The following is a 57,671-nucleotide window of genomic DNA, read 5'->3' as shown; positions in this document are numbered from 1 at the left end:
TGGAACCGGAACCTCACAACTTCTCACAACTCCAAACGGGTGTCTCGCGGTCGCCGCTGCTAGTCAGTGCATGGCCGATCAACAAGGGAGCAGCACCATGACACAGAGCATTGACCAGCACCGCCGCCAGTTCTTTGGCGTCGCCGCAGGAACTGTCGCCGCCGGCCTCGGCGTGATCGGCCTCGCCCGCGCCGAATCGGAAGCGCCGCGCTATTCCGCAACGAACGCCTCATTCGGCGCGATCAAGCAGATCGATGCCGGCGTCCTCAACGTCGGCTACGCGGAAGCCGGTCCTGCGAACGGTCCCGTAGCGATCCTGCTGCACGGCTGGCCCTACGACATTCACGCCTTCGCCGACGTCGCGCCGATCCTGGCGAAGGCCGGCTATCGCGTCATCATCCCTTACCTGCGTGGCTACGGCTCGACGCACTTCCTCTCCGACGAAACGCCGCGCAACGGCGAGCCGGCAGCAATGGCCGCCGACATCATCGCGCTGATGGACAAGCTCGACATCAAGAAGGCGGTCGTCGCCGGTTTCGATTGGGGCGCGCGCACCGCCGACATCATCGCTGCGCTGTGGCCGGAGCGCTGCCGCGCGCTGGTGTCGGTCAGCGGCTATCTGATATCCAGTCAGGCCGCGGGCAATGCACCGCTGCCGCCGTCGGCCGAGCTGCTCTGGTGGTACCAGTTCTATTTCTCGACCGAGCGCGGCCGCGCCGGATACGAGAAGTACACGCATGATTTCGCAAAACTGATCTGGAAGCTGGCCTCGCCGCAGTGGAAGTTCGACGACGCCACCTTCGACCGCAGCGCGGCGGCGCTGGACAACAAGGATCACGTCGTGATCACCATTCACAATTACCGCTGGCGGCTCGGGCTTGCCCAGGGCGAAGTGAAGTACGAACATCTCGAAAAGAAGCTCGCCGCGGGTCCGGTCATCGACGTGCCGACCATCACGATGGAAGGCGACGCCAACGGCGCCCCGCATCCCGACCCGAGCGCCTATGCCAAAAAGTTCTCGGGCCGCTACGAGTTTCGCCTGATTACCGGTGGCATCGGCCACAATCTGCCGCAGGAAGCACCACAAGCCTTTGCCAAGGCCGTCATCGACGCCGACGGCGGCGCCTGACCCGCTACTCCGCCGCCACCATCTGCTGCGTGCGCCACTGGCCGAGCAGGGCGCGGAGCGAAGCCGGCTTGACCGGCTTGTTGAGCACCGCGACCTTTTCGTCGCGCGCAGCCATTTGCACGGCGGGGCTGCGGTCGGCAGTGATCAGGATCGCGGGGATGCCGTCACCGAAGCGGCGGCGGATGTCGCGGATCGCGGCGATGCCGTTGCCGCGGTCGAGATGGTAGTCGACCAGCAGGCCGGTCACGCGGCGGCCGGCAGTTTCGATCGCGGCGATCGCGCCCTCGGGATCGGCTACCGCGATCACTTCGGCGTCCCACGCCTTCAGCAGCGTGCGCATGCCGTCGAGGATCGCGGCATCGTTCTCGATGCAGACGATCAGGGTCCCCGAGATCGAGGTGCGTGCGAGCGGCGTCGCACTGGTCACGGCCGCGGTGTGGGTGATCGCCTTGGCCGTCGGCACCGTCACGGAAAACACCGAGCCGCCGCCGACATTGGAATCGATGGCGATGCCGTGCTTGAGCACGCGCGCCAGCCGCTCGACGATCGACAGGCCAAGGCCGAGGCCGCGGGCGATCCGCGCGCCCTGCTCAAGGCGGTGGAATTCCTTGAAGATCTCGCCGCGCTTGACCGTCGGGATGCCGACGCCGGTGTCGTAGACGCAGATCTTGAGCGAGGCGCCGCGGCGGCGGCAACCGACCAGCACGCGTCCGCGCGGGGTATACTTGATCGCGTTGGAGATCAGGTTCTGCAGCAGCCGCCGCAGCAGGAGACGATCCGATTCGACGGGCAGCGAGCACGGCACGAAGACGAGCGCCAGATTCTTGGCGCGTGCGATCGGCGCGAACTCGATCTCCAGCGAGCGCATCAGATCGGCCATCTTGAAGCTCGAGATCGAGGTCGTCATCGCGCCGGCGTCGAGCCTGGAGATGTCGAGCAGCGCGCCGAGGATCTCCTCGATCGCCTGAAGCGATTCGTCGATGTTCTCGACCAGTCGCGTCTCCTCGCCGCTGTGCTGGCGCTCGACCAGGCTCGTGACATAGAGCCGCGCCGCGTTCAGCGGCTGGAGAATGTCGTGGCTGGCGGCGGCGAGAAAGCGCGTCTTGGAGATGCTGGCGTCTTCGGCCGCGCTCTTGGCCAGTGCCAGCTCGGAATTCAGCCGGGTCAGCTCCTCGGTGCGGTCGCGCACCCGTTTTTCCAGCGTCGCATTGGCGCGCTCCAGCGCTTCGGCCGCCTCGAAACTGGGCGTGACGTCGGTGAAGGTGATGACGAATCCGCCGCCGGGCATGCGGTTAGTCAAGATCTCGATCACCATGTGGCGGTCGGGCAGGCGCTCGAGATAAGGCTCGCCGTCGGTGGTGTAAGCCACCAGCCGGCGCTCCAGCATGGCCTCGCGCTCGGTCGGATCGGCCGGCTCGCTCACGCCCATGAATTCCAGGATTTCGCGCAAGGGCGTGCCGAACTGGATGAAATGCGGGGGAACGTTGAGGAGATCGCCGAACTGCCGGTTGGAGCAGATCAGTTGCAGATCGGCATCGAACACCGCGATGCCCTGGCGCACATGGTTGAGCGCGGTCTGGAGGATCTCGCGGTTGAAATGCAGCGCCGCATGGGAATCGTCGAGCAGCTTGAGCGCAGCCTTCGCGGACACCGTCCGTTTGCGCAGCAGCAGCGACATCACGAGACGCGAGGAAGCCGCACCGATCGAGGAGGCGATCAGGTGCTCGGCATGCTGCAGCAGCTCGAAATCGGCGGGCGCCCCGGACTCCAGCCGCACATTGCGTCGCGCGGAGAATGCCTCGAACGAATGCCGCGCGCGGTCAGGGCCGAGATATTGCGCCACCGTGGTCTGGATGTCCTGCACCGTGACGGTGGTGCGCCAGCGGCGGAAGTTCGGGGAGATCGGCGCCAGCGTGTTGGGGACGAACAGATCGGCCTGCACCAGCTCGATCGACGACGGCCGGCGCGCCAGCGACAGCAGCACGTAGGTGAGAATGTTGAGCGACAGCGACCAGACGACCCCGTGCATCAGCGGCGGCAAATCGGCGCCGAACAGCGCCTGCGGCCGCAGCGCCTCGATTCCGAACGGGCCGTGCTGGAGCAGCAGGATGCCCGCCGTCGAAGTGTCCATGAAGCTCGGGATGAACAGCGTGTAGAGCCACACCGCGAACCCGACCAGCATGCCGCCGATCGCGCCGCGCGCGGTCGCGCGCCGCCACAGCAGTCCACCGAAGAAGCTTGGTGCAAGCTGGGCGATGGCGGCAAAAGAGAGCAGGCCGATCGCCGCGAGCTGGGTGTTGCCGAGCGCGCGGTAGTAGAAATAGGCCATCACCATGATGGCGAAGATCGCGAGCCGGCGCGAGCGCAACAGGAAGTCGCTGAAATCGGCGCCGCCGGTTCGCCCTTCGGGCCGTCGTTGCAGCACCAGGGGCACCACGAGATCGTTCGAGACCATGATGGAGAGCGCGACGCATTCGACGATTACCATCGCGGTCGCCGCCGACAGGCCGCCGACGAAGACGGCGACGCTGAGCAGATCCGCGCCGCCCTCCATCGGCAGCGCTAGCACGTACATATCCGGATCGGCGGCGCCGAACGGGAAGCTGACGAGGCCGGCGAGCGCGATCGGGATCACGAACAGATTGATGGCGACGAGATAGAGCGGGAACAGCCAGCGCGCGCGGCCGACCTCGGCGTCCGAGGAATTCTCCACCACGCTGACGTGGAACTGGCGCGGCAGCAGCATGATCGCGCATAGCGACAGCAGCGTCATTGTCAGGAAGTTACCGATCGAGGGCGAATAGTTGATGGCGCGGACCGCCTCCGGTGTCTTCATCGCGCGCTCGATCAGCTCGTGCGGCGAGAACATCCAGAACGTGACGAAGATGCCCGCGGCGAGGAAGGCGACCAGCTTGATGATGGATTCGGTCGCGACCGCCAGCATCAGGCCGTGCTGGTGCTCGGTGGCGTCCGTCTGTCGCGTGCCGAACAGCACCGCGAAGGCCGCCATCGCCAGCGTCACCATCAGCGCCACGTCGCCCACGATCGGGATGTGGGAGAAGGCCTGGTCTTCGCTCAGAATGGTTTCGAGCGAGGAGGCGACCGCCTTGAGCTGCAGCGCGATGTAGGGCACCGAGCCGATGATCGCGATCAGCGCGACGGTTGCCGCCACCGCCTGGCTCTTGCCGTAGCGCGCGCCGATGAAGTCGGCGATCGAGGTGATGTTGTGGGCCTTGGCGAGCTGGATCACGCGGCGGAGAACGCCGGCCCCTAACCCGATCATCAGGATCGGGCCGACATAGATCGCGAGGAAGTCGGTGGAGGTGCGAGTGGCGAAGCCGACCGAGCCGAAGAAGGTCCAGGAAGTGCAGTAGATCGCCAGCGACAGCGGATAGATCAGCCCCGAGGCGCGGCCGCGCCCAGCCGGCGAGCGGCGGTCGCCATGGCTCGCCACCAGGAACAGAAAGCCGATATAGCCGAAGGCGGCGGCGATCACGCCCCAATCGTGCAGCATGGCGAGCGTGCTTCTCCCGGGGCGCGCGCTGGCCGCGCCCGATCTCATTTTCCCTGTAAATCTAGCGCGTTGGACCGTCGCAGGCGACAGCGAAATGTCGTGCGGGTGCGGGAACTGGGGTTGTCGTTAAGCGGTGCGACCAACGTCGTCCTGGCGAAAGCCAGGACCCACAACCACAGAACATGGTGATGGGCACCCAAGTGGCTCCAGGGAGCCGCAACAATTCATATTCGGGGTAATGGTCCTGGCTCCCGTGCGCAATTGCGCGCTAGTCGAGGAGGACCCGGAGCTACTCCGCCGCCAACGACTTCTCGCGGAGCGGCAGACCGAGGCGGTCCCACACTTGCAGCAGGGCTTCGGCGAGCTGATCGATCAGGCCGTCGTCGTGATAGGGCGACGGCGTGATGCGCAGGCGTTCGGAGCCCTTGGCGACCGTCGGATAGTTGATCGGCTGGATGTAGATGCCGTGCTGTTCGAGCAGGAGGTCGGAGGCCTGCTTGCACTTCTCGGCATCGCCGATGAACAACGGGACGATGTGGGTGTCGCTCGACATCACCGGCAGGCCGGCGGCGTTGAGGATCGCCTTGACCCGGGCGGCGCGGTCCTGGTGACGCTCGCGCTCCCAGCTCGAGGTCTTGAGATGCTTGATGGCGGCGGTCGCGGCCGAGCAGATCGCCGGCGGCAGCGCGGTGGTGAAGATGAAGCCCGGCGCGTAGGAGCGCACGGCGTCGATGATCTGGCCGTTGGCGGCGATGTAGCCGCCGAGGCAGCCGAACGCCTTGGCGAGCGTGCCTTCGAGAATGTCGATGCGATGCATCACGCCATCGCGCTCGGCGATGCCGCCGCCGCGCGGGCCGTACATGCCGACGGCGTGGACCTCGTCGACATAGGTCATCGCGCCGTACTTCTCGGCGAGGTCGCAGATCTTGGCGAGCGGGGCGATGTCGCCGTCCATCGAATAAAGGCTCTCGCAGGCGATCAGCTTGGGCCGGCTCGGGCCCGCAGCCTTCAACAGCGCTTCGAGATCGGCGAGGTCGTTGTGGCGGAACACGACCCGCTCGCAGCCGGACTGGCGGATGCCCTCGATCATCGAATTGTGGTTGAGCTCGTCGGACAGGATCAGGCAGTTCGGAATGAGTTTCGCGATGGTCGCGATGCCGGTCTGGTTCGAGACGTAGCCGGACGTGAAGAGCAGCGAGGCTTCCTTGCCGTGGAGATCGGCGAGCTCGGCCTCGAGCTGCACGAGCGGATGATGCGTGCCGGCGATGTTGCGGGTGCCGCCTGCGCCGGTGCCGACGCGGGTCGCGGTCTCGACCATCGCGCCCACCACCTTCGGGTGCTGGCCCATGCCGAGATAATCGTTGGAGCACCAGATCACGACGTCGCGCTTGCCCTTGGGCGAGTGCCAGAGCGCATGCGGGAACCGGCCGGCAATGCGCTCGAGATCGGCGAACACGCGGTAGCGCCGCTCGGTGTGGAGACGATCAAGGGCGGAATTGAAGAACTGGGCGTAATCCATCGTCAAACCTGCAGCGGAACCGACCAAAGACCCGCATATCCTTAGAGCTATTCCAGTTCCAATGTCTATGCGCTATCCCACATTTGGACCTGCGGGGCATTTGGGCAAAATGCCCTATCGTGCGATTTGAAACTTGATCCGGATCAAGTTCGCGCGAGATGCGATGTTGCTCTGCACCATCCGCTGAAGTGAAGTCGGCGCTCAGGTCGTCCTGAACTGAAGCACGCCGTCTTTCATCTCCGCCGTCAGCCGGCCCTCGACGATCATGTAGTTGATATGGGCGACCAGTTCGCCGGCGGCGAAACCCATCTGGTGTTCGTCCAGCACGTGCTTGTTGAACACCACGGGCACCAATGCGCGCGAGGTCTGCGGTACCTTGCGGCAGGCTTCCGCGATCAGGCGGCAGCGCTCCTCGTGGTGATCGGCGAGCTGCTTGATGCGGGTCTTCAGCCCGTAGAACGGCACGCCGTGGCCCGGCAGTACCAGCACGTCATAGGGGAGAGTCGTGGTGAGGCTGGCGAGCGAGGCCAGATATTCGCCGAGCGAGTTCTGGTCGGGTTCGACCGCCCACACGCTGACGTTCGGCGAGATCTTGCTCAGTACCTGGTCGGCCGAGAGGAACAGCTTGTCGTCGGCGCAATACAGCATCACCTGGTCGAGCGCGTGACCGCCGCCGGTGATCACCTTGAAGCGGCGCGTGCCAATCACGACGTCCTCGCCATGCGAGATGCGGCGGTAGGACGGCGGCAGCACCGAGACGCGCTTGAGATAGTCCTGGCCGCGGCCGAGCAGTTTTTCGGTGAGCGACTCGTCCATGCCGTGGCGGCGGAAGAACAGCCGCTGCGCCTCCTGCCGCTCCTCGGTGCCGCGGTTCTGGTGATAGACCGATTGCAGATATTCGACCTGCGACATCACCAGCGGGCAGTTGAACCGCTCGACGATCCACCCGGCCAGACCGACATGATCGGGATGGGAATGGGTCACGATCAGGCGCGTGATGTTGACACCCTTCAGCGGCCCGTCGAACAGCTTCGTCCAGGCTTCGATCGTCTCCTCATTGCCGAAGCCGGCATCGATCATGGCATAGCCATCGCCGTCGGCGAGCAGATAGATGTTCACATGGTTGAGGCGGAACGGCAGCTTCAGCCGCGCCCACAACACGCCGGGCTTCACCTCGACGACCTCTTCGGGGCCGGGATGCTGTTCCCAGGGATAGCGCAGGGCGTCGGCGGAGGACTGCACGGTGTCGGTCTTTGCGTTCATGCTACCGGCTTAAACCCACCTCTCCCGCCACGCCAGCCGAAAAAGAACGCTGGCGGGGCCCGCATAGCGGTCATTCCGGGTTACGGAACGGCGGCTTACGCTGCCCGCATGTTGTTGAGGAACGCGTCGATCTCTCCGCGCAGCATGTCGGCTTCGCGGCGGAGCGCGTCGGAGGCGCCGAGCACTTCGTTCGCCGCCGCGCCGGCTTCCGCCGAAGCCGTGGAGACGCCGACGATGTTGCTGGAGACCTCGCTGGTGCCGCCGGCTGCGTGCTGGATGTTGCGGGCGATCTCGCGTGTCGCCGCGCCCTGTTCCTCGACCGCGGCGGCGATCGTCGTGGTGACGTCGTTGATCTCGCCGATGATACGGCCGATGCCCTGGATGGCGCCGACCGCCGAAGTCGTCACTGATTGCATGCTGGCGATCTGGCTGCGGATCTCCTCCGTCGCCTTGGCGGTCTGGCTCGCGAGGCTCTTCACCTCGGAGGCGACCACCGCGAAGCCGCGACCGGCTTCGCCCGCGCGCGCGGCCTCGATGGTGGCGTTGAGCGCGAGCAGATTGGTCTGCGAGGCGATGGTCTGGATCAGGTCGACCACCACGCTGATGCGGCTCGCGCTGTCGGCGAGGCTCTGCACCGTGGCGTCAGTCGCGCCGGCTTCGTCGACCGCCTTCCTGGCGATCGCGGCCGAGGTGACGACCTGCTTGCTGATCTCCTCGATCGAGGACGAGAGCTGCTCGGTGCCTGACGACACGGTCTGCACGTTGACCGAGGTCTCTTCGGCTGCGGATGCAACTGCGTTCACCAGCGCATTGGACTGGTCTGCCGTGTTCGACATGCTCTGCGCGGTCGATTGCATCGAATTGGCTGACTGCGCGAGATTGTCGAGTGCGGAGCGGACCGCGCCCTCGAAGTCTGCAATCTTCGCCTCCATCTGCGCCGCACGCTCGGCCTTGGCAACGCGATCCCTGTCCTGCTCGCTCGCAAGCGCCCGGGCTTCGATCATGCTGTCGCGGAACACCGTCAGCGTTTCCTTCATCGCGCCGATCTCGTCGTTCTGCCGGGAGCGGACGATCTCGGTGTCGAGGTCGCCTGCCGAGAGCAACTGCATGGCGCGTTGAAGCTCGCGAATGCGACGCAGGATGTTGCGGCCGACATAGAGCCAGACGAACAGCGCCGAGCCGACCAGCATCAGTGCGCCGAGCGCCAGCATCGCGGTGGTCGCGAGCGAGATCTCATGCCGCGCCTGGAAGGTCGACGCGTTGGTCTCCTTCTGCACACCCTCGACCAGCTGCTGCACGCTGATGCCGAGGCCGACATTGAGCTTGCGGGTCTCGTCCAGGATGGTCTGGCCGTAGTCGATGGCGTCGAGCTCCTTCTGGCGGATCTTGAACACGCCCGTCTTGCCCTCACCGAAGGCGAACAGCTTTTGCACGGTGTCGCGCACCGCTTGCATCGAGGCCATGTTCGGCAGGTCCTCGAGGTTAGACTTGACGCGGTCGCGCGTCGCCTTGAACTCCTTCTCGATCGCCTCCAGCGTATCGCTGTTGTTGGCCGACAGCGCAGCCATCATGTCGGCGGCCATCAGATTGCCGTTGGCGGAGATGGTCGCGACCTGGGAGACTGTGCGGGCGGCTTCGGTGGCATCGTCGGCGGAAACTTCCGCCGCGCCGAGGATCGCGTTCAGGCGCGTTTGCGCATCCAGCATGGCAGGACCGGCCGCACCGACGAATGTGAGCTGCGCCTTGCGGAGTGCTTCATATTGCTTGTCATGCAGCGCGCCGGTATCGAGCCGCTCGCGCGCGGCCGACACCAGGCTCTGGGTCGCCTCGTCGATGCTCTTGGCGGTGTCGCGCAACGCGGTTGCGATCTGCTTGTCGGCGCCGAGCTCGATGATTTCGCCGAGCTTGGCCATGGCGAGTTGCTGGATCTCCTGCACCTTCTTGGTACGTTCGTTCAGCGCCTCATCGGACGGCGACGCCAGGAGGCCCGGCCCCTGCGCCGCGAGCGTTGCGCTTTGCGATGCGAGTTGAAGGCTGGCGGAAAGGCGCGGGATGTCGCGGCCGCTCAGGTCCATCATGGTGCTGCCGAGATGGTTGAAGACGAAGCCGGCGCCGGCTGCAATCACGAGGCCCATGCCCGCGATGACTGCGAAAGCCGTGAACAGGCTGCCGCGCACGCCCCATGTCGGCATTTTGAAACGAGGCCGGATACGACCAAGCAGACGGCCAAGGCCCAGACGGATCGCCATCGAAATTCCCCCACGCGTGATCTTTATGTTTTCGCCGCGGAGTATCCTCGGGGCAGGTTAAAAAATCGCAAGTTGCTCAATCGGTTGGGGACGTTCCGCACAGCGAAAAAAGAAGGGCCGGCAACGATGCCGGCCCTTCCATCACGATAAGGTCTTGGTAACCGTTCAGTAGCGCGCAACCGCCGAGTTGGCCCAGTTGAAGCGGTAGTTGACGCCCGCCTTGATGGTGTGGTCGTCGGTGGTGAAGTTGCCGGTTCCCGCCAGCGGGCCCGCGGTGAAGTGCGCGTCGCCGAAATTGTAGTACTGGTACTCGGCCTTGGCCGACCAGTTCGGCGCGAACATGTATTCGAGGCCGGCGCCGACGGTGTAGCCGTTGCGGTGGTCACCGCTGATGATGAAGCCGGTCGGCACGCCGCCGACGGTCACCTTCTCGTTGTTGTCCGAATAGGCGTAGCCGCCCTTCACGTAGAGCAGGCCCGGACCCCAGGTGTAGCCGACGCGGCCGGTGATCGAGCCGAGACCGCGCTGGTCGTTGGTGTAGGCGACGCCGCCCGGGAACACCGCGCCGACGCTGCCGGAGAGCCAGGAATACTGGCCTTCGACGCCGACCACGAAGTTCGGGTTGAACTGCCAGTCCGCACCGGCCTGCAGGCCGCCGAGGAAACGGCCGTTGCCGTTATTGCCGGTGGAGAGGCCGCTGAAATTGTTGTCGCTGGAGAACGCGCCGCCGACATGGCCGCCGATATAGAAGCCGGTCCAGTTGTAGATCGGCGCGGCATAGGCGGGCGCGGGCGTCTTGTAGTAGTTGCGGTTACCGAGATCGGCACCGACCGCCGGCGCGGCAGCGCCCACCACGAGCAGCGCGACGGTCGCAAACAGAATCTTCTTCATCGTCCAAACTCCAGCACTTAGGTCCCCGGCAGGCGCGCTTTCCGCGCCGTCGTTGGTTTTGCAGATAGCTCGCTTTTGACGAAAATGCTGTCACATCCGTGGCACAGCGGCAGCCAACCTAACTTATTGGGCTGTAAATGATTTTCGTGCTTAATGTCGGCTTAAGAAGTGGTGAAGGAAGGCTTAACTCGGCGCTATCAGGGTAACTTGCGCGCGCATCCCATTAACCAAGACGGCGCCGCGCCTCATCGCGCATCTGTTCGCGGAATGCAGCGCGCTTTGCGGGCCGATCTTCCTCGCGAACGTCATGACGATCGAAGACGTCGAACTTCTCCAGGATCGGATAGCGCTCGCTCGCCATCGCGAGCACGCGCAGCACCTTGGTCGCGGACGGTGTCGGGCCGCTCACTTCCCAGCGCCGGATGGTGTCGGCGCCGCCCTTCTCCGGCAATCCGCAAAGCCGGGCCATGTCGGCCGCGGTGAGCTTGCGGTCGAGGACATCCGAGAGATCGTTGCGGAGTTGCTTCAGTTCGGGACCGGTCATGTCGCCTCAATACGCGAAGTCGATGAGGTGAATGCATTAGAGCTGATTCGGGTCCATCCGAAGGCGAGGCACGCGTAGCGGGCGGGCGTGCTAGTCTCGCGCCCGCCGGGCTCAGCCAGGAAAGGATAACCGCATGCCGGTGTTCAAGCTGCCTCTGTCGGGGGACGTCGTGCAATCCATCAACCCGATCACGTCGTTCTTCAGTCCGGCCAGCGGCCAGTTCGGTCTCGTGAACATCACGGTGGGCCAATCCTCGGCGCCCGACGTCGAGAAGGACCTGCTGTCGGATGTCGGCAGTTACGGCAAGCAGATCGGCCAGGTCGCGGATGCGCTGCTCGTGGTCATTGAGCATCTGGAAGCGCTCGGTGACAGCGCACTCGGCGACGACAAGGCCATCGCGGCTTTCAAGGAGCTGATGCACTCGGTCGCGACCGTCAAGGAGCGCCACAACCGCAAAGCCTGTCGTCCGCGGCGGCGCTGATCATGCCGTGCGACCGCTCCGCGGCACCTTCGCCCGCGCACGGAGTTATGAACGGGTGCCTATGGAAATCCGCCGTTGAATGAACAGATGCCAAGGGGGCCGCAGAATGAAGGGATCTGTCATGAGCATCAAATCCGCCGTTGCCGCCCTGGTCACCATCGGGCTGCTTGCCGCGCCGTTCGCGGCTGAAGCCAAAAAGCACCGGTCAAACCGATCTTACAGCACCGGCGTGGTGGCTCCGAGCTATGGAAGCGCAGGATCATTGGCAGCGCAGCCCAGAGCCTACGGGTCGTCTGGACAGTCGGTCGGGACGGTCACGGCGCCATCGATAGGCGCGTATAATTGGCCGTCGGTCGGCGTGACCAACGCAGTCCCGACCTGGAGCAACACCAACCCGCCCGTCAGGTAGGCGCGCCTGTACTGCGTGCCAATGCTGTGCCGGTCGCAAGACCGGAGAGAAGATAGAGCGCGACCGGCAATGGTCATGGTGGTGACCAGGCATTTCGGATCGTTCAGGGACAGTGCGCGCGCGATCCTAAATTCCCCGGTCGGCCTGTTGGCCGATCACGCAGCGCCATCCGGCGAGGCGCTCGGCTGGATGCTGGTTCATCCATTCGGCGAGCTGCGGCGCACCCATCAGGCACGATTGCATCGAGACGTCGGCGAAGTCGGATGTGGTGACGGTTTGCTCATGACAGTTCGCTGGAGAGGCGAGGTTGCAGAGCACGGCGATGATCTTGATCACGCGAGGTTGCCTCCGTCGCTGCGATGCGCAGAGGCTCCGCCCGATCGTTCGCTCACCGGATCAGCCGGCGGGAAGATGCTGTCGTAGATCGCGCGCGCTTCCTGGATGAGGCGAATGCGCTCGCGCTCGGATTTCGAGACAAACTGAATAATCTGGCCCATGTCGGCTCCAATAGATCCTCGGTCCATCATCACATGATGGGAATCATTCCATGCGGATGTGGGGTGCCGGCTTCGGCTTTGCAGCCCCGCGGGCGGTCACGAGGGATAAAAAGCCCGTGAGTATTCCGTTCCTGAGGTGGAGCGCGATACCTTCAGCGATACGCCGGCTTACGGCGCATCCGGTGGTCGGCCAGATCCGCTTCGCAGCATCGTGATGAAGTGTTGAGCCCGGCGGCGTGATGGCATTGCGGCACATTTTCTCGCGCATCGAGTTGTAAGGTCACTCAGTGCACGGGCGCCTGACAAGCGGCATTGCGATTGAAGGACCGCGCCCGAAAGGATCAGCCATGACAACAACGAAACGCTCCACTGCCGCACTTATCGCTCTCGGACTGGCCGCAGCGCCACTCGCTGTAAACGCTCAAACGTCGGGGACAAAGACACCAAGCGGCACGAGCGGACGCTCCGGAGCACCGGTACAGCAAGGGACTATTGGAAGTTCCGGGCAGACTGTCGGGACCGTGACAGCGCCGTCAGTCGGAACCTCCAACCAGCCCTCCGTCGGCGTAACAAACTCAGTCCCCACCTGGAACAACACAAATCCTCGAACGAAGTAGCCGCGATCGGGTGACCTACGCCGCCGGTGCGCGCTCTCTCTGCCCCGGCACCGCCGCGAGTAGCTCGCGCGTATAGGCATGCTCGGGCGCGGAGAACAGCTGCGCGGTGGGCTTCAGCTCGACGATGGCGCCGCGCTGCATCACGGCGATGCGGTCGCAGATTTGCGCCGCAACCCGCAGATCGTGGGTGATGAACAGCATCGAGAGGCCGAGACGAGCCTTGAGGTCTTCGAGCAACCTCAGCACCTGCGCCTGCACTGAGACGTCGAGTGCGGAGACGGCCTCGTCCGCGACGATGATCTCGGGCTCGAGCGCGAGCGCGCGCGCGATGCCGATGCGCTGGCGCTGGCCGCCGGAGAATTCATGCGGATAGCGCTCGAGCGCGCCGGCATCGAGCCCGACCATCTTGAGGAGATCGCGAGCACGGTCCAACGCGACTTTCGGATCGGTGCCGGCCGCGATCGGGCCGTCGGCGATGATATGACCGACCTTGCGGCGCGGATTGAGCGAAGCGAACGGATCCTGGAAAATCATCTGGATGCGATGGCGCTCGGCGCGTAGCGCCTTGCCCGAGAGCTTTGTGAGATCGGTCTCGCCGATCCGCACGGTGCCGCGGTCGGCCTCGATCAGCCGCATCACCAGCCGGGCCACCGACGATTTGCCGGAACCGGATTCGCCGACCAGGCCGAGCGTCTCGCCCTTGAGAATCGTGAAGTTGACTTCGCGCGCGGCATCGACGCGGCGGTCCTCGCGAAACCAGCCGCCCGAGGTGACGTAGGTCTTGTCCAGTCCGATCACCTCGACCGCCTTGGCCTGGTCGTCGAGGGGGCTGCGGGCGGGCGGATCCATCGAGGGCACGGCGGCGAGCAGCGCCTTGGTGTAGTCGTGCTGCGGCGCGTTGAAGACGGCCGAGGCGGCGCCTTCCTCGACCACCTTGCCATGGCGCAACACCACGACCTGGTCAGCGATGTCGGCGACCACGCCGAAATCATGGGTGATGAACATCACCGCCATGTTTCGATTGCGCTGGAGGTTGCGGATCAGTTTCAGGATCTGCGCTTGCGTGGTGACGTCGAGCGCGGTGGTCGGCTCGTCCGCGACCAGCACCGCCGGTTCGAGCGCAAGCGCCATCGCGATCATGGCGCGCTGGCGCTGGCCGCCGGAGAGCTGGTGCGGATAGGCGCGCACGATGCGCTCGGGGTCGGGGAGGCCGACCTCGCGCGCCAGCGACAGCGCCTTGGCGCGCCGCTCCTTCGGCGTGAGCAGGCCGTGCGCCTCGAACATCTCCGCCATCTGATCGCCGATCCGCATCAACGGATTGAGCGCGGTCATCGGCTCCTGAAAGATCATCGCGAACCGGCGGCCGCGCAGATCGCGCCAGCCGTCGTCGTCGAGTTTCAGCAGGTCGCGGCCTTCGAACTGGATCTCGCCGGAGGTGACGGTGACCGTGTCGGGCAACAGTCCCATCAGCGCATGCGCGCACATCGACTTGCCGGAGCCGGATTCGCCGACGACGCAGACGATCTTGCCGGGCCGCAAATCGAGCGAGACGCCGTCGACCGCGTACGGCCGTTCCGCGCCCTTGGGCAATGCGATCCGCAGATTCTTGATGGAGACGGCGGGCGGTGCGGTCATGATCAGCGGCCCTCCCGCGACAGTCGCGGATTGAGCGCGTCGTTGAGGCCTTCGCCGATCAAATTGAGCCCGAGCACCAAAATCAGGATCGCGACCCCGGGAAACACGGTGATCCACCAGGCCTGGCGGATCACGGTGCGGCCGGCGCCGACCATGTAGCCCCAGGAGATCAGATTGGGATCGCCGAGGCCGAGGAACGCCAGCGAGGACTCCAGCAGGATCGCGGTCGCGACCATCAGCGAGGCCAGCACGATCACCGGCGACAGCGTATTCGGCAGGATTTCGCGCAGGATGATCCAGGTGTTGCTCTGGCCCGTGACCACCGCGGCCTGAACGTACTCCCGCGTGCGCAGCGACAGGACCTCGCCACGGACGAGGCGCGCGACCGGCGGCCAGCTCACCAACGCGATCGAGGCGACGATCGAATAGATCGAGGGCTGCAGGATCGCGACCAGCACGATCGCGAGCGCAAAGCTCGGAATGGTCTGGAAGAACTCGGTGAAGCGCATCAGCGCGTCGTCGACCCTGCCGCCGAAATAGCCGGCCATGGCGCCGATCGGCACGCCCACGACCAGCGCCACCAGGGTGGAGACCATGCCGACGAGCAGCGAGACGCGTGCGCCAAAGATCATGCCGGCGAACACGTCGCGGCCGAGCGCGTCGGTGCCGAGGGGTACGGTTGCGAGCGTGAACGGCGGCAGGAACGGCCGCTGCACCATGCGCCAGGGCGAGTTCGGGAACAGCATCGGACCGAACAGGGCGACCGAGATCGCAAGTAGCAGGATGATGAGCCCGATGACGCCGCTCGGGCTCCTCAGCATCGATTTCCAGAACTGTTTCATGTGGTGAATTCGATGCGCGGGTCGACCAGGCGATAGACCAGGTCGGTGATAAGGTTGAAGGTCAGGACCATGGCGGAACAGATCACGAAGACGCCGAGCAGCAGATTGTAGTCGCGCTGGAGCAGGGCGTCGTACATCAGGCGTCCGATGCCGGGCCAGGCGAACACGGTCTCGGTGATGACGGCGCCGCCGATCAGGGTGCCGGAGTGGACGCCGGCGAGCGTCACGACGGGCAGCAGCGCGTTGCGCAGGACGTGGCGACGCTGGATTACGGCATCGGACAGGCCTTTGGCGCGCGCGGTCTTGACGAAGTCGAGACGCTTCACCTCCAGCATCGAGGCGCGCGTCATGCGGGTGTAGGTCGCCATGAAGAACAGGCCGAGCGTCATCGCCGGCATGATCAGGTGCCTTGCGACGTCGACCACATGGGCAGGGCCGGAGAGGTTGGCGCCGACCGTCTCATAGCCGAAGCTCGGCAGCCAATCGACAGTGACCGAGAACAACAGGATGCCCATCAGCGCCACCCAGAAGATCGGCATGGCGTAGAAGATCAGCGCGAAGATCGTGATGGCGGTGTCGAGCCAGGTCCCCGCGAAGCGCGCCGCGAAGGTGCCGAACAGGATGCCGAGCACCAGTGAGATCGCGAACGCCGTCAGCGTGAGTAGAAGCGTCGCCGGCAGCCGTTCCAGGATCAGCTTCGACACCGGCGCCTGCTGGCGGAAAGAGAAGCCGAGGTCGAGCGTCACGACGCCCTTGACGTAGACGAAGAGCTGCTCGGGCAGCGGCTTGTCCAGGCCGAACTTCTCCCGGAGCTGCTGGACGAAGATCTGGTCGCTGGCGCCGGCCTCGCCCGCCATGACGACCGCGGGATCGCCGGGCGCGAGCCGGATCAGGAAGAAATTGAGGACGACGATCGCAAGCAGGACGATCACGCCCTTCATGATACGCTGAGCGACGAAAGAGAGCATCTAGAGGGTCATATCTTGTAGCGTGACCTGAATCCACCGAGGCAGTGTGCTCCCTCGCCCCGCTCTTGCGGGGAGAGGGTTGGGGTGAGGGGCCTCTTTCCACGCGCGAGAATGCCGATGGATCTGTACCCCCTCACCCGCCGCGCTCTGCGAGCGCGTCGACCTCTCCCTGCAAGCGGGGAGAGGTGAAGGAAGGCGCGCCCTCACTTGTCGAGCCATGCGTCCTTGAAGCCGTCATTCACCCCGATCCCGGTGGTGATCAGGTTCTTGACCTTGCAGCGCATGATGGTCGGGAATTGCAGCTCGAGCATCCAGGCCACCGGCACGTCCTCGACCAGGATTTTCTGCGCCTTCTCGTAGATCTCCTTGCGCTTGGAATCGGGCGTCGCCACCGCACCCTCGGCGAACAGCTTGTCGATTTCCGGGTTGGAGTAACCCTCGACATTATTGAACACCTGGCCCTTGGCGATGGCGCTGGAGACGTAGTTGCGGCCGACGCCGAGTGCGGGATCGCCGTACTGGTAGAGATAGGTGAAAGCGATGTCGTAGTCCCAGTCGCCGATCTTCTGGTTGCCGCCGGCGACGTCGGTGGCGATGGTCTCGATGTTCATGCCGACGTCCTGGAGGTTCTGCTTCACGGCTTCACCCCAGCGCTGCCAGGTCTCGCCATAGGCGAGCGGCAGAAGGCGGATCTTCTCGCCCTTGTAGCCGGCTTCCTTCAACAGCGCCTTGGCCTTGGCGGGATCGTAAGGGTATTTCGGCACGTCGGCGGTGTAGTACTTGATGGTCGATGCGGACGGGCCGGTCGCGACCTTGCCGAGCCCGTTCCAGATCACGTCCTTGGCGAAGTCGCGGTCGATCGCAAACATGACCGCCTGCCGCACCCGCTTGTCGGCGAGCGGACCCTGGCGGTTGTTGAGCCACAGCCAGGCCAGCGGCGAGAAGAACTCCCAGCCGGCGCCGGTGACGCAGGTGTCCTTCAGCTTGGAGAGCCGCGGCACGTCGAAATTCTCGACCGAGCCGCCGGGCAGCACATCGACCTTGCCGGTCTCATATGCCACCGAGCGGGCCGCGGCATCGGGAATGATCTGCCAGTAGATCTCGTCGAGATAGGGCTTGCCCTTCTCGTAATAGTTCGGGTTCTTGACCAGGCGGATGAAAGAGCCCTTCTGCCATTCCTTGAACATAAAGGGGCCGGTGCCGACAGGGGCGTTGTTGTAGGGATTGGTCTTCCAGTCGGTGCCTTCATAGAGATGCTTGGGCACCATCGGCATCGAGCCGACCTCGAAGATGCCGAGGAACGGACCGAACGGCTGCTTCAGCGTGAAGACCACCGTGTAATCGTCGGGCGCCTCGACCTTGTCGACCTGCGCGAGGTTGTTGCGAGCGCGCGCATGCGTCTGCTTCAGCATCTCGAGCGAGAACAGCACGTCGGCGGCGGTGAAGGGCTTGCCGTCGTGCCAGGTCACGCCCTTCCTGAGCTTGAATGTGTAGGTTTTTGCGTCCTCGCTGACGCTCCAGCTCTCGGCGAGCTCCGGCTGTGGTTCGAGCTTGGGGCTGTAGCGAAGCAGGCCTTCGAAAATGTTGCCCGACACCATCTGCACCGGGCCGTTCTGGACCATCGCCAGCATCAGGCCGGGCGGCTCGGGCTGAATCACGGCATTGATCGCTCCACCCGCTTTCGGCTCTTGCGCCAGCGCCGGGGCCGTGAGGCCGCAAGCCAGGAGGACGCCAAGCAACACTCGTTTTGACATGTCGTATCTTTCTCAAGCGAGACCAGCCGCAGACGCTTCGCACGTCGTGGCGCGCAAAGCTATGACCAGCCCATCCCAGTCCCCATCCGGGATCGAGGCTCACACAGTCTCGTTCGGCGCCGCAAGATGAAAGTCTCGACAGTGTTCGCCCAAAAAATGTACAGCGCGTCCCGTGACGGCGTTTGGCGGCCTAGCCGGCGCCACTGCGCCGCCCGGCTTCAGGAGGGCCGCAGCACCCGTTGCAACTCGGCAAGCGCATCCGCGAGTTGCTCCCGGTGCGCGATGTCGTCCTTGGGGATGGCCGCGACACTGCCCGCGAGCTCGCGCAGGATCCCGGCGAGCAGGCCGAAATTGAGGTGCAGGTGCACCGATTTGCGTTCGTCCGCCGTGCCCGGTTGCTGCAGCACCAGCGCAACGCCGCTCCCGTCGAGTCGCGCCTCGAACCGCGATGAATGCCCGAAGGTGCCGACATAGAACTTGTCGGGATATTCGAGCGCGATCTCTGCCTTGTCGGGAACCGGCTTGGACATGTGAGCCTCATTTGTGTGGGGCTATTCTGGCCGGGAATAAACTCGGCCGACTTGAGATAGGTCAGGGGCGGGCTCGTTCCGGATTTGATCGGGATCAAAGCCGGGCTGCCGCTTCTGCGATCTGATGGCAGGACGCGGTGAGGCTCCGCGTGACCGGTCAACTGCGAGTGCATCGGCGATGAACGTCCATTCCACCCCACCCGAAGCGGATTCAGATGATATCGCCATCTCCTTCGCGGACGAGGCGTCGGCACGTTGCGCGCAATTGCTCGGCGATGCCGGCCTCAGGCTGACGCGCCACCGCCTGGCGCTCGGCCAAATGCTGTTCCTCTGCCCCCATCGTCATGTGACAGCGGAGGGACTTTATGAAGAAGCGACGGCTGCCAATCTGCGGCTGTCGCTTGCGACCGTCTACAACACGCTGAACCAGTTCACCGAAGCCGGCCTGTTGCGCCGGATCGCAGCCGACGGCATCAAGTCGTTCTTCGACACCGACACGTCCGTGCATCCGCATTTCTACCTCGAAGGCGAGGATGTGCTGGTCGACGTCACCGACGGCCTGACCTTCACCATGATGCCCGAGGCGCTTCCGGGCCATGAGATCGCGCGGCTCGACGTCGTCGTCCATCTGCGCCGCAAGCGCAACGCAGACCCTGCCTGACGATCATCTAGCGCAAGCCCGCTCGCCGGAATCCTTCCAGATAGTGCTCGCGGTCGGCCTCATTGGCCCATGGCAATTGCGTCCCGATCCAGTGCAGCGAGATGTTGGGCTGGGTGCGGCGGAGCTCGCCCAGCGCCATCTCCGCAAGCACGCCGTCGCCGGTCATGCCGGCAGAAACCGCGAGCACGCGGTAGGCGCCGGTGAGGTCGCCGCGGTGGCGGATCGCCTCGCGCGCGAGTGCGATGGCCTCGCCATAGCGCCGTTCGGTGAAGCGGGCATAGCCGGCGACGCCGTGATAGATCGCCAGGGATGGATCGCGCGGCGAGAGCCGCATTGCCCTCTGCGCTGCCTCGAATGAATCCTTCGGCCGTCCGGCGTAGGACAGTGCCAGTGCGTAATAGCCCTGCGCCAGCGAGAAGTTCGGATTGAGCGCGAGCGCCTGTTCGAACTCGGACAGTGCGTCCGCAAGCCTTCGCGTCGAGAAGTAGACGCTTCCGAGCGCGGCGTGCGCCCAGGCGTCCTCATGGTCGCAGCGCACCGCGGCGAGCGCGGCGGCTTCCGCCACCGGCGCCACCACGGCCAGCTCGGCCCAGCCGAGATGCACGCCGAACATGTGGTTCGCCGCGAGCACCGACAGCGCCTGGCCGTAATTCGGGTCGATGCCGACCGCGCGTTCCAGCAGCGCCCGCGCGGTCTCGTGATCGCGCCGCGTCACGCGCCAGTAATGTGACAGCGCCCGCATCAGGAGATCCCAGGCATCCAGGCTCGCAGGGGGCTTGCGATGGGCGCGAAAACTTTCCGCCGCATGAATCTGCGGCTCGATCGCCGCGGCGATCGCGTTGGTGATTTCGTCCTGCACGGCGAACACGTCGACCAGCTCGCGGTCGTAGCGCTCGGCCCAGAGATGGCTGCCGGTTGTGGCGTCGTTGAGCTGTGCGGTGATGCGCACCCTGTTGTCCGACTTGCGCACGCTGCCTTCGACGATGTAGCGGACGCCGAGTTCCTCGGCGATCTGCCGGATGTGGACCGCGCGTCCCTTGTAAGTGAATGACGAGTTGCGGGCGATCACCATGAACCAGCGCTGCTTCGATAGCGCGGTGAGGATGTCCTCGCTGATGCCGTCGCCGAAATAGTCCTGCGCGGGATCGCCGCTCATGTTCTCGAAAGCGAGCACCGCGACCCCGGGACGGTCCGCCAGGACGCGCGGCAGGGCAGCGATGGGTTCAGCGGGCGCCGTCGCGGCTGCCAGTTCTTCCCGGACTTCGCCGACGAAACGAAAGCCCTTGCGCGGAATGGTCTTGATAAGCCGCTGGCTGGCACCGTCGTCGCCGAGCGCCTTGCGCGCGGCGTTGATCCGGCTGTTCAGGGCGGAATCCGAGATGATCCGATCGCTCCAAATTTGGCTGATCAGGTCATCCTTGCTGACCACACGCGTGCGCTGCGCCACCAGATAGAGCAGGAGATCGAACACCTGCGGCTGCAACGGCACGGCTGCCCCGCTGCAGGTGAGTTCCCGCAGGTCGCCGTCGAGCACGTTGTTCTCAAAGCGAAATCGCACGTTTCTGTCGTCTCAAGCAAAAATCAAAGTCGTCTCAGGCGAAAATCAACCGTCCGCGAAAGTCTTGGGACCTCCGGTGCGGCATGGTGCAGCGACCAATGAAGTGCCGGCGTTTTGGCACAACGGAGCTGTTTATGACCCAAATTGATCATCAGGTTCATCCTATCGGCCCGGTTGCGGGCTCACGCATTTTCAAGTTCATCGCATTTCTGTACGGAATTGCGGCGTATCTCGTGTTTTTCGTCACCATTCTCTACGCCATCGGCTTCGTCATGGGGCTGGTGGTGCCGAAGACCATCGACACCGGGACCGACACACCCGTCGCCGAGGCCGTCATCATCAATCTGCTCCTGATGGCCCTGTTTGCGGTCCAGCACAGCGTGATGGCGCGCCGGCAGTTCAAGGCATGGTGGACGCAGTACGTCCCCAAGCCGGTCGAGCGCAGCACTTATGTGCTGTTTGCGAGCCTGTCATTGCTCCTCCTGTTCTGGCAGTGGCGTCCGCTGCCCACGGTCATATGGGAGGTCGCGAACCCGGATCTTGCTGTGACGATCGTCACGCTGTCGTTGGTGGGCTGGGTCCTGGTGTTCACCTCGACCTTCATCATCAATCATTTCGAGTTGTTCGGATTGCATCAGGTCACCAATCATCTCGTCGGCAAGGAGGCGTCGCCGCCGCGCTTCAAGACGCCGCTGCTCTACAAGTTCGTCCGTCATCCGATCTATCTCGGCTTCATCATTGCGTTCTGGGCGGCGCCGGTCATGACCGTGGGCCATCTGCTGTTCGCCGCCGTGACCACGCTCTACATCTTCGTCGGCATCGCGCTGGAGGAGCACGACCTCATCGATCTCTTCGGCGACGAGTACCGGCAGTACAAACAACGGGTCTCGATGCTTATTCCCTGGCGCAAGTCGGTATAGCTTGCGCGTCTTTCCGTCGCGTCCGCCGAAAGGAGGACGCGCGGCGGCGCCGAGGCGCGTATCGGATCTTGCCGACCCGGCCTTCAACGTTTCTCGGGGTGAATCCCCTCACCCCGACGCTACCTGCGCGAGCGAAGCTCGTCGCGACCCCGCATCCGTTTTTGCCGAGCTATCGGCAAACGGGCGCGGGGAGAGAAATTCAAACCTTCATCAACGGAGACGACCCAATGAAACATGTCGGAAACTGCTTCTGTGGCGCGGTCACGATCGAGGCCACAGGCGCGCCGGAGGCGATGGGCTATTGCCATTGCCGCTCGTGCCGCTCGTGGTCGGGCGGTCCGGTGAACGCGTTCAGCCTGTGGAAGCCCGAGGCTGTGCGCATCACCGAAGGTGCAGAGAATGTCGAGACCTTTACCAAGACGCCGCTCAGCCAGCGCAAATACTGCAAGAAATGCGGCGGCCACCTCATGACGAACCATCCGCCGCTTGGCCTGGTCGACGTCTTCACCGCCACCATTCCCACGCTCGCCTTCGCGCCCGGCGTCCACGTCAATTACGCCGAGACGGTGCTGCCGATGCGCGACGGCCTGCCCAAGCTCAAGGATTTCCCGGCCGAGTTCGGCGGCAGCGGCGAGATGATGCAGGAGTAGCGACCCTCTTCTCCTCTCCCGCAAGCGGGAGAGGAGAAATTCGCTATCTCATCCCCGCGCGCCGCAATCCCTCGAGGTAATGCTCGCGATCCTCGTCCCGCAGCATCGGCAGCTCGCGGGTGATCCAGGCCAGCGAGATGCCCGGTTGGGCGCGGCGCAAGCCTTCCAGGGCGGAAGCCGCGCGCGCGGGATCCCCCGACATGCCGGCGGCGGCGGTCAGCACGCGATGCGCGCCGACGAAATCGGCGCGCTGCCGCATCGACTCGCGCGCCATCTGTGCGGCTCCTTCGTAATCGCGGCCGATGAACCGGGCATAGGCCGCGACGCCGCAATAGATCGCCGCGAGCGGGTCGCGGGGGCTCAGCCGCAGCGCGCGGCGCGCGGCGACATCGCCGTTCTGCCATCGTCCCGCGTAGCACAGCGTCACGCCGTAGAAGGCATGCGCCATCGCGAAGTTCGGATTGAGGTTCAGCGCCAGCTCGAATTCCGCCAGCGCGTCGTCGAAGCGGCGGCGGAATAGATAGGTATAAGCCAGGCCGTGATGGGCCCAGGCATCCTCGCGATCCGCCTCCACCGCCGCGAGCGCGGCGCGTTCGGCGACCGGCACGGTCGGGGCCATGTCGGACCAGCCCATATGCGCGCCGAAGATGTGGCTGGTCGCGAGCAGGCCGAGCGCCTTGCCATAGGCGGGATCGAGCGCGACGGCCTTTTCGAGCAGTCCCTGCGCGGCGGCATTGTCCTCGCGAGTGATGCGCCAGTAATGCGACAATGCGCGCATCACGAGGTCCCAGGCATCCAGGCTTCCCGGCGGTTTCTGCTGGGCGCGAAAACTCTCGGCGGTATAGAGCTGCGGCTCGATCGCGGCGACGATCGCCTCGGTGATCTCATCCTGCACGGCGAAGATGTCGGCAAGCTCGCGGTCGTAGCGTTCGGCCCAGAGATGGCTGCCGGTCGAAACGTCGTTGAGCTGTGCGGAGATGCGCACGCGATCGCCGCTCCGCCGCACGCTGCCTTCGAGCACGTAGCGCACGCCGAGCTCGCGCGCGACCTCGTTCATGTGCACAGCGCGGCCCTTGTAGACGAAGGAGGAGTTGCGCGCGACGACGAAGAACCAGCGCAGCTTCGACAGCGCGGTGATGATGTCCTCGCTGATCCCGTCGGAGAAATAATCCTGCTCGCGGTCGCCGCTCATGTTGGTGAAGGGCAGCACCGCGATGGCCGGCCGGTCCGGTAGCGGCAGCGGGGCCTGCAGAAGCTTCGCTCCAAAACCGGATTCCGGCGCGGTCGCCCCACGCTTGGTCTCGACGTCGCCGACGAAACGAAAACCCTTGCGCGAGATGGTGCGGATCAGCGCCTGGCTCGCGCCGCTATCTCCGACCGCCTTGCGTGCCGCATTGATCCGGCTGGTCAGGGTGGATTCGGAGACGCTGCGCCCGTGCCAGATCTTGTCGATCAGCTCGTCCTTGCTGACCACCCGGTCGCGGTTCTCCATGAGGTGGACGACGAGATCGAAAACCTGCGGCTCCACGGCAACGGGAACCTGCTCGCGGCTCAGCTCGCGCAAGTCGGTATCGAGCAGGTGATCCCGGAACAGAAACTGCACGTCGAAAACTCAGGCCTCAAGACGACATCGGGCAATGATGAAATCAAAATGGATTTCGGCTGATGTCTGTAAGTCCGCCAAGGGGCCTGTCCGGTTCACCACGATCGCGTGATGGCAGCCATGCGATTTACGGGGAGGAATGCAGCCTGGGTTAGAATGTGGCGGTTTCGGCCGGATTGTCGCACGTCATTGCGAGCGCAGCGAAGCAATCCAGCTTGTCGCCGCGGAGGCAGCGTGGATTGCTTCGTCGCGAGGGCTCGTCGCAATGACGGTGTTGAGGCAATGGCGTGCGGCAGCTTCCCACGTTGTCCTGGCCTTCGCGACGGCATCGAATGTGTGACGAGCGGTGAATGTCCATTTGCCGAACAGCTCCGTGTGCGTAAGCTGCCTTCACACAACACACCAACCACGAAGAAACGCCCATGCCCGCTTTTCATGCCTCGACCACCGTGCTCGATTCCATGCTGTTCCGCGATGCCTTCGGCACGCCGCAGATGCGGGAGGTGTTTTCTGATATCGCGACGGTCGCGCGCTATGCCGAGGTCGAGGTGGCACTGGCGAAGGCGGAAGCGAAGTGCGGGGTGATCCCGCAGGATGCCGCCGACCAGATCGCGGCGCGGACTGATCTTGCCGCGCTGGATTTCGACCTGTTGCGGCAGGAGACCGATGTGGTCGGCTATCCGATCCTGCCCCTGGTGCATCAGATGGTGAAGCAATGCGGCGATGCCGGCCGCTATGTGCATTGGGGTGCGACCACGCAGGACATCATGGACACCGCCGTGGTGCTGCAACTGCGCGCCGGGCTCGAGATCGTCGAGCAGGACATCGCCGCACTGCGCAAGATTCTCGCCGACCTCTCCAGGCGCTATCGCGACACCCCGATGGCGGGCCGCACCCATCTCCAGCAGGCGCTGCCGGTCACCTTCGGCTACAAGACCGCGATCTGGCTCGCGATGTTCGACCGCCACGCCGAGCGGATCAGTGAGTTGAAGCCGCGCGTCCTGGTCGGCCAGTTCGCCGGCGCAGCCGGGACGCTGGCCTCGCTCGGCGACAAGGGGTTCGAGGTGCAGGAGGCGCTCTGCGTCGAACTGAGGCTCGGCGTCCCCGCCTCGACCTGGCACGTCGCACGCGATGGTTTTGCCGAGGCCGTGAATTTCCTGGCGCTCGTCACCGGCTCGCTCGGCAAGATCGCGCTCGACATCATGATCATGGCCTCGACCGAATTCGCCGAGGTCTACGAGCCCTTCGTCAAGGGACGCGGCGCTTCCTCGACCATGCCTCAGAAGCGCAACCCGATCTCCTCGGAACTGATGCTCGCGGCGTCCAAGGCGGTGCGCCAGCACGCCGGCCTCATGTTGGATGCCATGGTGCAGGATTTCGAGCGCGCCACCGGGCCCTGGCACGCCGAATGGATGGCGATCCCCGAGAGCTTCGTGCTGACCGCCGGCGCGTTGCACCAGGCGAAGTTCGCGCTCGCCGGTCTCATCGTCGACGAAAGCAAGATGAACGAGAATCTCGCCGTCAGCCGCGGTCTGATCGTGGCTGAAGCCGTCATGATGGGGCTCGCGCCGCAGATTGGGCGGCAGGAGGCCCATGACGTGGTCTATGACGCCTGCCGGCTCGCCAATGAGAATGGTCTTACACTGGCGGACGCGCTGTCGTCCGACGCCCGCGTCTCTGCCAGAATCGACCGTGCCACGATCGAGGCGCTGACATCACCGAAAAATTACCTCGGCCTTGCTCCCGCCATGGTCGACCGGGTGCTGAAATCGGCAACACGTTGAAAACCAAAATGCGCGAAACTGCGTATCTTTGGGGTGTCGCAAGGCACTCGCGCACTTGTGTCTCGCGATGCTAGACTTAAATTGAGCGAAAGACGTTCGGCAGAGGATCCGGCATGACTGATCAACGCATCACCTCCACTCCCATCGATCCCGTGAAGCTCGACCGGCTGGCCGAGGTGGCGGTGAAGGTGGGCCTGGGCTTGCGGCCGGGCCAGGATCTGCTCTTGACGGCACCTGCGATCGCGTTGCCGCTGGTGCGGCGGATCGCCGTGCATGCCTACAAGGCCGGCGCCGGCATCGTGACGCCCATTCTCTCCGACGAAGAGATGACGCTGGCGCGCTATCGCCACGGCCACGACGACAGCTTCGATCGTGCCGCCAACTGGCTCTATGAGGGCATGGCCAAGGCGTTCTCGAACAACACCGCGCGTCTTGCCATCGTCGGCGACAATCCGATGCTGCTGTCGGGCGAAGATGCTTCCAAGGTCGCACGCGCCAGCAAGGCCAATTCCATGGCCTATCAGCCGGCGCTGGAAAAGATCGTCAATTTCGACACCAACTGGAACATCATTGCCTATCCGAGCCCGTCCTGGGCGAAGCAAGTCTTTCCGAACGATCCTGAAGAGGTCGCGATCGGCAAGCTCGCGGACGCGATCTTCGCGGCGTCCCGCGTCGATCGCGACGACGCGCCGGCCAATTGGGCGAGCCACAATGCGGTGCTGCGGGAACGCACCAATTGGCTCAACGGCCAGCGTTTCCGCGCGCTCCAGTACTCGGGACCGGGCACCGACCTCACCATCGGGCTCGCCGACGGACACGAGTGGGAGGGCGGCGCCTCGCTATCCAAGAACGGCATCAGCTGCAACGCCAATATCCCGACCGAAGAAGTCTTCACCACGCCGCATTGCCGGCGGGTCTACGGCCATGTCGTGAGCTCGAAGCCGCTGTCCTATCAGGGCACGCTGATCGACAACATCGCAGTGCGTTTCGAGGACGGCAGGATCGTCGACGCCAAGGCCTCGCGCGGCGCGGAGGTGCTGAACAAGGTGCTGGACACCGACGAGGGCGCGCGGCGTCTCGGCGAAGTGGCGCTGGTGCCGCATTCCTCGCCGATCTCGCAGAGCGGGCTGTTGTTCTACAACACGCTGTTCGACGAGAACGCGGCCTCGCACATCGCGCTCGGCCAGTGCTATTCGAAGTGCTTCGTCAACGGCGCGCAGCTCACGCCGCAGCAGATCGCGGCGCAAGGCGGCAACCAGAGCCTGATCCATATCGACTGGATGATCGGCTCGGCCGAGACCGACATCGACGGCATTCTGGCCGACGGCAGCAAAGTGCCGGTGTTTCGCAAGGGCGAATGGGCGAAGTAACTACGCCGCCGCGTTGCGCAGCATCGGGCTGTTGTCGATGCTGAAGCGGTTGAACAGCGTCGTGAACGGGCTGCCGTCGGTGGCTCGCACGATGGCGTCGGAGGCCGCCACCGCGTCGTAGAGCGCACCGACCGGATCATTCGCCTCGGACAGGTCGAGACCCCCGCGGATTTCCTCGCGTGCCTCGTTGACGTCGTCCTCGTCCTCGAGTGTCGCCTCCAGCGCGTCGGCCGCCCGCCGCATCTCATGGAGGTCACCGCCGGCGGAAAATTTCAGGATGTCGAGCCAGTAGGGGCGCGCCACGACGAGCCTGACGAAGGCCTCGAAACTCTCCGCGATAATTCCCGCGCGGCCTTCCGATGAGACGTAGAGCACATTCTGAGAAGGCAGCAGCACGAACGCGCCGCCGGAGCCGTCACTGCCGATCTGCCGGGGGCTCTCGATGCCGTCGACGGTGAACCAGGGCTCCTCGTCGGTTGCGAAGGAGACATCGAGACTGCCGAGCCAGGCGACGACCTCGCCTTGGGTTGCGAGAACCTCCGGGTTGAGGGGCATCGGCATGGCTCCTTTCAGATGCTTCGCGCACTTTGTCGCACCCCGGAAAAGAAGGGTTCATGTGCGCGAAATCGCAGGGAAATTGGGACGTTAACCGTTTCGCGTCTGCAACTTGCGGCTGATTGTCGGGCCCTGCGTAAGAAAGAATTAAAAACCGGCTACTAGCGTTCCCGGCATCTTTGAGCAATTCGGGCCGAGACCCGGGCAGGCCATATTTTATCCCCTGAGGAAACAGATGTCGCGCACATTGATTGAAATTAGTAGTTGCAATGTAGAGCTTGAGCTGCGGCCGATCGAGCCGTCCTGGATTATCGAAGGCAATCCGGTGTCGCGCTCGCACATCCTGTCCACCAGCGCCGACGGCACCGCTTCGACCATCATCTGGGCTTGCACCGAAGGGCGCTTCAACTGGTACTACGATATCGACGAGACGATCATGATCATGGAAGGATCGATCGTGCTCGAAAGCGACGGCATGCCGCCGAAGCGCTACGGCCCGGGCGACGTCATCTTCTTCCGCGACGGCGCGCATGCCAAATGGCATGTCGAAGGCCACGTCAAGAAGATCGCCTTCTGCCGCAAGACCAATCCCGTGATGATCGGCTTCCTGATCCGGGTCGTCAACAAGCTCAAGAAGATCTTCGTCTCCACCGGCGAGCGCCGTCCGGCCTCGCTCATGGGGGCCGGTTAGAGTTCAATCAGTTTCAAGGACGCTTCCCAGCGGTCACGACGGAACAGGGGCCGGGATCAACATCCCGGCCCCTGTTCTCGTCATGACGGCAATTCGAGCCGGTAGACATCGGTCGCGGTTTGCGAGAACAACGCCGTCTTCTCGGTCTCGCTCAACGGCGCCGCGATACGCTTGAAGGCGTTGAAGATCACCTGGTAGCTGCACTGGCCCTTGTCCGGCGGGAAATTGCTCTCGAACATCGCGCGCTTGGGTCCAAACGCCTCGATGCAGGTTTCGACATAAGGCCGCCAGGCCGCGGCAAGCTCCTCGGATGAAGGTGGCCTCTCGCGCAAATGGAAGTCGTAGCCGAGCAGGCACATCGCGAGCCCGCCGAGCTTCACCACCACGTTCTCGCATTTGGCGATCTCCTGGATCGAGGCGCGCCATTGCGGAAACACCTCCTTGCGTCGCCCGGCAAAGCGGCCGATTCCGGCCGGGCCGCCGCAATGGTCGAGCACGATCCTGGTGCCGGGAAATGCGCGGGCGAGCTCGATCAGCTCGCCGATCTGCGGATGGAACAGCCAGGCGTCGAAGCTCAGGTTCAGCGGCGCCAGACAGGCGAAGCCCTTGCGGAAGGTCGGGTCCTGCAGCAATCCCTGCGGTCGGCTCGCATACATGCCGGCGACAGCAGGATCCTGGTCCCAGGCCGAGGAATGCCGGATGCCGCGGAAGCGACCGTTGCCTGCCGCGATCTCGGCCTCCAGCACCGGTTTTGCGGCATCGCCGAGCAGCAGATTGACGTGGCTGACGATGCCGGCGCAGATCGCGGCCTTGCCGTAACCGCCGCTCGCGCTCATCGCGGCGACGCCATTGGCGAACTCGACCTCGCCGACCGGCCGGAACGCCTCGGGCCCGTGCGCACGATACATCGAGCGGCAATCGACATAGACGGTGGCGGTGACGTTGTGGCCGGAGGCGATATCGGCCGCCATCTCCTCGATCAGATAGCGGTGCCCGCGATTCCAGAGATGGTGATGGGGATCGACGATCGGCCGTAAGGGATCGATGATCTCCTCATGATGCAGCGCGAGCCAGTCCTCGCGCGGCTCGACGAATAGCCCGCTCGTGTTGGCGGGTAGACCGCTTGCAGCCATCGACGTGCGCTCCCCTCATTGGCTTTGGTGCAAGGAGCTTAGCACCGGTTGTCACACGCAGCAGCGCGTTCCGTGCAACGCGCTTCCCGAAGCCACGCGCGCGGCTTGGAACTTCTACTCCGGCTTGAAACCCGAGGCCCTGATCACGGGGCTCCACAAGTCGGAGTCGGATTTTTGGATCCGCGAGAATTCCTGAGCCGAAGTGCCGGTGGGCTGGATCCCAAGAGGCGTTAGCCCCTTGCTAAACTCTGGAGAACGTACAGCTTCGACCACCGCTCCATTCAGCCGTGCGATGACCTCAGGGGGCGTCCTTGAAGGTGCATAGATGCCGTACCAGCCCTCCCCTCGGATGCTATATCCGCTTTCCGAAAACGTAGGCACGTCGGGCAGGGCCGTCGAACGCGCGCGGCCGGACGTAGCGAGAACAGTGATGCGCCCGGCCTTGTGAGCCTCGACGAGATCTTGCGTCGAAGTGAAGAACATCGGCAAGTGACCTCCAATCAAATCGGTGATCGCTTGCGGATTGCCCTTGTAGACGACTTGACGAAGATCGAGGCCGGTGTGGCCTGCAAACAGCAGGGCAAAGAAGTGCGGCAATGATCCTGCGGCCGGAGTTCCGTAGGCGGCTTGATCAGGATGCCCCCTCAACCACTGAACCAGCTCCTTGAGACTTTTGGCAGGCACGTTCGCGCCAATCGCTATGGCGAGATCATAAGTCGCGACCTGGGAGACAGGCTCGAAATCCCGCTCGGGATCGTAAGCGAGCTGGTCATAAACGTGAGGGAAAATGGCCATTGGTGCAATCGGCGTGAACAGCAGGACGCTACCGTCGGCAGGAGCATTTTTGACCAATTGCACGCCGAGGCGCCCCGCCGCGCCCGGCTTGTTCTCAACGATCACCGGCCGATTGAGCCGTGTGCGCATGGACTCGGCGATCATCCTTGCGGCTGCGTCGCCCACGCCTCCGGCCGGATACGGCAAGACAATCTTGATTGTGGACTCACCGTTTTGCGCATTGGCATTGGGCAGGATCAGGCTGAGAGCTGCTGCCAATGCAATTTGGACTACACGCATGGAGTGCCACCGGTTGATGGAGATGCTGGCTTGGTGCCTTGCCCCATAGACCGTCCGCCATAATGGTGCATAAATGAACTCTGGTTCTCCTTATGACGCAATAAAATCTATTGATGGGGGTCTTGCGTGGACCGGACCACCGACAAGCGGATCAAGCTGCGGGACCTTCACGTGTTTCAGGTGGCTGCCGAGACCGGCAGCATGGCCAAGGCGGCCGCGCGTCTGGCGATAACCCAGCCTGCGGTTTCGTACGCGATTTCGGAACTCGAGCATGTTGTCGGCGTGCCGCTGCTGGATCGGTCTTCGCAAGGTGTGACGCCGACGGTCTACGGCCGGGCGCTGCTCGAGCGCAGCGCCGTCGTGTTCAACGAACTGCGGCACGGCATAAGCGAGATCGCATCACTCGCAGATCCCGAAGTGGGTGAGTTGCGGATCGGCACGACGCCGCCGATGTCGGCAGTTGCATCCGCCGTGTTTAACCGGCTCGTGCAGCGCTATCCTCGCATGAGATTCGAGCTGACGGTCGGCCCGACCGACGTTCTGCTACGCCAACTGCGCCAGCGCGATGTAGAGATCGTCATCAGCCGGCTCGCATCGATGGTCGGCAACGACGATCTCAGGGTTGAAACGCTGTTCCACGACGAGCTGGTTGTCCTCTGCAGCAAACGCAGCAAATGGGCTCGGCGGCGCAACGTTGCCTTGGCCGATCTCATCCGCGAACCGTGGGTGTTTCCGCCCCCGGCGGGCTTTCTCACCGGAATCATGCGCAGTGCCTTCGAGGAGCAGGGCCTGGAGTTTCCGCGGGCGACTGTGACGACGGCGTGCACCTATTCACTGAGCGTCCTCGTCGGCAACGGCAATTTTCTCGGCATTCATCCCGGCGCGATGTTGACGACACCGAACGAGCACCCGCAATTGACCGCCGTTGATGTCCGGCTGCCGACCACGCGCGGCGCAATCGGCCTGATCGCTCTGAAGGATCGGTCGCTCAGTCCGGTGGCCCAGCTGTTCGCACAGTCGGTTGCGCCTGTTGTGCAGAGCATCAAGCCTAATCGAGTATCGCGGTCCGTTCGCAAGTAGTCCGCCGCTTGGCCCTCACGTCCACCACCAGCCGCCAATCGGTTGCGGTGGCCGGCTTGACCTCGCCGAGCCAGTGGAAGAAATCCTCGGTGATCTCCGTAAAACTCCAGCGCGTCAGGTCGCCGGCTTCGGTCGTGCCTTCCTGCACGATGTCTGCATCGCGTGGACGGCCGATCTGCTGGCGGAATATGCAGCGGCCGGGATCGAACCAGGAAATCCGCCATGCATCGATGGTCGGATCGTAGACCCGCAGCGTCGTGCCGTACCAATAGCCGGCGATCGGCAAGGCTGGGCTGCCGGCCGGGCGCGGAATGATCCAGACGTCCTGCACGGCGCGGCCCTCCAGCACCCAGCCGAAATGGATTTCGCCGGGCGCGGTGTGTTTCGTTCCATCGGGTTCATGGGCGGTGATCTCGGCATCCCAATCGCCGACGAAGCGGCCATAAAGCTGGAGCGCCGCCGCGTGCTCGGGGTTCGGTCCGTCCGCGTGCAATAATCTCGCAAAGTCGGTCATGTCGATCTCCTATGCTCAGGAGATCAGCACGACCGGGCGGCAGCCGACTTGGAGAAAATTGCGCGTCACACCCCGTCGAGGATGATCACGGTCGGCTTCGAAGGCAACGCATCCCGGGACATCCGGAAACTTCGCTCCATGCGCTGGTCGATCTCGAACTGCTGGCCAATGAGGCGCATGAACTCGTCGAGCGGGGTGGCGAAGCGGTGCATCGGCAGCACGACCGAGGCGCGCAGCCGCTTGGTGATCTCGGAGACGCCGTCGAGCGACATGGTGTAGGTGCCGTCGATCGGCACCATCACGATGTCGAGCCGCCCGATCTGGGCAAAGTGGCTGTCGTCGAGCTTGTGGTGAAGATGGCCGAGATGGCCGATGCAGAGACCCGCGACCTCGAAGATGAAGATAGAGTTGCCGTCACGGATCATGTCGGAGCCGGAATCGTCGCCGAAATAGCGGCGGATGTCGGTGGTGACGTTTCGGATGAAGGTGTCGCCGATGCGCTCCGACACGATGGCCGGCTTGCCGTCCTCGCCCCAGCCATGCAGCACACGAGGAATGCGCTTGTCGGGATATAAAGAGTAATGCGTGCTATGGGCCCGGTTCATGGTGACGACATCGGGCAGCCGTCCCACCTGGTAGGCTCCGCTATAGTCGGTGGCGATGCGCAAGCCGCCGGGCGTGTCGATGAAATAGGTCGAATGGCCCGCATAGGTAATCTGGACTTCAGCCGGGGCTGCGGCCTGCCGGAACGCCACCGGCGTCACGCGGGGTGCCGCATTCGCCATCGCTAGGCATTCGCTGCGCTGGGGCTGCTGGGCGAGGGCAGGTGAGAGGAATGCGCCGAACAGCGCCAGAACCGCCGAAACCAGTCGCCGCATGTATCCATCCCCGATGAATTTCAGGGGAAAGTCTAGCGTGCAATGCAGCGCGTGGCCAACAGCGCGCGATCAACAGCGCGCCAGTGTCGCACCCTCACGCCGCCCATTCTTACTCCCGCCGCGGGCTGAACTTCCAGGTGAGGGTGACGAGGCTCGCGGTGATCAGGCCGCTGACGAGACCGACGATGGGGAGCGTGAGCACCAGCGCGGCGCTGGCAGCCCAGCCGATCGAGGAGAACGCCTCGGCGACGGTCGCAAGCCGCGACGAGGTCTGGCGGCGGCGGAATTGGCTGCGCCGGGCCTGCACCCGGAACCAGAGCTGGATGGCGGTGGCGGAGGCCGCGCTGACGATGACCGCACCGGCGCTGACCGCGGCCTGGAACAGCGAGGCGAAAGCGAGTGCCGCGACCAGCGGGCAGAAGATGATGGCGATCGCGATCAGCACCACCTCGATCTTGGCGCGAATGACGCTGGACGGCGTCAGGGGCGCGGTCGCAACCAGGTCGGGCGCGTCCTCGCCCGAGATCGTCAGCCAGGCAAGCCCGCCGGCGAGTTGACCCGCCGCCATGACGATGACCGGCGTGATCAGCGTCAGCGCCGCGGAGCTGTCGGCAAAGTTGCGCCAGAGCAGCAGCGCCGGCGGCACCAGATAGAGCAGCTGCATCAGCGTCTGCGAGATCAGCCAGGGATCGCGCCAGAGCAGCGAAAATTCCTTGCGCCGCAGGGCATGCTGCCGCGATCCGCCGCGGAACGGGCGCTCCTTCGCGCTGCGACGGCCGGCCGCGCCATAGGCGGCGGCATCGATCGCCGTGTCTGCAAAGCGGCCCGAGAAGATCGCCATGACGCTTCCGAGCAGCACGAGCCCGAGCGCCAGGAGCAGCAGAAGCGCTTCGGCGTCCCCCATCGCCGCCCGCGCCGGCCACCACCAGATGCTCTCGGCATCGGGCGCATAAGTGGCCAAGCTACCCGAGGTCAGGATGGTGAAGCGCGACAGCGTCCCATAGGACATGATCGCCGCGACCTGGAGCGCGATCACGAAGCCGGCGCCGATGATCGCAGCGAGGATCTGTGCGACGAACCGTGTCCGCGCCGGACCGATCAGGCGAAACAGCAGGATCGTGACGGCGATCGCGATCGCTGCGGCCGACAGGCCCATGGCGACGACGACGCCGAACGCTGCAAGCCAGCGCGCGCCGCCTCCGAACACCAGCACGTCGATGAAGGGCGTCGAAAACAGCAGCGCCATCACCGTGACGGTGAGCGCGATCGCGGCGATGCGCACCGAGAACAGATTGGCCAGCGTCGCAGGTGAGGACATGATGAGGTCGAGATCGGCGCGTGCGTAAAACACCCGCGTCACCGATTCGATCGCCTGTGACAGCATCAGCGTCCAGGCGAGAAAAATCGTCGCCGAGATCACGATCAGCGAGGATTTGTCGAGCGGCAATTGCAGGTCGGCGAAGCGGCCGATCACCGCCCAGGCCGGCACGTGCAGCAGCGCCGCGAAGCACAGCAGGCCGATTACCGCGGCACGCGTTCGTTTGCGCCGCCCGCCGGTCATCATGGCGAGCCATTCGCGCCAGGCGAGCCGGAGCTCGTGGCGGGCGAACCAGGACAGCGCAGTGGCCGAGCTCATGCGGCTTCCTGCAGCGTCACCAGCGCGATGAACAGATCTTCCAGGCTGGTATCGGCGTGCCCGTTTTGCTGGCGCAGCTCGGTCAGCGTGCCTTCGGCAACCAGGCGGCCGGCTGCGATCACGCCGATGCGGTCGGCCATGCGTTCGGCGACCTCGAGGATATGCGTGGTCATGATGACGGTGCAGCCGGCGCGGACGCGCTCGCTCAGGAGTCCCTTGACATGGCGGGCGGAGACGGCGTCCAGTCCCGTCAACGGCTCGTCGAGGATGATGAGGCGGGGATCGTGCACCAGTGCGCCGGCGAGCGCGACCTTCTGGCGCATGCCCTTGGAAAAACCCTCGCAGCGTTCGTGCCGGTGCGGCTCGAGCCCGAGCGAGTTCAGGAGCTCGGCGGCGACCGGTTCCGAGCCCGATGGTGCGATGCCCCACAGACCGGCCACGAATTCGAGATATTCGAGCGGCGTGAGCTTGTCGTAGATCATGGGCTCGTCGGAGACCCACGCCATCACCTGCTTGGCGGCGACGGGGTTTTCGAGCGCATCAATGCCGAAGATGGAGACGGCGCCGGCATCGGGCCGCAAAAGGCCTGCAACCATGCGCAAAGTGGTGGTCTTGCCGGCGCCGTTGGGGCCGACCAGCGCATAGAATTCACCGGCATGGATGGTGAGATCGAGGTTATCCACCGCCAGACGGTCAAAACGCTTCGTTAACCCCATGACTTCGAGCGCCGAGTCATCCCGCTTCATCACGGCCACACCTTGCGGTTTTGCATCGCTCGCGACCATGCCCCGAAGATGTTTCGGCACCGTGAATCGCGCTACCGCAAATTCCGTCATCCGGATTGGACTAATGGCAAGTCACCGTTTGTTGACAGCGCTGGGCGGTTCAGGCTGAATTGGCGAAGGGACGAATGGCGCGAACGCAGCGAAACGACTGCGTAGCGACTGAACACAAGATGCGGCAAGGCGGTCTGGAAGAACCGCCGGTTGTATCGGGAGGATGCGCGACGATGCTGGATTTCGTTCAGCAGCTGGTCAGCGGTGTTGCGCTCGGCTGCGTCTACGGCCTGATCGCGCTCGGCTTCGTACTCGTCTACAAGGCCACCGAGGTCGTCAATTTCGCCCAGGGCGATTTGATGATGCTGGGCGGCTTCTTTGCCTTCACCTTCATCGGCATGATGGGGCTGAACTACTGGGTCGGCTTTGCCGGCGCGGTGGCGGCGATGGCGCTGTTCGGCATGCTGGCCGAGCGCGTGGTGGTGCGGCCGATCCTCGGCTATCCGCAATTCTCCATCATCATGGCCACCATCGGGCTCGGCTATTTCCTGCGCTCGGTCTCCGGCATGATCTGGGGCACCGACGATTTCAAGATCGATACGCCGTTCAGCCAGGGCGTGCTGCGGATCGGTTCGCTGGTGCTCGCCCATGACAAGCTCTCGGTGATTGCGGCGACGGTCATCCTCTGCGCGCTGCTCTGGCTGTTCTTCAACAAGACCACGCTCGGCACCGCGATGCGCGCCAGTTCCGAGAACATGCTGGCGGCCTATTACATGGGCATCCCGGTCAAGCGCGTGGTCTCGATCGTCTGGGCGATCAGCGCGGCGGTTGCGACCTGCGCCGGCGTGCTGCTGGCGCCGATCACCTTCATCCATTCCAATGTCGGTCTGGTGCTCGGCCTGAAGGCGTTCCCGGCCGCCGTGCTCGGCGGCTTCGGCTCGATCCCCGGTGCTGTCGTTGGCGGCGTCCTGATCGGCGTCATCGAGAGCATGGCCGGCTTCTATCTGGCCGAGGGCTGGAAGGACGTCGCGCCCTACATCGTGCTGCTCGCCGTGCTCTTGCTCAAGCCCGAAGGCCTGTTCGGCCTTCACGTCCGCAAGAAGGTCTGAACGCATGCGCTTCCTGTTCAAGACCGACTACGAGGACGACATCCGGCTGTTTCCGCATTCGGGCTATTACGTCTCATACGGTCTTCTGCTGGCCGTGCTGCTGATCGCGCCCTATGTGCTCTCCAGCTATCTGATGAGCCAGCTCGTCTTCGTCTGCATCTACGCGACCGTCGGCGTGGCGCTGCTGATCTTGACGGGTTTCACCGGGCAGGCCTCGCTCGGGCATGCGGCGTTTCTCGCGATCGGTGCGTATACGGCGGCCTATTTGCAGAAATATGGTGTGCCGTTCCCGGTCTACTTTCTCGCCGCCGGGCTCCTGACCGGGCTGATCGGTGCGCTGGTCGGCTTCCCCGCGCTGCGGCTGCAAGGTATCTACCTCGTCATCGCCACCATCTCCTTCGCCTTCATTGTCGAGGAGATCCTGGCGCGCTGGGAGAGCGTCACCAACGGCAACGAGGGCATGCGGGTCAAGGCGGTGTCGCTGTTTGGGATCGCAGTCTCGCGCGACAGCCCGACTTTCTATTTCCTCTGCCTCGCGGTGCTGGTGCTGACGATCGTCGGTACGCTCAACCTGTTGCGCTCGCCGACCGGGCGCGCCTTCGTCGCGATCCGCGACAGCGAGACGGCGGCGCGCAGCATGGGCGTCAACGTCGCGCTCTACAAGGTGAAGTCCTTTGCGATCTCCGCGGCGATTACCGGCTTCGCCGGCGTGTTGTTCGCGCACAAGCTCTCCTTCATCTCGCCGGAGATGTTCACGCTGCAGCTCTCGATCGAGTTCATCATCGTGATCCTGATCGGCGGCACCTTCAGCCTGCACGGCGCGGTGCTGGGGGCGATTTTCATCGTGATGATCGATCCCTTCCTGACCTACCTCAAGGACGATATGCCCGGCATCATCGCCGGCATTGCAGCGACCTTCGGAGCGGGCACGCAAGCCGCCGCCAATGTCCAGTCCAAGGTCGCGGCCTTTGCCTCGCTCAACGGCCTGAAAGGTGCGATCTACGGCATCATCATCGTATTGTTCGTGCTGTTCGAGCCGCTCGGGCTTTACGGCCGCTGGCTCAAGATAAAACTCTTCTTCCAGCTGTTCCCGCTCTACAAGCGCGCCACCTTCAAGCGGCAGAAGATCTACGTGAAGTCGGAGCGCAACCGATGAGCTATTTTCGCGCCGAGAGCTTGTCGCTGCATTTCGGCGGGTTGAAGGCCGTCGATGCGGTGTCGTTCGCGGTCGAAAAGGGCGAGATCCTCTCGATCATCGGGCCCAACGGCGCCGGCAAGAGCTCAATTTTCAACCTGATTTCGCGGATCTACCGGCCGACCTCGGGTCGCATCTTTTTCGAGGATCAGGACATCACGGAGCAGCCGCCCCATGACATCGCAAGGCTCGGCATCGCCCGTACGTTTCAGAACATCGAGCTGTTCGAGAATGCGACGGTGTTGTCGAACCTGTTGGTCGGCCGCCACCGGCATTCGACCACGCAGCTTTGGCAGGAGCTGTTGTTCCTGCCAGGCGTACGGGCCGACGAGAAGGTGCATCGCCGCAGGGTCGAGCAGGTCATCGAATTCCTCGATCTCGAGCCTTACCGCGACAAGCTGATCTCGGGGCTGCCTTACGGCGTGCGCAAGGTGATCGAGCTGGCGCGCGCACTATGCTCGGAGCCGAAGCTGATCCTGCTCGACGAACCGTCCTCGGGCCTCAATGTGGAGGAGACCGACGACATGTCGTTCTGGATCCGCGACTTGAAGAGCGAGCTCGGCGTCACCGTGCTCATGGTCGAGCACGACATGTCGCTGGTCAACCGCGTCTCCGACCGCGTCATCGCGCTGAACTACGGCCGGGTGCTGGCGATGGGTTCGCCCGCCGAAGTGCAAGAGCATCCCGATGTCGTCGCCGCCTATCTGGGAGCCTGACGCGATGGATGCCGTGGCGACACCAGACATCATCCTGAAACTCTCCAACATCGAGAGCTATTACGGGCCGATCATGGCGATCCGCGGCATCTCGCTCGAAGTGCCGCGCGGCCGCATCGTCACGCTGCTGGGCGCCAACGGCGCCGGCAAGACCACGGTGCTGAAGACGATCTCGGGCATTCTCGATCCGCAGAAGGGCGCCATCGAGTTCATGGGCAAGTCGATCCAGCGCATGGAGGCGGACAGGATCGTGCGGCTGGGCCTCAGCCATGTGCCGGAGGGACGCGAGGTGTTCCCATTCCTCTCCGTGCGCGAGAACCTGATGATGGGCGCCTATCCGCGCAAGGATCGTAACGGCGTCGCGGAAGATCTGGAGCGCGTCTACGGCTATTTCCCGCGGCTGAGGGAGCGCATCAACCAGCCGGCCGGACAGCTCTCCGGCGGCGAGCAGCAGATGCTTGCGATCGGCCGCGCGCTGATGAACCGGCCGACGCTGTTGCTGCTCGACGAGCCCTCGCTCGGGCTGTCGCCGATCCTGGTGAAGGAGATCTTCGCCATCATTCGTCGCGTCAATGAGGAGCAGGGCATGTCGATTCTGCTGGTCGAGCAGAACGCCAAGGTGGCGCTGGAGACGGCCCACTATGGCTATGTGCTGGAGATCGGCCGGATCGTGATGAACGACAGCTGCGACCGCTTGATGCATTCGAAGGACATCCAGGAATTCTACCTTGGCGCCAAGGAAGCGGGCGCACGAGGCGAGCGGCGCTGGAAAAAGAAGAAGACTTGGCGTTAGGAGACTTGGCGTTAGAAGACCTGGCGTTAAGATTTGGCGTCGGAGGAAGCGTTAAATACCAGAGTCCATCCGCCAAAATAGACCGCCGGCAAGGCAGGCAGCGGAGGGGAACGCGACAAGGAGGAGACGTGCATGGCCCGACCGGCGGTGCTGACGGTCGCTGACACGATCGCGAAAAGCTTTTTGCGCGCCGCGGAGACGCGGGGCGACAGGCCGGCTATACGCGAGAAGAAATTCGGGATCTGGCAGCCGACCAGCTGGCGCGAATGGCTGGAGATCTCGAAGGAGGTCGCCTACGCGCTGCACGCCATCGACTTCAGGCCCGGCGACGTCGCTTCCATCATCGCCAACGCCGTGCCGGAATGGGTCCATGTCGACATGGGCATTCTGTGCGCCGGCGGTGTCTCTTCCGGCATCTATCCGACCGATGCCTCATCCCAGGTCGAATATCTCGTCAACGATTCCCGGACGAAAGTGATCTTCGCCGAGGACGAGGAGCAACTCGACAAGATCCTGGCCTGCCGCGCGCGCTGTCCGTCTCTGCGAAAGGTCATCGTGTTCGACATGGAGGGCCTCAGCGGCTTCTCCGACGACATGGTGATGTCGCTCGACGAGTTCCGTGCGCTCGGGCGCAACCACATGGCCGGTCGTGAGGCGCTGTGGCAGGAGATGGTCGACAGTCGCGGCGCGAGCGATCTCGCTGTCCTCGTCTATACATCCGGCACCACGGGCCCGCCCAAGGGCGCCATGCACGCCAATCGCAGCGTCACGCACCAGATGCGGCACGCCAACGATTTCATTCCGGCGCGCGAGGATGAGGACCGGCTCATCTTCCTGCCGCTCTGCCATGTCGCCGAACGGATCGGCGGCTATTACATCTCGGTCGCGCTCGGCTCGGTGATGAACTTTGCCGAGAGTCCGGAGACCGTGCCGGACAACCTGCGCGAGGTGCAGCCGACCATCTTCCTTGCGGTGCCGCGCATCTGGGAAAAATTCTATTCCGCCATCACCATCGCGCTGAAGGACGCGACTCCGCTGCAGCGATGGGTCTACCGGCGCGCCATCGATATCGGCTATCGGATGGTCGATTGCAGGATCGAAGGGAAACCGCCGCCGCTGTCGTTGCGTATCGCGAACCGCATCGCTTATCGGCTCGCATTCCGCAACATTCGCCGCATGATCGGGCTCGACCGTTGCAGCATCGCCTTCACCGGCGCGGCGCCGATCGCACCGGAGCTGATCCGCTGGTTTCTCGCGCTCGGCATCGACATTCACGAGGTCTACGGCCAGACCGAAAATTGCGGTGTCGCCACCATGATGCCGGCGGAGCGGATCAAGCTCGGCTCGGTCGGCAAGGCGGTGTCGTGGGGTGAAGTGGCGCTGTCGCCCGACGGGGAGATCCTGATCAGGGGCGACTTCCTGTTCATGGGCTATCTGAACCAGCCGGAGAGGACAGCTGAGACCATCGACCATCGCGGCTGGCTGCATACCGGCGACGTCGGCACCATCGACAATGAAGGCTTCGTCCGCATCACCGACCGGATGAAGGATATCATCATCACCTCCGGCGGCAAGAACGTCACGCCGTCCGAGATCGAAAACCAGCTGAAATTCTCGCCCTACATCTCGGATTCAGTGGTGATCGGCGACAAGCGGCCATACCTCACCTGCCTCGTGATGATCGACCAGGAGAATGTCGAGAAATTCGCGCAGGACCACGACATTCCCTTCACCAATTATGCCAGCCTGTGCCGCGCGACGGAGATCCAGGACCTGATCTGGCGCGAGATCGAAGCGGTGAATGCCAATTTCGCCCGCGTCGAGACCATCAAGAGATTCTATCTGATCGAACGCCAGCTCACTCCGGAGGACGAGGAGCTGACGCCGACCATGAAGCTGAAGCGCGGCTTCGTGAACAAGCGCTATGCCGCCGAGATCGACGCGATGTATCCGACGCGGGCCGTGGCTTGAACAATCTTGTTTGAATAACAGCGAAGGAGTGATGGCCCCACCCTTCGCATCATAGGGGCCCCAAGGAGAGGAGACGTCAATGTCGAGATCGTTGAGAACGTTCGGCTTTGCGGCAGGCGCGGTGGTGCTCACCTGTTTGCCGGCCGCGGCGCAGACCAAGGTCACCAATGAGGGCATCTCGGCCTCCGAGATCGTCATCGGCACCCATCAGGATTTGTCGGGGCCGATCAAGGGCTGGGGCGTGCCAGTCTCGAACGGCATGAAGATGGCGGTCGAGGAGATCAACGCCGCCGGCGGCGTCCAGGGGCGAAAGATTCGGCTTGTCGTCGAGGACAGCGGCTACGATCCGAAGAAGGCCGTGCTCGCATCGCAGAAGCTGATCGAGCGCGACAAGATCTTCGCGATGGTGGGGGCAATGGGCTCGCCGACTGTCCTGGCGGCGCAGGATATCCTGCTCGACGCCGGCGTGCTTCAGCTCTTCCCGCTGACGGCGGCGGAGTTCACGTTCAAGTTCGACCCCGCCAAGCCGCAGGAGCGGCTGAAGTTCAACAATCTGCTGCCCTATGTCGAGAGCACGCGGGCGGCGCTGAAATACATGATGGAGTGGAAGAACTTCAAGAAGCCCTGCATCATGCATCAGGATGACGAGTACGGGAAGAACGTGCTCGACGGCTTCAACCAGCAGCTCACTGCCATGAAGGTCCAGCCGGCCTCGATCACGAGCTACAAGCGCGGTGCGTCCGACTTCAGCGCGCAGATCGCCAAGATGAAGTCCGACAGCTGCGACCTCGTCGTGCTCGGCGCTGTGCTCCGTGAGCCCATCGGCGCGATGACGGAAGCCAAGAAGCTCGGCTGGGACGTCACCTTCCTCGGCGCCACGCCGACCAACGTGATGGAGGTGCCCATGCTCGGCAAGGAAGCCGTGGAAGGCCTCTATGCCGCCGCTCTGTTCGAGATTCCTTACGAGGACACCGCCAAAGGAAAGGTCAAGGACTGGCTCGCCACCTACAAGAAGATGTTCGGCACGGACGCCAACACTCAGGCCATCATCGGCTACAACGCGGTCATGACCTTCGCCTTCTATGCGCAGAAGGCGGGAAATGATCTGACCGGTCAGAAGATGCTCGACGCGCTGGAATCCGGAGACAAGTTCGTCGACATCTTCAACTCGCCTCCGACGAAGTTCTCCAAGACCGACCACCTCGCCAGCACCATCACCCAGGTGCAGCAGGTCAAGGGCGGCCGCTGGGTTCTGGTGAAGGACAATCTGATGTTTTGATCCGAGTGAGGGGGTTCTCCGCGTCTAACTATCACCGGATTCGCTGAGGCAGCCCCTCACCCCAACCCTCTCCCCATAAGAACGGGGAGAGGGAGAGGACACAGCCCTACGATCCCCCGCCCGCGGTGCCTGAATTCACCGGAGCCAGTTCATCTTCCCGGCAGCGCCAGCCATCGGCGGCTTTCACAAACGCAAATGTGCGCTGGATCCTGAGGCGGCGTGTGACGTTGAAGGCGTCTGCGGAGCGCTCCTTGTTGCCGACGCCAGGCTGCGGACGACCCGTTCTGGCGTCCCAGCAGGTGCCCGTGCACGTCGTGGCGACCTTGCTGCAGGTGGCGAAGGGCGCCAGCACGGCCATCTCGATCTCGCCCGTGACCTGCGCCTCCTGCTCGCCCACCTGGCTGTCGAGCGCGTAGACGCGGTTGATGCGGAGGAAGTTGCCGCAGGAATTGGCCGCGTGGATTCGCGCGGCGCAGAAGTCGACGGCATCGGTGTCGGGCGCGCGGGCTGCGACCTGCCGGCCAAACACCTTCTTCGGATCGCCTTTCGCGGCGCCAATCTCGTCGGCCTTGTGCTTCAGATAGCCGGCGAGACAGTCCTCCGCGGACTCGAGCTCCCCAAGCGGCACGTTCTCCTTGCCGACCAGATCGCATCTGCGATCGCGCTCCCGCGTCCACCGGCCATATTCGGCGAAGGCAAAGCGCGCCGCGGTCGGATCAAGCTTGCCGATCAGGCCGAGGACATGGCTGTTCAACTCGGTCTCGGCAAGCGCCAGCGACGGGTCCGCACAGATCAGCGCGCCCGCGGCGGTGTTGGCGGCGAGACAGTCGAAATCCGGATCGCGTACGATCGCTGCGCGCTCATCGGTCACCTTGAGAAGACACGCCTTCACCCGGTCGAAATCGTCGGCGCGGATCGCGGTCTGGCCGACGATGCCGCAACCGAGGTTGCGCTGGCGGACCCAGATCGCGTTCTCCTCGATCCCGGGCAGGCGATCGGGCAGGCGGGCAAGCCGCGCCTCGATTCCCGTGCTCAGCTTCTCGGCGGCGGCGGCAAGCTCGGCATCACCGCAGAACAATTGATTGCCGGGATCGCGGATCTGCTGGCAGTTGTTCCTGGCGAACAGCGGCAGCCTGTCGGCGACGGAGCGGTCGGACGGGCCGGATTGCGCGAAGCCTGGAGCCGCCGGCAAGGCCAGCAGCGCAAGCACAGTCAGCACGATGAACCGCATTCCAGTCGCCCCCGCATAGCCGCGGCCATGCTAGCGTCCCGGATCGCACTGTGGAATGGCTTTGTGGGTAAGCGTACTTTGTGCTGGTAGCCTGGATGGAGCCACCGGGGCGGCGCTGTGCGCCGACCCGGTGGCTCCATCCGGGCTACAAGAAAATCAATGCGCGTCGACGGCGATCATCGAGAACCGTACGGGTTCGTCGACATATTTCATCACGGCCGACCGGTAGAGCACGAACAGCGGCTGGTAGCTCCGTGCAGCGTCGTCCTCGACCATTGCCATGCGGCGGTTGTCGAGCATCAGCCAGTGACCGTCGAGCCGTGCGGCGACAACCGCATGCTCTTCGCCGGCCCTGACGTCGCGCACCACGACGATGCGGAGATCTTCGGTGGCGACGCCCGCAAGCTTAAGGGCGGCGAGCTTGGCAATGGCATAGTCCTCGCAATCCCCGGCGCCGCGCGCGAAAGTCGCGAGCGGCGAGCTCCAGACGTCCTCAGAACCGTCATCGGCGGCACGGATGGCGAGGTTGATAGCGCGATTGGTTTCACCCAGCAGAGCGCGGCCGTCACGGCTGCGGGCCTGGTCGACGATGGCGAGCAGTTTCAGCGCAGCGGGCGAAGCGCAATTGTCCCGGTCGCCGTCGCACAGCGCGAGTTGCACCATATCATCGTCGAGCCTGGACCTCAGCGCGAGCCATTTCTGTTGCAGGCTGCCGGCGGAGATGGCGAAGGCGAACACGCCGAACGGCTCGGCGGATTTGCGCACGAGGACGCCGGCTCCCGGCGACAGCAGCGTGCCAGCGCGAAGCTCGGCGGCCGATCCGAGCAGGATCAATCCGCACAGCACAAGGATTACGCGCCAAGCGCGCGAACGAGCAGCGGTCTCCATCTGACATCCCCTTCCAGCTTCGCCAGGTCCCCCTCGACCTGTACGTGCCGGGCTTTGTTGCTTTCGGGGAGATAGTGCGAGGCAGGCGGTTTTGTTCTGCTTAACGCGCCCGGCTGGGATCCCAAAACCGGGCAACAGGCTAAAACGGGTCTGCTCAAATTGCGTAAAATTTTACGATTCGCCGGCTAGGAGGGCGGCGGTTGCCGCGAAGAGGGACCAATTGCAGGCACAAGTTGTCGTGGAACTAATTCTGCGCCTTATGGCTAACGGGTCGCTATTTCACGAGTTCTGTTAGTTGGATCACAGATTTGGCTCGGTATTTGCCGCAGGGTGGTGCGGGGTACCACGAACAAAAGATGACAAAAGTATCTATTGTAGGATTTCTACAATGGAATACACGGGGTGACTTGAAATGAGCGGAAATAAGCGGTGCTTTACTTATGAATATTTCAAAAATTACTTTGCCTTCTCTGCGGATGCCCCGCCGCGCGGGAGCATGGACCGCTTGGTGATGCGAAATCACACAAGCAATAGGTGGTTTCGCTAAGGACTTGGTAATGATATGCAAGTTTAGGCGAGCGATACTTACTTAGATTTTAACTCCTTTTTTGGTGCCCGGATTGAATTACGCTGGCAAATTTGACGCCGCGATTTCCTTGGACGGCTTGGGTTCCCGATCGCCCGCCGATGGCCATGTCGATTCCTTTATCGCGAAGGCACACGGTCACGTGCCTGATGGCGCATTCGTGGTTCCCGACCCGAACCTAATCTTCAACGGCGATTTCAAGCGCGCCGGTCTCGACCTCGTGCTGTCCCATGATGGGCACGATTTCGTCGTTCACGATTATTTCAGGGGCGACAAGCGCGCGGCGATCGCCTCACCCGACGGCGCGCACCTCACCGGGGACGTCGTCAACGCACTCACCGGCCATGTGCAATATGCGCAGGCCGCTTCCGGCATTGCCGCCGCTCAGGTCATCGGCCACGTCACCAAGCTCTCCGGCAGCGCGACCGCGGTCCGTAACGGCGTCTCCGTCATCCTGAACAACGGCGACAACGTCGAGAAGGGCGACGTGGTCTCGACCGGTGGCGACTCGACGCTCGGCATCACGTTCATCGACGGCACGGTGTTCGGCCTGTCCTCCAATGCGCGGATGGTGCTGAACGAGATGGTTTACGACCCCAACGGGTCGAGCAACTCCTCGCTGCTGAGCTTGGTCGCCGGCACCATCACCTTCGTCGCCGGCGAGACCGCCAAGCACGGCGACATGAAGATCGACACGCCGGTCGCCACCATGGGCATCCGCGGCACGGCGGTGCTGACCCAGATCAACTTCGTTGTTCCCGCCGGCGGCGGCGATCCGCAGCCGCAGGCGAGCTTCCAGGTGCTGGTCGAGCCGAACGGCACCACGGGCTCCTACATCCTGTTCGACAAGGTCACGCTGCTGCCGATCGCGACAGTCAACCAGGCCGGCCAGATGATCCAGATCAGCGGCGGCAACGTCTCGATCTCCAATGCCCTGATGTCGCCGGACATTCAGAAGCTGATCACGGACGTGTTCACGCTGAAGTTCACGGACAACAACAGCAACACCAAGCTGACCCAGAACTTCACGGACTCGATCACGCAGACCGGCAACATTGTCTTCATCAAGACGGACACCGGTGCCACCGCGACCGCGACCTTCACGCATCTCCCTGAGCCGACATCGCAGGGGTCCGGCCATGATCCGTCGACCAGTACCCGCATTCCCGGCCCGCCTGTTCGTCAAAGCCTCGATCTCAACGGCAATGTGAAGACGGCGTTCGAGCTGATCGAGCGCGCGGACACGACCGGCGACACAACTCATTCCGACACGATCTCCGGCCTGATCACCTTCGTCGACCAGAACCTGGGCGACCGGCCGACGGTGAGCATAGACCTCGGCGATGCGCCGAACTTTGTCTACAAGAACGCCGGCCAGCAGGATGTCACCGGCGCGCTCTCTGCACTCCAGAAGCAGGACATCGCGGCAACGCAGATCCAGATCAGCGTCGCCGCAGCCGCCGGTAACAACAACAACGGCTCGGCGGTCTGGACCTACACCATTCCCGACCACGTCTTCGACTTCCTCGCGGCCGGTGAAACGCTGACGCTGACCTACAAGGTTCGCGTCAACAATAATTTCTCGGTCAATCCCGAAACGTCGTTCATCGACATCACCATCACGATCACCGGCACCAACGACAAGCCGGTGATCACCACCAGCGTTCCGGTCATCATCTTCGAAGGCGGCACCAGCGTGCCGGGTGGCCCGCTCACCAGCGATGTTCCGACGACGGGCACGCTGAGCTTCGACGACGTCGATCTCACCGACAAGCATACGGTGTCGGTGGCGCTGACCAGCGCGACCCTGCCGGATGGCACCGTTCCGCCGGGGCCGCTCGCGGCGTTCCAGAGCGCGATGTCAGTCGCGATTGCGGCGGGTGCCGACAGCACCGGAGACGGTACCGGCACCATCAACTGGTCGCTGGCTGACCTGCCGGTCTATCTCGCCGACTTCATCCCCAAGGGTGAGGTGCTGACGCTGGTCTACACCGTGACGCTCAAGGATGCGCAAGGCGCCACCTCGCAGCAGGCCATCACCGTCACGATCACCGGCACCGACGCTCCCGCCGTGGTGTGGATCGCGACCGACAAGCCCGGCGCTCCCTCCGGCGGCTTCTGGAAGGACGCCGCGAACTGGGCAACCGGCACGGTCCCGACCATCAATGACGACGTCATCGTCATCACCGATCAGTTGCACGGGCTGACGCCGTCCTATCCGGTGACGATCGACACCGCGGCCTACGCCAAGTCGATCACGATGAACGACTACGACACTACGGTCGGCCACACGGCGCCGGAAGTGATCAACAAGAGTGCGTTGACGATCGCGGGCGAGATCAGCCTCAAGGCCGATTCGAAGCTCACAAATTTCACGGCAAGTACGATCTCGGTTGGTGGCAAGGCCGAGTTCCTGGACAGTAGCGTCCTCACCAATGCCGGCTATCTGACGCTCAAGGGCGGCGGCGATTTCGCCAGCGGTACCACGATCACCAATTCCGGCACGATCGAGCTGTTCGGCGGCACGCTGACGACGCTCGCCACGATCCACAATGCCGGCGGCACGCTGAAGGCCGATGCCGGCACGACGCTGATTGTCGACAGCGCGACGGTCGACGGTGGCACCGTGACGATTCTCGGCACGCTGGAGCTCGACGGCACCAGCCTGATCGAGAACGGCACGCTGAACAATTCAGGGGCAGTCAACGTCAAGGGCACAGCGGAGTTCGCCCACGAGACCGTCTCCAACGCCTCCGGCGGCACGATCAAGGTGCTGGCGAATGGCTGGCTGACGATCGACCAGGGCTCGACAGTCGCCAACAGCGGCAACGTCACGGTCGATGCGACCGGCAAGCTGACGGTGAACGGGGCCACGATCAGCGGCGGCGGCACGGTCACCGATAACGGCGAGATTGATCTCACCGGCGCTGCGGTGCTGAGTGGCGGCACTCTGAACAACAATGCGGCCTTCAAGGTCAGCGGCACCGGCAACGCGCTGGACCATGAGACCATCACGAATGCGACGACCGGCACGATCGAAGTGCTGGCGAACGGCGCGCTGACGATCGACCAGGGTTCGACCGTCGCGAATGCCGGCAACGTCACGGTCGATGCCAGCGGCAAGCTGACGGTCAACGGCGCCACCATCAGCGGTGCTGGGACCGTCACCGGCAACGGCGAGATCGACCTGACTGGCGCTGCGGTGCTGAGCGGCGGCATCCTGAACAACAATGCAGTGTTCAAGGTCAGCGGCACCGGCAACGCGCTCCACCACGAGACGATCACGAATGCGACCACTGGCACGATCGAAGTGCTGGCAAACGGCGCGCTGACGATCGACCAGAGTTCGACCGTTGCCAACACCGGCAACATCACGGTCGATGCCAACGGCAAGCTGACGGTCAACGGCGCCACGATCAGCGGAACCGGCACAGTCACGGGTAACGGCGAGATTGATCTCACCGGCGCTGCGGTGCTGAGTGGCGGCACCCTGAACAACAATGCAACGTTCAAGGTCAGCGGCACCGGCAACGCACTGGATAACGAGACTGTCACCAACGCCGGCACGATCGAGGTGCTTGCCAATGGCACGTTGACGGTCGATCAGGGCTCGACGGTCGACAATTCCGGCGGCAACCTCATCGTCGATGCCAATGCCGCACTGAGGCTGGACGACGCCACGATCAGCGGCGGTGCCGTCAAGGGCGTCGGCACGATCGACGTTACCGGCGCCAGCAAGATCGACGGGGGAGCCATCCTCAGCGTCGCCGCCGTCACCGCCGACGCCGAGTTGACTCTGGATGGCGTCACCGTCTCCGGCACGGTCATCACTGACAAGTCCAGTATTGCGCTCGATAACACCGTCAAACTCAAGGACGGTGCCACGATCAAGGGTGCCTCGACCGCGTCCAAGGGCGCGATCACCAACAACGGCATGCTCGAGATCGCGGGTGCCGCGACGCTGCTCAACGACGTCCTCACCAACACCGGCCACATCGTCAAGATCGACGACGGCCAGACGCTGACGCTGTCTGGCACCGAGGTATCAGGCGGCACCATCAATAACCACAGCGGTACGATCGACGTCACGGGCGACAGCAAGATCGACGGCAATGCCACGCTGAACCAGGGCGCTGTGACGGTCGGGAGCGGCGTCACGCTGACGCTCGACGATACGACAGTTGCGGGAGCCACGATCAGCAATGGTGGCACCGTCAAGGTAGATGCGAGCAAAAACCTGACCCTGTCGGGCGCGACCGTCGACGGCGGTACTGTGATGATCGCGGGCACGCTGGAATCGACCGGCACGAGCGCTGTCGACAGCGCGGATGTCACCAACAGCGGCACGATCTCCGTCACCAGCGGCGCGCTGACGATCGATCCCGGCATTCTCCACGCCATCACCAATCACGGCCTGATCGAGGCGGTGACCGGCGGCGCGTTGAAGCTGACGACCGCCACAGTCACCAACACCGGCGCAATGATCGCGGTCGACGGCACATCGAAGCTTTATCTGTCCGATGTCTCGATCAACGGCGGCAGCCTGAGCAATTTGGGTAACCTCTACAGCGTCTCCGGCCTCAACACGATCACGGCTGGCGTCACCAACACCGGCGCCATCGAAGTCCAGACCGGCACGCTCAACCTCGCCGGTGGCCTCAGTGGTGTCGGCTCGGTGATCATCGACGATGGTGCGACGCTTGAGCTCGCGGGGGCGACGGCGCAGACCATTGCCTTCGCCGGTGGCGTCGACACGCTGCAACTCGACAAGGTGGCGGGCCAGAGCTTCACTGGCACTATTGCCGGCCAGTCGACGAAAGCCGGCACGTTCACGATCAAGGGCGCGGCCGATATCACGACAGCGAGCGGCGATGCACTCGACTTCACCGCATCGGGCGGCACATCGGCAACGCCCGCCGACATCGTTCTCACGCCCACCGGCGCACTGACTGGCGCGGCCAACGGCGTCGCGGTCACCCAGAACGGCACCGGCGATATCTCGTTCACGGCGACCGGCGACATCAAGGGCCTCGCCGGCCACGGCATCTGGCTGCGCGACAGCGCGACCGGCGCGGGCGGTATCACCGTCAACAATCTCACCGGCAAGGCGACCGGCACCGGCGCGAATTCGGTCGGCGTTCTTGTCGAGAATTTGAACAGCGCCAGCGCCGGCGGCATTTCGATCACCCAGCTCGGCGGCGCTGTCGGCGGCGCATACGGCATCGATGCGGTTACGCAGGGCGGCGGCGACATCACCATCAACGCCGGTGGCGTGATCACCGGCAGCTCGATCTATGGTATCCGGTCGCGCAGTTACGGCGCCGGTGACCAGGCCGTCACGACCAAGGTCGGCAGCGTCGTCACCTCGGGCAGTTCCGGGATCGTCGCCGTCAACCGATCAAACGTGCTCGGCGCGGCATCCGCCAGCACCATCACCGTCAATGCCTACGGCACGATCAATTCTGGCAGCAGCCTGAATCTCGGCGGCAATCCGCCAGGCGGCATCGAGGCCGGCTACACCGGTGCCACCAATGGCACTAACGCCAACACCGCGGTCAACGGCACGGTCGTCGTCAACAACCATGCCAACATCACCGCGTTGGCCGGTCACGGCATCAACGCCTATAATTACGGGAACGGCGACGTCACGGTGATCAGCTTTGCCGGGACGACGATCTCTGTGTCGGGTTCCGAGAGCGTCGGCATCAACGCCGCGGCATTGAGCGGCGGCATCGGCGACGTGACGGTCGTGCTCGGCCAGAATGTCACGATCTCGGGTGCGACGAGCTACGGCATCAGGGCCTACAGCATCGATGCGGGCGACATCAGCGTCACCATGGCGAACGGCGACAGTATCACGTCTGGCAGCACCGGTATCGTGGCGGTCAACTACGCCACTGCGATCGCTGCCGGCATCGGGAGCACGATCTTCGTCGAGGCCCATGGCACGATCCACTCCGGCTCGACCTCGAACAACGACGGCACCATTCCGGGTGGGATCATCGCCGGCTATAAGCCGGGCGGCACCGGCGTGTTCTCAAGCGCGGTCAAGGGCGACGTCACCGTCACGAGCGATGCAACGATTATCGCCGATGCGGGCTATGGCATCGAGGCGTTCACCTGGGCCGCCGGCAACATCACGGTCACGACCGGCGCGACATCCTCGATTGCCGCCGCGGGTACGGCGATCGGCGCCTTCGATCACGGTGGCGGCGACGTCAGCGTCACCAATAATGGCTCCGCTACCGGCGCGGTCGGCGTGTCTGCCATCGCCAACGGCAGCGGCGACGTCACCATCGTCAATCACGGTGCTATCACCAGCACGAGCCTCGCCGGCATCAGCGTGACGCAGAACGAATCGGGCGCGACCGGCTCGACCCATATCACCAATACCGGATCGATCGCGGCCCCGAGCGCCCATGCGGCGATCTTCATCCAGGAGAACGCGACCGGCATCGCGCAGATCGACAATTCCGCCACCGGAACGATCGGACCCGCCCTCGCCTCGTCCGTGACCGCTGCGACCTACGCCATCGTCGAGACCGGCGGCGCCATCACGATTAACAATGCCGGTCACATCAACGGCAATATCTCGGTCGCCACCGCGACGTTCAACAATGAGCTGGGCGGCACCTGGACCGTCGCCGGCACGGGCGTCTTCGGCAATGCGTCGTCGATCGTCAACCACGGCGCCATCGATCTGCATGGCGCGTCGATCTCAGGGACCGGGCTGAGCGTCGAGAATTGCGCGACCATCGACAGCTGGGGCACGGCGTCGATCACGGGCACCATCGCCAATGCCGGCAGCATCGAGGTCCATAATGGGGCGCTGACGCTGTTCGGCTCGCTGTCCGGTGCGGGCTCGGTCACCGTCGATGTCGGCGCGTGGCTGAAGCTCGAGGGCACGGTGACGGCCACGCAAACGATCACGCTCGACGGCGACGGCGCCCATCTTCAGATCGATACATCGGCCTTTGGCGGCTCTATCGGCGCGCTGTCTACGAACGACACGATTGATCTGTCGACCATCAAATACGGGCTCGGTACCAGCGCAGTCTATGTCGCCAACAGCAATCCCTCCACCGGCGGCGTGCTGACGGTAACCGATGCGGACGGCAATCACATCAGCCTGGACTTGGCCGGCGCCGACTACAGCAATGCCCATTTCGCTGGGAGTGACGACGGCACCGGCCACACGCTGATCACGATGACCGATGACCACGCGCCGGCCTTCACCGCCGGCGGCGTGCTGGCGGGGGGCGTGTCCGAGCAGGCGGATGCCACCGGCGACTTCGCCACGTCCGATACGTCAACGCCCGCGACCGGCGCGATCGACTTCACCGACATCGACCTGACCGACCTTCCGACGGCACAGATCACCGGCCAAGCCGTGACCTCGCTTGGCGCCGATCACATCACCAACCTCACCTGTTTGCTCACGCCCGACGATATCGCGGCGCTCAAGAGCGGACTGACGCTTTTGCCGCAGGCTGGGCTGAACAATGGCACCGTCACCTGGAGCTATTCGATCGCCGACGGAGCGCTGGACTTCCTCGCCAAGGACCAGACCGCGAAGGTCGTTTCCACCATCACGATCACGGACGATTACGGCGAGACCGCCACAACCAACGTCACGATCACGGTCACCGGCAAGAACGACGCACCGACCCTGGCCGCGGTCACCACGGATCCGCTCGTCGATACGGCGATCGCCGACAGCTTCTCGGACATCACGGGAACGTTGGTCGGAACCGACGCCGACCATGGCGAGACGGCGGGGCTGACCTATGCCGTTCTGAACGCGGATAGTCACGGGACGACGGCTGGCCTGTACGGCTCGCTGACGGTCAACGAAAACGGCACCTACACCTACGTTCCCGACGCGGCTTCGATCAACGCGCTTTCGGAAGGCAATCATATCGATACGTTCACGGTGCAGACCACGGACGCGCAAGGCGCCGTCGGCACGGCGACGTTCGAGGTGAACGTAACAGGCGCCAACGACGCGCCGGTGATCACGGCCGCAAGCGGCGACAACGCCGTCGCCACCGTGAGCGAGACCGATGCGGGGCTGGACAAGACCGGCACGCTGACGCTGTCCGATCTCGACACCGCCGATCACGTCAGCGTCGCGCGCAATGACCATGTCGACGTTTATCTCCAGGGCGATCTAAAGGCGGACGGGTTCGAAGGGTTGTGGGCCTCGGACCTGCTGAACTATTTCACCGTGCCCTCTGGCGAAATCCTGAATGGCACGGCCAACCACGCCCAGTTCACGTGGGAATTCAATTCGGGCAGCCATGCCTTCGACTTCCTCGCGGCCGGCCAGACACTCTCGCTGCAATACACGATCGTGCCGAGCGACGGGCACACGGCGACCGGCACCGGCAACGGCGTCGTCACCATTAACATAAACGGCACCAACGACGCGCCGACGCTCGACAGCACGACGCTGGCCTCGGTTACGGGCAACGAGAGCAATCCGGGCGGAGCTACGATCGTCAGCCTGTTCACGGACAAATTCCACGACGTCGACACCGGTGCAAGCTTCACCGCGGTCGCGGTGACGTCGGACACGGCCTCTGCTGCGCAGGGCATCTGGCAGTACGAGCTCCACGGCACCGATCAATGGGTCGACATCGGTTTGGTCAGCGACACGAGCGCACTGGTGCTGAGCACGGATACGCTGATCAGGTTCGTGCCGGCCATTGGCTTCACCGGGACGCCGGATGCGTTGGGCGTGCATGCCCTCGACGACACCTATACCGGTGCAATCACCGTTTCTTCGTCGCCCGCGATTATCGATCTTACGGCGACGGGCACCGGCGGAACGACGCCTGTCTCGCACGACCTCACCACTATCGATACGGAAGTGACGGCGCCACCCGCCTACGGTCCTGTCATCAACACCGATCACTTCCAGGTCTCGCACAGCAACGAGTTGAACACCGACTCCATCACCCGTCTCTCAGTCGTCGACACCGATTCCGGTGCCGCGACGGACGACTTCAAGATGACCGCAGTAACCGGGCATGATCCAGATAGCAGCGTCGATCCGGGGACGGCTTGCGGCAACCTCGACGATATCAACTCCGCCCTCGCCGATGGGGTCACCTACATTCCAGGAGCCACCCCGCCCGCGACCGACCAGATCACACTGACGGTGACGGACAAGACCACGGGCCTGTTCGACACCGTCCACTTCATCTTCAACGAGGCCGGCGACACCAGCCAGGGCGTCAGCCTGCAAGGCACCAGCGGCAAGGACGTCATCTTCGGCACCGATACGAACGACACGCTGACCGGCGGCGACTCCAAGGATCAGTTCGTGTTCGCACCGGGCGTGCTGTACGACGATAACGGGCAACCCCTCACCGACTTCTCGCACACCATCACGGACTTCACCGGGGGCCTCGACAAGATCGACCTGCGGCAGTTCTCGAGTGTCAGCTCCATCAACAATCTCACCATCGTCCAGCAGCAGGACTCCGACGACACGCTGGTCACCTGGCAGCAGCAGGTAAATCCCCTGGAGGGCGCGCCGATCACCGAGCATGAGGCTCTGTTGCTCAAGAACGTGATCGCAGCCAGTCTCAAGGGTAGCGATTTCATCTTCCATATCACCTGATCGCGGCCGGGCCTGCCTGCTGTCGGCCCGCAGCTCGACCGCGGCAAAAATTCCATAGTCCTCCGCATTCAGGAATGGCCAATCGCGGGCCGGCGCTCCATTATCGCCGCGCACGCGAGGTGCGGGTTTGCAGGAAGTCCGGTCGAAATGAAACGTCTCAAGATCCTGCGGCGGTGGTTTGCGCGGAAGTTGGGGTTTGCGCGGCTGATGTGCCTTGCGCTGCTGGTGCTGTTCGCCGGCGCTCGCCTCTGGGATCCGCCGCCGATCCAGGAACTGCGGCTGCGCACCTTCGACATGTTTCAGTTGATCGATCCGCGCCACAAGACGGCGCGGCCGGTCACCATCGTTGACATCGACGACAAGAGCCTCGCCAAGCTCGGCCAGTGGCCGTGGCCTCGGACGCGGATCGCCGACCTGATCCAGAACCTCACCAGTCACGGGGCGGTGGCGATCGGCTTCGACATCGTGTTCTCGGAGGCCGACCGGCTCAATCCGGATCTGGTCGCGAGCCAGATGCGCTACTTGGACGACGCCACCCGCGCCAAGCTGCGCGAGCTGCCGAGCAACGACCAGATACTCTCTGAAGCGATCAAGCGCTCGCGCGTGATCTTGGGCGAGACCGGGCAGCGGGCGATTTCGTCCGAGGTCGACAAGTCGCTGCCCTTTACTGGCGTCGCAACGGTCGGCGAAGAGGGTGCTGAGCGCTTCCTGTTCGAGTTTCCCGGGCTGTTGCGCAACGTGCCCGAGATCGAGAAGGTCGCGGCCGGCCGCGGTCTGTTCTCGATCAAGACCGAGCGCGACGGCCTGATCCGGCGCGTGCCAATGATCATGCGCGCCCAAGGCATGGTCATGCCCTCGCTCAGCCTCGAGATTTTGCGCGTCGTCACGGGCACGCCAACGCTGCTGGTTCGGACCGATAAGACCGGCGTGCGGGCCGTGCGTCTCAAGGGCGTGGAGATCCCAACCGACAGGAACGGTCAGCTCTGGGTGCATTATGCGCGGCAGGATCCCTCGATCTACGTCTCGGCGGCCGACGTGCTCGACAACACCGTTGCGCCGAACAAGATCGCCGGCAAGCTGGTGCTGGTCGGCACCTCCGCGGTCGGGCTCAACGACATCAAGACCACGCCGGTGTCCTCGACCATGCCCGGCGTCGAGATCCACGCCCAGGTGCTGGAGAGTGTGCTGAGCGGCGCGGTGATCTCCCAGCCGAATTATGCGCTCGGCGTCGAGCTGCTCGCCGCGCTCGTCATCGGCTTGCTCGTCATCATCTTCACGCCGAACCTCGGACCAGTCCGCCTCGTGCTTGCCGGCGCGACCTTCGCCGCGATCCTGATCGGAGTGTCCTGGTTCTTCTATGCGCAGCACCGCTATCTGATCGACTTCACTTATCCTCTGCTCTCGACCACGGCGATCTATCTGACGCTGATCTTTGCCAGCTTCGTGCGCGAGCAGCGGCAGCGCGTGCAGATCCGCGGCATGTTCGCGCAATACATGTCGCCGGTGCTGGTCGAGCAGCTCGCGCAGTCGCCGGAAAAGCTGGTGCTCGGCGGCGAGGAGCGCGAGATGACGATCATGTTCTCCGACGTGCGTGGCTTCACCACCATATCGGAAACCTACAAGCACGATCCGCAGGGCCTGATCGCGCTGATGAACCGCTTCCTGACCCCGCTGACCGACGTGATCATCGATCAGAAGGGCTATATCGACAAATATATGGGCGACGCCATCATGGCGTTCTGGAACGCGCCGCTCGACGATGCCGAGCACGAGGTCAACGCCTGTGAAGCGGCGATCCAGATGTTGGAGAAGATCGACGCGGTGAACAAGGACCGCGAGCAGGAAGCCATTGATGGCGGCCACGTCTACATCCCGCTCAATGTCGGTATCGGTCTCAACACCGGCATCGGCGTCGTCGGCAACATGGGCTCCGACCTGAAGAAGAACTATTCGGTGCTCGGCGACAGCGTGAACCTGGCCTCGCGCCTGGAAGGCCAGTCGAAGGAGTACGGCTTTCCCATTATCGTCGGCTCCCGCACCGCGCTCGCCGCCAAGGACAAGTTCGCGATCCTCGAACTCGACTTCATCATGGTCAAGGGCAAGACCGAGCCGGAGGTGATCTACGCCATCGCCGGCCGCGCGGACGTGATGCATTCGGGCGCGTTCCAGCGGCTGCGCAACGTCACCATCGAAATGCTCGCCTGCTATCGCAGCCGCGACTGGCAGGGCGCGCTGGACGCGATCGAACGCGGGCGCAAGAGCGAGGATGCGGACACGCTGGAAAAGCTGTTCAAGCTCTATGAAGTGCGCATCAAGGAATTCCAGGTCAATCCGCCGCCGGAGGGGTGGACCGGGGCCTATGCGCTGCTGACGAAGTAAGGGGGCGTTTGCTAATGGCCAAACCCTCCGTGGGGGGGGGGGGGGGGGGGGGGGGGGGGGGGGGGGGGGGGGGGGGGGGGGGGGGGCGGGCCGCGGGGGGGGGGGGGGGGGGGGGGGGGGGGGGGGGGGGGGGGGGGGGGGGGGGGGGGGGGGGGGGGGGCGGGGGCGGGG

General features: G+C 64.0%; 43 protein-coding genes. 19 read left to right on the top strand and 24 right to left on the bottom strand.

What is annotated here, in order from left to right; genetic code table 11:
• The first annotated feature begins 97 nt into the window (after positions 1-97).
• Positions 98-1,129 carry an alpha/beta fold hydrolase gene (locus tag AC0L3P_RS26155; protein ID WP_473306293.1) on the top strand — a complete coding sequence of 344 codons (1,032 nt, stop codon included), beginning with the start codon at positions 98-100 and terminating at the stop codon, positions 1,127-1,129.
• 4 nt (positions 1,130-1,133) lie between these two features.
• Here AC0L3P_RS26155 and AC0L3P_RS26150 read toward each other — a convergent pair whose 3' ends face one another.
• The 6 genes from AC0L3P_RS26150 to AC0L3P_RS26125 form a co-directional block, all read right to left on the bottom strand.
• Entirely contained in the window at positions 1,134-4,643 is a 3,510-nt protein-coding gene (locus tag AC0L3P_RS26150; protein WP_473306291.1) for a PAS domain-containing hybrid sensor histidine kinase/response regulator, read from the bottom strand.
• Positions 4,644-4,932: 289 nt separating this feature from the next.
• The gene (gene hemA, locus AC0L3P_RS26145; protein WP_018458160.1) at positions 4,933-6,162 is read right to left on the bottom strand and encodes a 5-aminolevulinate synthase; all 1,230 of its coding nucleotides are present in this window, start codon (positions 6,160-6,162) and stop codon (positions 4,933-4,935) included.
• Between the two features lie 201 nt (positions 6,163-6,363).
• A complete protein-coding gene (locus tag AC0L3P_RS26140) occupies positions 6,364-7,425 on the bottom strand; it encodes an MBL fold metallo-hydrolase (RefSeq protein WP_473306288.1) in 1,062 nt (353 codons plus the stop codon).
• 95 nt (positions 7,426-7,520) lie between these two features.
• Complete coding sequence (locus tag AC0L3P_RS26135) at positions 7,521-9,674, bottom strand: methyl-accepting chemotaxis protein (RefSeq protein WP_275170718.1); 2,154 nt, start codon at positions 9,672-9,674, stop codon at positions 7,521-7,523.
• 165 nt (positions 9,675-9,839) lie between these two features.
• The gene (locus AC0L3P_RS26130) at positions 9,840-10,565 is read right to left on the bottom strand and encodes an outer membrane protein (RefSeq protein ID WP_275170719.1); all 726 of its coding nucleotides are present in this window, start codon (positions 10,563-10,565) and stop codon (positions 9,840-9,842) included.
• A 223-nt stretch (positions 10,566-10,788) separates the two neighbouring features.
• Positions 10,789-11,109, bottom strand: a complete 321-nt coding sequence (locus tag AC0L3P_RS26125) for a hypothetical protein (protein WP_275170721.1) — start codon at positions 11,107-11,109, stop codon at positions 10,789-10,791.
• Between the two features lie 133 nt (positions 11,110-11,242).
• Here AC0L3P_RS26125 and AC0L3P_RS26120 point away from each other — a divergent pair, with 133 nt between their 5' ends.
• Positions 11,243-11,590 carry a hypothetical protein gene (locus AC0L3P_RS26120; protein ID WP_473306283.1) on the top strand — a complete coding sequence of 116 codons (348 nt, stop codon included), beginning with the start codon at positions 11,243-11,245 and terminating at the stop codon, positions 11,588-11,590.
• A gap of 121 nt (positions 11,591-11,711) precedes the next feature.
• The gene (locus AC0L3P_RS26115; protein WP_275170725.1) at positions 11,712-11,999 is read left to right on the top strand and encodes a hypothetical protein; all 288 of its coding nucleotides are present in this window, start codon (positions 11,712-11,714) and stop codon (positions 11,997-11,999) included.
• Positions 12,000-12,125: 126 nt separating this feature from the next.
• Here AC0L3P_RS26115 and AC0L3P_RS26110 read toward each other — a convergent pair whose 3' ends face one another.
• Complete coding sequence (locus AC0L3P_RS26110) at positions 12,126-12,335, bottom strand: hypothetical protein (protein ID WP_473306281.1); 210 nt, start codon at positions 12,333-12,335, stop codon at positions 12,126-12,128.
• Positions 12,332-12,496: a hypothetical protein gene (locus tag AC0L3P_RS26105; protein WP_275170726.1), complete on the bottom strand. Its 165-nt coding sequence runs from the start codon at positions 12,494-12,496 to the stop codon at positions 12,332-12,334. Before AC0L3P_RS26105 ends, AC0L3P_RS26110 begins: the two co-directional genes overlap by 4 nt.
• 347 nt (positions 12,497-12,843) lie before the next feature.
• Here AC0L3P_RS26105 and AC0L3P_RS26100 point away from each other — a divergent pair, with 347 nt between their 5' ends.
• Complete coding sequence (locus AC0L3P_RS26100) at positions 12,844-13,113, top strand: hypothetical protein (RefSeq protein ID WP_354063643.1); 270 nt, start codon at positions 12,844-12,846, stop codon at positions 13,111-13,113.
• A 15-nt stretch (positions 13,114-13,128) separates the two neighbouring features.
• Here the strand turns inward: AC0L3P_RS26100 and AC0L3P_RS26095 are convergent, their stop codons facing one another.
• The 5 genes from AC0L3P_RS26095 to AC0L3P_RS26075 form a co-directional block, all read right to left on the bottom strand.
• The gene (locus AC0L3P_RS26095) at positions 13,129-14,748 is read right to left on the bottom strand and encodes an ABC transporter ATP-binding protein (protein ID WP_473306277.1); all 1,620 of its coding nucleotides are present in this window, start codon (positions 14,746-14,748) and stop codon (positions 13,129-13,131) included.
• A 2-nt stretch (positions 14,749-14,750) separates the two neighbouring features.
• Positions 14,751-15,590 carry an ABC transporter permease gene (locus AC0L3P_RS26090; protein ID WP_473306275.1) on the bottom strand — a complete coding sequence of 280 codons (840 nt, stop codon included), beginning with the start codon at positions 15,588-15,590 and terminating at the stop codon, positions 14,751-14,753.
• The gene (locus AC0L3P_RS26085; protein ID WP_473306273.1) at positions 15,587-16,558 is read right to left on the bottom strand and encodes an ABC transporter permease; all 972 of its coding nucleotides are present in this window, start codon (positions 16,556-16,558) and stop codon (positions 15,587-15,589) included. The genes AC0L3P_RS26090 and AC0L3P_RS26085 overlap by 4 nt, the downstream gene beginning before the upstream one ends.
• A 203-nt stretch (positions 16,559-16,761) precedes the next feature.
• Positions 16,762-18,312: an ABC transporter substrate-binding protein gene (locus tag AC0L3P_RS26080; RefSeq protein ID WP_473306270.1), complete on the bottom strand. Its 1,551-nt coding sequence runs from the start codon at positions 18,310-18,312 to the stop codon at positions 16,762-16,764.
• Positions 18,313-18,530: 218 nt separating this feature from the next.
• Positions 18,531-18,842, bottom strand: coding sequence for a hypothetical protein (locus AC0L3P_RS26075; RefSeq protein WP_007605124.1), 312 nt, complete (start codon positions 18,840-18,842; stop codon positions 18,531-18,533).
• 178 nt (positions 18,843-19,020) lie between these two features.
• Here AC0L3P_RS26075 and irrA point away from each other — a divergent pair, with 178 nt between their 5' ends.
• Positions 19,021-19,503, top strand: a complete 483-nt coding sequence (irrA, locus tag AC0L3P_RS26070; RefSeq protein WP_473306268.1) for an iron response transcriptional regulator IrrA — start codon at positions 19,021-19,023, stop codon at positions 19,501-19,503.
• A gap of 7 nt (positions 19,504-19,510) precedes the next feature.
• On the opposite strand, the gene AC0L3P_RS26065 is transcribed toward irrA, so the two are convergent.
• A complete protein-coding gene (locus AC0L3P_RS26065; protein WP_473306266.1) occupies positions 19,511-21,061 on the bottom strand; it encodes a winged helix-turn-helix domain-containing protein in 1,551 nt (516 codons plus the stop codon).
• A 134-nt stretch (positions 21,062-21,195) separates the two neighbouring features.
• On the opposite strand from AC0L3P_RS26065, the gene mddA reads away from it, so the two are divergent.
• Together mddA and AC0L3P_RS26055 are read left to right on the top strand one after the other, a co-directional pair.
• Positions 21,196-21,981, top strand: a complete 786-nt coding sequence (gene mddA, locus AC0L3P_RS26060; RefSeq protein WP_354207653.1) for a methanethiol S-methyltransferase — start codon at positions 21,196-21,198, stop codon at positions 21,979-21,981.
• 227 nt (positions 21,982-22,208) lie between these two features.
• Positions 22,209-22,631: a GFA family protein gene (locus AC0L3P_RS26055; RefSeq protein WP_275170742.1), complete on the top strand. Its 423-nt coding sequence runs from the start codon at positions 22,209-22,211 to the stop codon at positions 22,629-22,631.
• Between the two features lie 43 nt (positions 22,632-22,674).
• On the opposite strand, the gene AC0L3P_RS26050 is transcribed toward AC0L3P_RS26055, so the two are convergent.
• Positions 22,675-24,234 carry a winged helix-turn-helix domain-containing tetratricopeptide repeat protein gene (locus AC0L3P_RS26050; RefSeq protein WP_354207656.1) on the bottom strand — a complete coding sequence of 520 codons (1,560 nt, stop codon included), beginning with the start codon at positions 24,232-24,234 and terminating at the stop codon, positions 22,675-22,677.
• Positions 24,235-24,656: 422 nt separating this feature from the next.
• Between AC0L3P_RS26050 and AC0L3P_RS26045 the strand changes: the two genes are divergently transcribed.
• Together AC0L3P_RS26045 and AC0L3P_RS26040 are read left to right on the top strand one after the other, a co-directional pair.
• Complete coding sequence (locus AC0L3P_RS26045; RefSeq protein WP_354207658.1) at positions 24,657-26,018, top strand: class-II fumarase/aspartase family protein; 1,362 nt, start codon at positions 24,657-24,659, stop codon at positions 26,016-26,018.
• A gap of 113 nt (positions 26,019-26,131) precedes the next feature.
• Positions 26,132-27,388, top strand: coding sequence for an aminopeptidase (locus tag AC0L3P_RS26040; protein WP_354207660.1), 1,257 nt, complete (start codon positions 26,132-26,134; stop codon positions 27,386-27,388).
• On the opposite strand, the gene AC0L3P_RS26035 is transcribed toward AC0L3P_RS26040, so the two are convergent.
• Positions 27,389-27,943: a hypothetical protein gene (locus tag AC0L3P_RS26035; RefSeq protein ID WP_473306262.1), complete on the bottom strand. Its 555-nt coding sequence runs from the start codon at positions 27,941-27,943 to the stop codon at positions 27,389-27,391.
• Between the two features lie 235 nt (positions 27,944-28,178).
• Here AC0L3P_RS26035 and AC0L3P_RS26030 point away from each other — a divergent pair, with 235 nt between their 5' ends.
• Positions 28,179-28,634, top strand: a complete 456-nt coding sequence (locus AC0L3P_RS26030; protein ID WP_275170752.1) for a cupin domain-containing protein — start codon at positions 28,179-28,181, stop codon at positions 28,632-28,634.
• Positions 28,635-28,714: 80 nt separating this feature from the next.
• On the opposite strand, the gene AC0L3P_RS26025 is transcribed toward AC0L3P_RS26030, so the two are convergent.
• Entirely contained in the window at positions 28,715-29,767 is a 1,053-nt protein-coding gene (locus AC0L3P_RS26025; RefSeq protein WP_473306259.1) for an amidohydrolase family protein, read from the bottom strand.
• Between the two features lie 114 nt (positions 29,768-29,881).
• Positions 29,882-30,841, bottom strand: coding sequence for a Bug family tripartite tricarboxylate transporter substrate binding protein (locus AC0L3P_RS26020; protein ID WP_473306257.1), 960 nt, complete (start codon positions 30,839-30,841; stop codon positions 29,882-29,884).
• Between the two features lie 126 nt (positions 30,842-30,967).
• Between AC0L3P_RS26020 and AC0L3P_RS26015 the strand changes: the two genes are divergently transcribed.
• The gene (locus AC0L3P_RS26015; protein WP_473306255.1) at positions 30,968-31,921 is read left to right on the top strand and encodes a LysR family transcriptional regulator; all 954 of its coding nucleotides are present in this window, start codon (positions 30,968-30,970) and stop codon (positions 31,919-31,921) included.
• Here the strand turns inward: AC0L3P_RS26015 and AC0L3P_RS26010 are convergent.
• The 4 genes from AC0L3P_RS26010 to AC0L3P_RS25995 form a co-directional block, all read right to left on the bottom strand.
• On the bottom strand, positions 31,890-32,435 hold the full coding sequence (locus AC0L3P_RS26010) for a hypothetical protein (protein ID WP_473306252.1): 546 nt from the start codon (positions 32,433-32,435) through the stop codon (positions 31,890-31,892). The genes AC0L3P_RS26015 and AC0L3P_RS26010 overlap by 32 nt on opposite strands.
• Positions 32,436-32,500: 65 nt before the next feature.
• Positions 32,501-33,313, bottom strand: a complete 813-nt coding sequence (locus AC0L3P_RS26005; protein WP_473306249.1) for an MBL fold metallo-hydrolase — start codon at positions 33,311-33,313, stop codon at positions 32,501-32,503.
• Positions 33,314-33,422: 109 nt separating this feature from the next.
• The gene (locus tag AC0L3P_RS26000; RefSeq protein ID WP_473306247.1) at positions 33,423-34,949 is read right to left on the bottom strand and encodes a permease; all 1,527 of its coding nucleotides are present in this window, start codon (positions 34,947-34,949) and stop codon (positions 33,423-33,425) included.
• Complete coding sequence (locus tag AC0L3P_RS25995) at positions 34,946-35,695, bottom strand: ABC transporter ATP-binding protein (RefSeq protein ID WP_275170765.1); 750 nt, start codon at positions 35,693-35,695, stop codon at positions 34,946-34,948. Before AC0L3P_RS25995 ends, AC0L3P_RS26000 begins: the two co-directional genes overlap by 4 nt.
• Before the next feature lie 263 nt (positions 35,696-35,958).
• Here AC0L3P_RS25995 and AC0L3P_RS25990 point away from each other — a divergent pair, with 263 nt between their 5' ends.
• The 6 genes from AC0L3P_RS25990 (at position 35,959) to AC0L3P_RS25965 (ending at position 42,788) form a co-directional block, all read left to right on the top strand.
• On the top strand, positions 35,959-36,834 hold the full coding sequence (locus AC0L3P_RS25990) for a branched-chain amino acid ABC transporter permease (RefSeq protein ID WP_007605146.1): 876 nt from the start codon (positions 35,959-35,961) through the stop codon (positions 36,832-36,834).
• A 4-nt stretch (positions 36,835-36,838) separates the two neighbouring features.
• Positions 36,839-37,990 (top strand): branched-chain amino acid ABC transporter permease, encoded by a 1,152-nt coding sequence (locus tag AC0L3P_RS25985; RefSeq protein ID WP_473306243.1) that lies wholly within the window; start codon positions 36,839-36,841, stop codon positions 37,988-37,990.
• A complete protein-coding gene (locus tag AC0L3P_RS25980) occupies positions 37,987-38,745 on the top strand; it encodes an ABC transporter ATP-binding protein (RefSeq protein WP_007599535.1) in 759 nt (252 codons plus the stop codon). Before AC0L3P_RS25985 ends, AC0L3P_RS25980 begins: the two co-directional genes overlap by 4 nt.
• Positions 38,746-38,749: 4 nt before the next feature.
• Positions 38,750-39,538, top strand: coding sequence for an ABC transporter ATP-binding protein (locus AC0L3P_RS25975; protein WP_473306345.1), 789 nt, complete (start codon positions 38,750-38,752; stop codon positions 39,536-39,538).
• 132 nt (positions 39,539-39,670) lie between these two features.
• Complete coding sequence (locus tag AC0L3P_RS25970; RefSeq protein WP_473306240.1) at positions 39,671-41,509, top strand: AMP-dependent synthetase/ligase; 1,839 nt, start codon at positions 39,671-39,673, stop codon at positions 41,507-41,509.
• A gap of 79 nt (positions 41,510-41,588) precedes the next feature.
• Positions 41,589-42,788, top strand: coding sequence for an ABC transporter substrate-binding protein (locus AC0L3P_RS25965; RefSeq protein WP_473306237.1), 1,200 nt, complete (start codon positions 41,589-41,591; stop codon positions 42,786-42,788).
• Between the two features lie 106 nt (positions 42,789-42,894).
• On the opposite strand, the gene AC0L3P_RS25960 is transcribed toward AC0L3P_RS25965, so the two are convergent.
• Positions 42,895-44,019 carry a lysozyme inhibitor LprI family protein gene (locus tag AC0L3P_RS25960; RefSeq protein ID WP_473306235.1) on the bottom strand — a complete coding sequence of 375 codons (1,125 nt, stop codon included), beginning with the start codon at positions 44,017-44,019 and terminating at the stop codon, positions 42,895-42,897.
• A gap of 156 nt (positions 44,020-44,175) precedes the next feature.
• Positions 44,176-44,907, bottom strand: a complete 732-nt coding sequence (locus AC0L3P_RS25955; RefSeq protein WP_354063683.1) for a transglutaminase-like cysteine peptidase — start codon at positions 44,905-44,907, stop codon at positions 44,176-44,178.
• A 728-nt stretch (positions 44,908-45,635) separates the two neighbouring features.
• On the opposite strand from AC0L3P_RS25955, the gene AC0L3P_RS25950 reads away from it, so the two are divergent.
• Positions 45,636-55,121, top strand: a complete 9,486-nt coding sequence (locus AC0L3P_RS25950; RefSeq protein WP_473306233.1) for a VCBS domain-containing protein — start codon at positions 45,636-45,638, stop codon at positions 55,119-55,121.
• Positions 55,122-55,268: 147 nt separating this feature from the next.
• A complete protein-coding gene (locus AC0L3P_RS25945) occupies positions 55,269-57,500 on the top strand; it encodes a CHASE2 domain-containing protein (RefSeq protein WP_473306230.1) in 2,232 nt (743 codons plus the stop codon).
• The last annotated feature ends 171 nt before the right edge of the window (positions 57,501-57,671 follow it).

The organism is Bradyrhizobium sp. WSM4874, assembly GCF_055811835.1.
This window is presented reverse-complemented; position numbering and strand designations above follow the sequence as displayed.

Bases quoted from the DNA above. Each gene is read 5' to 3' on its own strand.
- AC0L3P_RS25975 (WP_473306345.1), top strand. From the start codon at position 38,750: ATGGATGCCGTGGCGACACCAGACATCATCCTGAAACTCTCCAACATC.
- AC0L3P_RS26135 (WP_275170718.1), bottom strand. From the start codon at position 9,674: ATGGCGATCCGTCTGGGCCTTGGCCGTCTGCTTGGTCGTATCCGGCCT.
- AC0L3P_RS26155 (WP_473306293.1), top strand. From the start codon at position 98: ATGACACAGAGCATTGACCAGCACCGCCGCCAGTTCTTTGGCGTCGCC.
- AC0L3P_RS26080 (WP_473306270.1), bottom strand. From the start codon at position 18,312: ATGTCAAAACGAGTGTTGCTTGGCGTCCTCCTGGCTTGCGGCCTCACG.
- AC0L3P_RS26020 (WP_473306257.1), bottom strand. From the start codon at position 30,841: ATGCGTGTAGTCCAAATTGCATTGGCAGCAGCTCTCAGCCTGATCCTG.
- AC0L3P_RS26025 (WP_473306259.1), bottom strand. From the start codon at position 29,767: ATGGCTGCAAGCGGTCTACCCGCCAACACGAGCGGGCTATTCGTCGAG.
- AC0L3P_RS25985 (WP_473306243.1), top strand. From the start codon at position 36,839: ATGCGCTTCCTGTTCAAGACCGACTACGAGGACGACATCCGGCTGTTT.
- AC0L3P_RS25990 (WP_007605146.1), top strand. From the start codon at position 35,959: ATGCTGGATTTCGTTCAGCAGCTGGTCAGCGGTGTTGCGCTCGGCTGC.
- AC0L3P_RS26130 (WP_275170719.1), bottom strand. From the start codon at position 10,565: ATGAAGAAGATTCTGTTTGCGACCGTCGCGCTGCTCGTGGTGGGCGCT.
- hemA (WP_018458160.1), bottom strand. From the start codon at position 6,162: ATGGATTACGCCCAGTTCTTCAATTCCGCCCTTGATCGTCTCCACACC.
- AC0L3P_RS26055 (WP_275170742.1), top strand. From the start codon at position 22,209: ATGAAACATGTCGGAAACTGCTTCTGTGGCGCGGTCACGATCGAGGCC.
- AC0L3P_RS25980 (WP_007599535.1), top strand. From the start codon at position 37,987: ATGAGCTATTTTCGCGCCGAGAGCTTGTCGCTGCATTTCGGCGGGTTG.
- AC0L3P_RS25970 (WP_473306240.1), top strand. From the start codon at position 39,671: ATGGCCCGACCGGCGGTGCTGACGGTCGCTGACACGATCGCGAAAAGC.
- AC0L3P_RS26040 (WP_354207660.1), top strand. From the start codon at position 26,132: ATGACTGATCAACGCATCACCTCCACTCCCATCGATCCCGTGAAGCTC.
- AC0L3P_RS26090 (WP_473306275.1), bottom strand. From the start codon at position 15,590: ATGAAACAGTTCTGGAAATCGATGCTGAGGAGCCCGAGCGGCGTCATC.
- AC0L3P_RS26095 (WP_473306277.1), bottom strand. From the start codon at position 14,748: ATGACCGCACCGCCCGCCGTCTCCATCAAGAATCTGCGGATCGCATTG.
- AC0L3P_RS25965 (WP_473306237.1), top strand. From the start codon at position 41,589: ATGTCGAGATCGTTGAGAACGTTCGGCTTTGCGGCAGGCGCGGTGGTG.
- AC0L3P_RS26000 (WP_473306247.1), bottom strand. From the start codon at position 34,949: ATGAGCTCGGCCACTGCGCTGTCCTGGTTCGCCCGCCACGAGCTCCGG.
- AC0L3P_RS26100 (WP_354063643.1), top strand. From the start codon at position 12,844: ATGACAACAACGAAACGCTCCACTGCCGCACTTATCGCTCTCGGACTG.
- AC0L3P_RS26035 (WP_473306262.1), bottom strand. From the start codon at position 27,943: ATGCCCCTCAACCCGGAGGTTCTCGCAACCCAAGGCGAGGTCGTCGCC.
- AC0L3P_RS25955 (WP_354063683.1), bottom strand. From the start codon at position 44,907: ATGGAGACCGCTGCTCGTTCGCGCGCTTGGCGCGTAATCCTTGTGCTG.
- AC0L3P_RS25960 (WP_473306235.1), bottom strand. From the start codon at position 44,019: ATGCGGTTCATCGTGCTGACTGTGCTTGCGCTGCTGGCCTTGCCGGCG.
- AC0L3P_RS26075 (WP_007605124.1), bottom strand. From the start codon at position 18,842: ATGTCCAAGCCGGTTCCCGACAAGGCAGAGATCGCGCTCGAATATCCC.
- irrA (WP_473306268.1), top strand. From the start codon at position 19,021: ATGAACGTCCATTCCACCCCACCCGAAGCGGATTCAGATGATATCGCC.
- AC0L3P_RS26005 (WP_473306249.1), bottom strand. From the start codon at position 33,313: ATGCGGCGACTGGTTTCGGCGGTTCTGGCGCTGTTCGGCGCATTCCTC.
- AC0L3P_RS26085 (WP_473306273.1), bottom strand. From the start codon at position 16,558: ATGCTCTCTTTCGTCGCTCAGCGTATCATGAAGGGCGTGATCGTCCTG.
- AC0L3P_RS26150 (WP_473306291.1), bottom strand. From the start codon at position 4,643: ATGCTGCACGATTGGGGCGTGATCGCCGCCGCCTTCGGCTATATCGGC.
- AC0L3P_RS26045 (WP_354207658.1), top strand. From the start codon at position 24,657: ATGCCCGCTTTTCATGCCTCGACCACCGTGCTCGATTCCATGCTGTTC.
- AC0L3P_RS26120 (WP_473306283.1), top strand. From the start codon at position 11,243: ATGCCGGTGTTCAAGCTGCCTCTGTCGGGGGACGTCGTGCAATCCATC.
- mddA (WP_354207653.1), top strand. From the start codon at position 21,196: ATGACCCAAATTGATCATCAGGTTCATCCTATCGGCCCGGTTGCGGGC.
- AC0L3P_RS26030 (WP_275170752.1), top strand. From the start codon at position 28,179: ATGTCGCGCACATTGATTGAAATTAGTAGTTGCAATGTAGAGCTTGAG.
- AC0L3P_RS26125 (WP_275170721.1), bottom strand. From the start codon at position 11,109: ATGACCGGTCCCGAACTGAAGCAACTCCGCAACGATCTCTCGGATGTC.
- AC0L3P_RS26115 (WP_275170725.1), top strand. From the start codon at position 11,712: ATGAGCATCAAATCCGCCGTTGCCGCCCTGGTCACCATCGGGCTGCTT.
- AC0L3P_RS25945 (WP_473306230.1), top strand. From the start codon at position 55,269: ATGAAACGTCTCAAGATCCTGCGGCGGTGGTTTGCGCGGAAGTTGGGG.
- AC0L3P_RS25995 (WP_275170765.1), bottom strand. From the start codon at position 35,695: ATGAAGCGGGATGACTCGGCGCTCGAAGTCATGGGGTTAACGAAGCGT.
- AC0L3P_RS26010 (WP_473306252.1), bottom strand. From the start codon at position 32,435: ATGACCGACTTTGCGAGATTATTGCACGCGGACGGACCGAACCCCGAG.
- AC0L3P_RS26105 (WP_275170726.1), bottom strand. From the start codon at position 12,496: ATGGGCCAGATTATTCAGTTTGTCTCGAAATCCGAGCGCGAGCGCATT.
- AC0L3P_RS26140 (WP_473306288.1), bottom strand. From the start codon at position 7,425: ATGAACGCAAAGACCGACACCGTGCAGTCCTCCGCCGACGCCCTGCGC.